Origin of the sequence: Aquimarina sp. ERC-38 (assembly GCF_026222555.1) — a bacterium.
Classification (GTDB): Bacteria; Bacteroidota; Bacteroidia; order Flavobacteriales; family Flavobacteriaceae; genus Aquimarina.
Map to the genome: position 1 here is coordinate 3,512,444 of NZ_CP098511.1, position 57,671 is coordinate 3,570,114.

45 protein-coding genes and 1 other RNA gene (1 of these 46 cut by a window edge) are annotated in these 57,671 nt (G+C 34.1%); 23 read left to right on the forward strand and 23 right to left on the reverse strand.

The window, feature by feature from the left end:
• Nucleotides 1-172 precede the first annotated feature (172 nt).
• Nucleotides 173-1,153 (forward strand): IS30 family transposase, encoded by a 981-nt coding sequence (locus NBT05_RS14705; RefSeq protein WP_265770627.1) that lies wholly within the window; start codon nucleotides 173-175, stop codon nucleotides 1,151-1,153.
• Nucleotides 1,154-1,202: 49 nt separating this feature from the next.
• Here NBT05_RS14705 and aroC read toward each other — a convergent pair whose 3' ends face one another.
• From aroC to NBT05_RS14720, 3 genes are all read right to left on the reverse strand, one after another.
• On the reverse strand, nucleotides 1,203-2,273 hold the full coding sequence (gene aroC, locus NBT05_RS14710; protein WP_265770629.1) for a chorismate synthase: 1,071 nt from the start codon (nucleotides 2,271-2,273) through the stop codon (nucleotides 1,203-1,205).
• A 568-nt stretch (nucleotides 2,274-2,841) separates the two neighbouring features.
• Nucleotides 2,842-4,746, reverse strand: coding sequence for a decarboxylating NADP(+)-dependent phosphogluconate dehydrogenase (gnd, locus tag NBT05_RS14715; protein ID WP_265770630.1), 1,905 nt, complete (start codon nucleotides 4,744-4,746; stop codon nucleotides 2,842-2,844).
• Nucleotides 4,747-5,041: 295 nt separating this feature from the next.
• Nucleotides 5,042-7,969: an FAD-binding and (Fe-S)-binding domain-containing protein gene (locus tag NBT05_RS14720; RefSeq protein WP_265770631.1), complete on the reverse strand. Its 2,928-nt coding sequence runs from the start codon at nucleotides 7,967-7,969 to the stop codon at nucleotides 5,042-5,044.
• Nucleotides 7,970-8,069: 100 nt separating this feature from the next.
• On the opposite strand from NBT05_RS14720, the gene NBT05_RS14725 reads away from it, so the two are divergent.
• From NBT05_RS14725 to NBT05_RS14735, 3 genes are all read left to right on the forward strand, one after another.
• Nucleotides 8,070-8,552: a hypothetical protein gene (locus NBT05_RS14725; RefSeq protein ID WP_265770632.1), complete on the forward strand. Its 483-nt coding sequence runs from the start codon at nucleotides 8,070-8,072 to the stop codon at nucleotides 8,550-8,552.
• A gap of 310 nt (nucleotides 8,553-8,862) precedes the next feature.
• On the forward strand, nucleotides 8,863-9,927 hold the full coding sequence (locus NBT05_RS14730) for an AAA family ATPase (protein WP_265770633.1): 1,065 nt from the start codon (nucleotides 8,863-8,865) through the stop codon (nucleotides 9,925-9,927).
• 7 nt (nucleotides 9,928-9,934) lie between these two features.
• Nucleotides 9,935-10,621, forward strand: a complete 687-nt coding sequence (locus NBT05_RS14735) for a DUF4276 family protein (protein WP_265770634.1) — start codon at nucleotides 9,935-9,937, stop codon at nucleotides 10,619-10,621.
• 39 nt (nucleotides 10,622-10,660) lie between these two features.
• On the opposite strand, the gene NBT05_RS14740 is transcribed toward NBT05_RS14735, so the two are convergent.
• The 3 genes from NBT05_RS14740 to rnpB form a co-directional block, all read right to left on the reverse strand.
• Nucleotides 10,661-11,074, reverse strand: a complete 414-nt coding sequence (locus NBT05_RS14740; protein ID WP_265770635.1) for a hypothetical protein — start codon at nucleotides 11,072-11,074, stop codon at nucleotides 10,661-10,663.
• A gap of 71 nt (nucleotides 11,075-11,145) precedes the next feature.
• Nucleotides 11,146-12,273 (reverse strand): N-acetyl-alpha-D-glucosaminyl L-malate synthase BshA, encoded by a 1,128-nt coding sequence (bshA, locus tag NBT05_RS14745; RefSeq protein ID WP_265770636.1) that lies wholly within the window; start codon nucleotides 12,271-12,273, stop codon nucleotides 11,146-11,148.
• A 62-nt stretch (nucleotides 12,274-12,335) separates the two neighbouring features.
• Nucleotides 12,336-12,657, reverse strand: an RNA gene (gene rnpB / locus NBT05_RS14750) — RNase P RNA component class A.
• A 126-nt stretch (nucleotides 12,658-12,783) separates the two neighbouring features.
• On the opposite strand from rnpB, the gene NBT05_RS14755 reads away from it, so the two are divergent.
• From NBT05_RS14755 to NBT05_RS14770, 4 genes are all read left to right on the forward strand, one after another.
• Complete coding sequence (locus NBT05_RS14755; protein ID WP_265770637.1) at nucleotides 12,784-14,604, forward strand: DNA polymerase III subunit gamma/tau; 1,821 nt, start codon at nucleotides 12,784-12,786, stop codon at nucleotides 14,602-14,604.
• Between the two features lie 282 nt (nucleotides 14,605-14,886).
• Nucleotides 14,887-15,468, forward strand: coding sequence for a tRNA-(ms[2]io[6]A)-hydroxylase (locus tag NBT05_RS14760; protein ID WP_265770638.1), 582 nt, complete (start codon nucleotides 14,887-14,889; stop codon nucleotides 15,466-15,468).
• A gap of 212 nt (nucleotides 15,469-15,680) precedes the next feature.
• Nucleotides 15,681-16,388, forward strand: coding sequence for a hypothetical protein (locus NBT05_RS14765; protein WP_265770639.1), 708 nt, complete (start codon nucleotides 15,681-15,683; stop codon nucleotides 16,386-16,388).
• Nucleotides 16,389-16,492: 104 nt separating this feature from the next.
• Complete coding sequence (locus NBT05_RS14770; protein WP_265770640.1) at nucleotides 16,493-16,993, forward strand: pyridoxamine 5'-phosphate oxidase family protein; 501 nt, start codon at nucleotides 16,493-16,495, stop codon at nucleotides 16,991-16,993.
• A gap of 338 nt (nucleotides 16,994-17,331) precedes the next feature.
• On the opposite strand, the gene NBT05_RS14775 is transcribed toward NBT05_RS14770, so the two are convergent.
• The 5 genes from NBT05_RS14775 to ltrA all read right to left on the reverse strand — a co-directional run bounded on the left by NBT05_RS14775 (nucleotide 17,332) and on the right by ltrA (nucleotide 23,575).
• On the reverse strand, nucleotides 17,332-18,435 hold the full coding sequence (locus NBT05_RS14775) for an AMP-binding protein (protein WP_265770641.1): 1,104 nt from the start codon (nucleotides 18,433-18,435) through the stop codon (nucleotides 17,332-17,334).
• Between the two features lie 61 nt (nucleotides 18,436-18,496).
• Nucleotides 18,497-19,459 (reverse strand): CPBP family intramembrane glutamic endopeptidase, encoded by a 963-nt coding sequence (locus tag NBT05_RS14780; RefSeq protein WP_265770642.1) that lies wholly within the window; start codon nucleotides 19,457-19,459, stop codon nucleotides 18,497-18,499.
• Nucleotides 19,460-19,462: 3 nt separating this feature from the next.
• Nucleotides 19,463-20,506, reverse strand: a complete 1,044-nt coding sequence (gene menC, locus NBT05_RS14785) for an o-succinylbenzoate synthase (protein ID WP_265770643.1) — start codon at nucleotides 20,504-20,506, stop codon at nucleotides 19,463-19,465.
• Between the two features lie 126 nt (nucleotides 20,507-20,632).
• A complete protein-coding gene (gene menA / locus NBT05_RS14790; protein WP_265770644.1) occupies nucleotides 20,633-21,586 on the reverse strand; it encodes a 1,4-dihydroxy-2-naphthoate octaprenyltransferase in 954 nt (317 codons plus the stop codon).
• A gap of 633 nt (nucleotides 21,587-22,219) precedes the next feature.
• Entirely contained in the window at nucleotides 22,220-23,575 is a 1,356-nt protein-coding gene (gene ltrA, locus NBT05_RS14795; protein WP_265770645.1) for a group II intron reverse transcriptase/maturase, read from the reverse strand.
• A 1,002-nt stretch (nucleotides 23,576-24,577) separates the two neighbouring features.
• Here ltrA and NBT05_RS14800 point away from each other — a divergent pair.
• The 3 genes from NBT05_RS14800 to NBT05_RS14810 all read left to right on the forward strand — a co-directional run bounded on the left by NBT05_RS14800 (nucleotide 24,578) and on the right by NBT05_RS14810 (nucleotide 25,948).
• Nucleotides 24,578-24,946: a hypothetical protein gene (locus tag NBT05_RS14800; protein WP_265770646.1), complete on the forward strand. Its 369-nt coding sequence runs from the start codon at nucleotides 24,578-24,580 to the stop codon at nucleotides 24,944-24,946.
• A gap of 95 nt (nucleotides 24,947-25,041) precedes the next feature.
• Nucleotides 25,042-25,659 carry a YqaA family protein gene (locus NBT05_RS14805; RefSeq protein WP_265770647.1) on the forward strand — a complete coding sequence of 206 codons (618 nt, stop codon included), beginning with the start codon at nucleotides 25,042-25,044 and terminating at the stop codon, nucleotides 25,657-25,659.
• A gap of 13 nt (nucleotides 25,660-25,672) precedes the next feature.
• Nucleotides 25,673-25,948, forward strand: coding sequence for a DUF3817 domain-containing protein (locus NBT05_RS14810; protein WP_265770648.1), 276 nt, complete (start codon nucleotides 25,673-25,675; stop codon nucleotides 25,946-25,948).
• 56 nt (nucleotides 25,949-26,004) lie between these two features.
• On the opposite strand, the gene NBT05_RS14815 is transcribed toward NBT05_RS14810, so the two are convergent.
• Nucleotides 26,005-28,050 carry an HD family phosphohydrolase gene (locus NBT05_RS14815; RefSeq protein ID WP_265770649.1) on the reverse strand — a complete coding sequence of 682 codons (2,046 nt, stop codon included), beginning with the start codon at nucleotides 28,048-28,050 and terminating at the stop codon, nucleotides 26,005-26,007.
• A gap of 177 nt (nucleotides 28,051-28,227) precedes the next feature.
• On the opposite strand from NBT05_RS14815, the gene NBT05_RS14820 reads away from it, so the two are divergent.
• The 5 genes from NBT05_RS14820 to NBT05_RS14840 all read left to right on the forward strand — a co-directional run bounded on the left by NBT05_RS14820 (nucleotide 28,228) and on the right by NBT05_RS14840 (nucleotide 34,783).
• A complete protein-coding gene (locus NBT05_RS14820; RefSeq protein ID WP_265770650.1) occupies nucleotides 28,228-29,409 on the forward strand; it encodes an acetyl-CoA C-acyltransferase in 1,182 nt (393 codons plus the stop codon).
• A 416-nt stretch (nucleotides 29,410-29,825) separates the two neighbouring features.
• A complete protein-coding gene (locus NBT05_RS14825) occupies nucleotides 29,826-30,575 on the forward strand; it encodes a C40 family peptidase (protein ID WP_265770651.1) in 750 nt (249 codons plus the stop codon).
• Between the two features lie 62 nt (nucleotides 30,576-30,637).
• The gene (locus NBT05_RS14830; RefSeq protein ID WP_265770652.1) at nucleotides 30,638-31,222 is read left to right on the forward strand and encodes a TetR/AcrR family transcriptional regulator; all 585 of its coding nucleotides are present in this window, start codon (nucleotides 30,638-30,640) and stop codon (nucleotides 31,220-31,222) included.
• 50 nt (nucleotides 31,223-31,272) lie between these two features.
• Entirely contained in the window at nucleotides 31,273-32,022 is a 750-nt protein-coding gene (locus tag NBT05_RS14835; protein WP_265770653.1) for an SDR family oxidoreductase, read from the forward strand.
• Between the two features lie 673 nt (nucleotides 32,023-32,695).
• Nucleotides 32,696-34,783: a DUF5723 family protein gene (locus NBT05_RS14840; RefSeq protein WP_265770654.1), complete on the forward strand. Its 2,088-nt coding sequence runs from the start codon at nucleotides 32,696-32,698 to the stop codon at nucleotides 34,781-34,783.
• A 115-nt stretch (nucleotides 34,784-34,898) separates the two neighbouring features.
• Here NBT05_RS14840 and NBT05_RS14845 read toward each other — a convergent pair whose 3' ends face one another.
• Nucleotides 34,899-35,573 (reverse strand): DUF2461 domain-containing protein, encoded by a 675-nt coding sequence (locus NBT05_RS14845; protein ID WP_265770655.1) that lies wholly within the window; start codon nucleotides 35,571-35,573, stop codon nucleotides 34,899-34,901.
• Between the two features lie 231 nt (nucleotides 35,574-35,804).
• On the opposite strand from NBT05_RS14845, the gene epsC reads away from it, so the two are divergent.
• From epsC to recQ, 3 genes are read left to right on the forward strand one after another with little or no spacing between them, the layout of a single operon-like run.
• Complete coding sequence (epsC, locus tag NBT05_RS14850; RefSeq protein WP_265770656.1) at nucleotides 35,805-36,596, forward strand: serine O-acetyltransferase EpsC; 792 nt, start codon at nucleotides 35,805-35,807, stop codon at nucleotides 36,594-36,596.
• Nucleotides 36,596-37,480 (forward strand): cysteine synthase CysM, encoded by an 885-nt coding sequence (gene cysM / locus NBT05_RS14855; protein ID WP_265770657.1) that lies wholly within the window; start codon nucleotides 36,596-36,598, stop codon nucleotides 37,478-37,480. Before epsC ends, cysM begins: the two co-directional genes overlap by 1 nt.
• Nucleotides 37,481-37,500: 20 nt before the next feature.
• Entirely contained in the window at nucleotides 37,501-39,621 is a 2,121-nt protein-coding gene (gene recQ, locus NBT05_RS14860; RefSeq protein WP_265770659.1) for a DNA helicase RecQ, read from the forward strand.
• Here the strand turns inward: recQ and NBT05_RS14865 are convergent.
• Both NBT05_RS14865 and truA read right to left on the reverse strand, forming a co-directional pair.
• Nucleotides 39,618-40,262: an MOSC domain-containing protein gene (locus tag NBT05_RS14865; protein ID WP_265770660.1), complete on the reverse strand. Its 645-nt coding sequence runs from the start codon at nucleotides 40,260-40,262 to the stop codon at nucleotides 39,618-39,620. The genes recQ and NBT05_RS14865 overlap by 4 nt on opposite strands.
• Nucleotides 40,252-41,055 (reverse strand): tRNA pseudouridine(38-40) synthase TruA, encoded by an 804-nt coding sequence (gene truA, locus NBT05_RS14870; RefSeq protein WP_265770661.1) that lies wholly within the window; start codon nucleotides 41,053-41,055, stop codon nucleotides 40,252-40,254. Before truA ends, NBT05_RS14865 begins: the two co-directional genes overlap by 11 nt.
• Before the next feature lie 261 nt (nucleotides 41,056-41,316).
• Here truA and NBT05_RS14875 point away from each other — a divergent pair, with 261 nt between their 5' ends.
• The gene (locus NBT05_RS14875; protein ID WP_265770662.1) at nucleotides 41,317-41,694 is read left to right on the forward strand and encodes a LysM peptidoglycan-binding domain-containing protein; all 378 of its coding nucleotides are present in this window, start codon (nucleotides 41,317-41,319) and stop codon (nucleotides 41,692-41,694) included.
• 552 nt (nucleotides 41,695-42,246) lie between these two features.
• Here NBT05_RS14875 and cmk read toward each other — a convergent pair.
• From cmk to lon, 3 genes are all read right to left on the reverse strand, one after another.
• Nucleotides 42,247-42,951, reverse strand: a complete 705-nt coding sequence (gene cmk / locus NBT05_RS14880) for a (d)CMP kinase (RefSeq protein WP_265770663.1) — start codon at nucleotides 42,949-42,951, stop codon at nucleotides 42,247-42,249.
• Complete coding sequence (porQ, locus tag NBT05_RS14885; protein WP_265770664.1) at nucleotides 42,952-43,971, reverse strand: type IX secretion system protein PorQ; 1,020 nt, start codon at nucleotides 43,969-43,971, stop codon at nucleotides 42,952-42,954.
• A gap of 159 nt (nucleotides 43,972-44,130) precedes the next feature.
• The gene (lon, locus tag NBT05_RS14890; RefSeq protein ID WP_265770665.1) at nucleotides 44,131-46,584 is read right to left on the reverse strand and encodes an endopeptidase La; all 2,454 of its coding nucleotides are present in this window, start codon (nucleotides 46,582-46,584) and stop codon (nucleotides 44,131-44,133) included.
• A gap of 239 nt (nucleotides 46,585-46,823) precedes the next feature.
• On the opposite strand from lon, the gene NBT05_RS14895 reads away from it, so the two are divergent.
• Nucleotides 46,824-47,558, forward strand: coding sequence for a head GIN domain-containing protein (locus NBT05_RS14895; protein ID WP_265770666.1), 735 nt, complete (start codon nucleotides 46,824-46,826; stop codon nucleotides 47,556-47,558).
• 220 nt (nucleotides 47,559-47,778) lie between these two features.
• Nucleotides 47,779-48,513: a tyrosine-protein phosphatase gene (locus NBT05_RS14900; protein WP_265770667.1), complete on the forward strand. Its 735-nt coding sequence runs from the start codon at nucleotides 47,779-47,781 to the stop codon at nucleotides 48,511-48,513.
• A 328-nt stretch (nucleotides 48,514-48,841) separates the two neighbouring features.
• On the opposite strand, the gene NBT05_RS14905 is transcribed toward NBT05_RS14900, so the two are convergent.
• The 5 genes from NBT05_RS14905 to NBT05_RS14925 form a co-directional block, all read right to left on the reverse strand.
• A complete protein-coding gene (locus tag NBT05_RS14905) occupies nucleotides 48,842-51,163 on the reverse strand; it encodes a GumC family protein (protein WP_265770668.1) in 2,322 nt (773 codons plus the stop codon).
• Between the two features lie 35 nt (nucleotides 51,164-51,198).
• On the reverse strand, nucleotides 51,199-52,008 hold the full coding sequence (locus tag NBT05_RS14910) for a polysaccharide biosynthesis/export family protein (RefSeq protein WP_265770670.1): 810 nt from the start codon (nucleotides 52,006-52,008) through the stop codon (nucleotides 51,199-51,201).
• A 67-nt stretch (nucleotides 52,009-52,075) separates the two neighbouring features.
• Nucleotides 52,076-54,019, reverse strand: a complete 1,944-nt coding sequence (locus NBT05_RS14915; protein ID WP_265770671.1) for a polysaccharide biosynthesis protein — start codon at nucleotides 54,017-54,019, stop codon at nucleotides 52,076-52,078.
• A complete protein-coding gene (locus NBT05_RS14920) occupies nucleotides 54,016-55,149 on the reverse strand; it encodes a DegT/DnrJ/EryC1/StrS family aminotransferase (protein ID WP_265770672.1) in 1,134 nt (377 codons plus the stop codon). Before NBT05_RS14920 ends, NBT05_RS14915 begins: the two co-directional genes overlap by 4 nt.
• 475 nt (nucleotides 55,150-55,624) lie before the next feature.
• Nucleotides 55,625-56,254, reverse strand: coding sequence for a sugar transferase (locus tag NBT05_RS14925; RefSeq protein ID WP_265770673.1), 630 nt, complete (start codon nucleotides 56,252-56,254; stop codon nucleotides 55,625-55,627).
• A 528-nt stretch (nucleotides 56,255-56,782) separates the two neighbouring features.
• Here NBT05_RS14925 and NBT05_RS14930 point away from each other — a divergent pair.
• On the forward strand, nucleotides 56,783-57,671 hold the start of the coding sequence (locus NBT05_RS14930; protein ID WP_265770674.1) for a T9SS type A sorting domain-containing protein. Its footprint extends 2,393 nt past the window's final position; only the first 889 of its 3,282 coding nucleotides appear in the window; the start codon lies at nucleotides 56,783-56,785; its stop codon lies off the right edge, out of view.

The window sequence follows — 57,671 nt, forward strand, 5'->3', positions numbered from 1 at the left end:
ATAACAGGTAAACTTTTTATGATTATCAAATTATGGTTGCTTAGATTCAACACATAAATGCAACAGTTTATCTGTTGATAAAAAGCCCCCACCATAGTTTTAGCCCTAGGGCTAAAACTATGGTGGGGGCGGCGAAAAATCTCATACCTTTGGGTTGGAAAACTTAAAGAATATGGAACATTTAACGCTGGAGGAAAGGTACAAAATATCAGCGCTTTTAGAACTTAAAACCCCTAAAAAGGAAATAGCAGAACAGTTGGGTCGGGATCGCTCTACTATATATAGGGAAGTAGGACGCAATGCTGATCACCGAAGTGGGAAGTACAATGCTGAGCTAGCCCAAAGAAAAGCCCAAAAACGCCATAAGGATAAAACAAAGCATAAGGTTTTTACCCCTTCCATGGAGAAGCTTGTTTGTGATGGGCTTCAAGACCACCTTAGCCCGGAACAGATCAAAGGAAGGGCTATGCTAGAGGGGACCCCTTGTGTATCGCATGAACGTATTTACCAGTTTATATGGCAGGATAAGAAAGCAGGCGGGAGAACATACCTTTGTTTGCGTAATAAGGGAAGGAAGTACCAGAAAAGAGGCGGTAAGCAAGCAGGTAGGGGGTGCATCCCTAATAGAAGGGACATAACAGAACGCCCCCGGGTAGTAGACAAAAAAGAAAGGATAGGTGACCTTGAGATTGACCTGGTGATAGGTAAAGACCATAGAGGTGCCCTTGTCACTATAAACGATAGGGCTACAGGGATGCTAAGGATGGGACATATAGAAAACAAATCAGCCCGGGAAGTCCAGGTGAAAACGGAAGAACTACTGGAAGATTGGAAGCCCTTTATTAAAACTATTACCAGTGACAACGGGAAGGAGTTTGCAAACCATCAGGAAATAGCAGAGGAGCTTGACATTGATTTCTACTTTGCAAAACCCTACCATAGCTGGCAAAGGGGTGCCAATGAAAACCTCAACGGGCTGATAAGGCAGTATTTCCCAAAAGGTAGTAGCTTTGCAGAGATAACTAAGGAAGCGGTAGAGAAAGTAGAAAACATTTTAAACAATAGGCCTAGGAAAAGGTTCGGGTATAAAACACCCAATGAGGTATACGCAACTTTTATCAACAAAACGCAAACTGTTGCATTTATAACTTGAATGTAGGTTGTGATATTAAAGAGTTGTAAACAATTCAAATAAACGTAGATTAAATTTCGCTTTTTATCGTTCGGTTCAACAACCAATAATCTAAGATAACCATTGCTGCCATGGCTTCTACAATGGGTACGGCTCTGGGTACCACACAGGGATCATGTCGCCCTTTTCCTTGCATAATGACCGTTTTACCATCTTTATTAATAGTTTCCTGATCTTGCATAATCGTAGCTACCGGCTTAAAAGCTACTTTAAAATAAATATCCATCCCGTTAGAGATCCCTCCCTGAATTCCGCCGGAAAGGTTGGTTTGAGTAGTACCATCATTGTTAAACAAATCATTATGCTGACTTCCTTTTAACTTTGCGCCTTCAAAACCGCTACCGTATTCAAAGCCTTTTACCGCGTTGATGGAGAGCATTGCTTTTCCTAATTCTGCATGTAATTTATCAAAAACAGGTTCGCCCAGACCAATGGGCACTCCGCTAATCACACAACTTACGGTACCACCCACCGTATCGCCTTCTTTTCGAATTTGCTTAATGTAATCTTCCATGGTTTTTGCCATTTGAGGATCAGGACAGCGTACCGGATTTTTTTCTGCTTCAGCAAAATCTAAATTCTGGTAGTTATTATTTAGTTCAATGTCTCCTACGCTACTTACATAAGCATTAAAGGATATAGAATTCAATACTTGTTTGGCGATAGCTCCGGCCACTACCCTACTTGCAGTTTCTCTTGCAGAAGAACGACCTCCTCCCCGATAATCACGAACTCCGTATTTCTGATCATAGGTGTAATCGGCATGTGAAGGCCGGTACGAATTTTTGATATGCGAATAATCCTTTGATTTTTGGTTGGCGTTTTTAATTACAAACCCAATAGGAGTTCCGGTAGTTACGTTTTCAAAAATACCTGAATAAAATTCAACGGTATCCGGTTCTTTACGTTGGGTTACAATGGCAGACTGACCTGGTTTTCTTCGATCTAATTCAGCTTGAATGACATTCATATCCAGGGTAACACCCGATGGACATCCGTCAATAACGCCACCAATAGCGGGACCATGAGATTCTCCGAATGTTGTTACTTTAAATAAGGTACCAAAGGTATTTCCTGCCATGTCAAAATTTTCGACAAATGTACTTGTTAATCTTTAAATAAAAAATTAGTAAAGGTGGTATGGGTTTAATTTTACGATAATGTGAGGAAGCAGGAAGCAAGATACGGAAGGCATGACCCTAATAGTGTAAAATTAATTATCGCGAAATAAAAGAAATCAGGAGCCAGGATACAGGAAACAAGATTTTCAATATTATAATAATTAGTCTTGATTCTTGATTCTAGAAGTGATAGCGACCTGCCCGTCCGCAGGCGGGTCTTGATTCTTTACCGGACACTATTAGTTTTAAATTAAGTTTTTAAGTCTAGCAACATCTAACTTCTGTTTTATTTAGGGAAAAAAGCGTCAATTCGAGTATTTTTTCGTAATAAAATGAAGAAAAAATGTATCGAGAATAGCTTTTTTGACTAAAATCCTTATTCTCCATAGTTCTGCTGAACTGGTTGAAGTAAACTTCTTCCTTTCGTCGAAGCACTCGAACCAACGAATTTACAACTATTATTATTCAAATGCACCGCAGATTAACATTTGGTTTATCTAAACTAGCGATAAATAGAAGTACATAGCTTTATTCTTCCCAATCCGTATGAAAAAACTTTTCTAAAGGTTGATCATTACGTTGATAGGTATGCGCGCCAAAAAAGTCCCGTTGTGCCTGTATCATATTTGCCGAAGCCAAGGCTGAAGTATAAGTCAATAGGTAATTTAAACCTGCTGATAATACTGGAACCGGACATCCTAAACTTAAGGCTTCTGAAACGGTTTTTTGTAAGGAACCCTTAGTTGAAATTACTCGGGTTACTATGTCTGGAAAGCGAAGAATAGTTTTTTGTTCTTCTCTCTTAAATAACTCGCTAATTTCCTGCATTAATTCACTTTTAATAATACAACCATTGGTCCATATTCGAGCGATTTCGGACAAATTTAACTGCCACTGATATTCTTCGGAAGCTTTGCAAATCAGATCAAAACCAATGGAATGATTGATAATGCTTCCTAAATGATACGCTTCTTCCAGGTCTTGTATAAAAGCATCACGATCCCCTTGAAAAGTGCTATTCTTTAATTGATATGCAGCAGCGGCTTCTACCCGTTCGCCTTTCATTCCGGAAAGATTTCGAGCCATGACTGACTCTGAAATGGTAGATACCGGCATTCCTAAATCTAAGGCCGCTACGGTAGACCAACCCCCGGTACCTTTCTGTCCGGCCTTATCCAATATTTTATCTATCAAATAACCTTCCCCTTCTTTTTTCTGTAAAATTTTAGCTGAAATGTCTAGTAAAAAACTACTTTTTCCGTTGCTTGCCCATTTGCTAAAAACCTCACTAATTTCCGGAGGGGTAAGCGTTATATAAAATCGAAGCAGGTAATAGATTTCAGCTATAAGTTGCATCTCTCCATATTCAATACCGTTATGCACCATTTTAATAAAATGCCCGGAACCTTCAGGTCCTACAAAGGTACAGCAAGGTTTTTCGTTTCTATCTTTTGCTGAAATGGCTTCCAAGAATTTTCCACTAACGTTATAAGCTTTTTCAGAACCTCCCGGCATGATAGAAGGACCTTTTAACGCACCTTCCTGTCCTCCCGAAATTCCTGCTCCTATAAATTCAATCTGATGTTCTTTCAAAAATTGACTACGGGCAATACTTTTCTGATAATGTGAATTCCCCCCGTCAATAATACAATCTCCCAGATCCAGATGAGGAAGCAAAGCTTTAATTACTAAATCCACCGGTTTTCCCGCATTTACCATAAGCATAATGCTTCTTGGTTTTTGCAAAGATTGTATAAAAGGTACTAGTTGATCAAATCCCTTAACTTTGGTTTGGTCTGCTAAACTTTCAACAAACAATTTTGCCACATCTACTTCTACCTCAGCAACCTGGCGGTTATAAACGGATACTGAAAAACCTTTGGATAACATATTTTGGGCAAGGCTTGATCCCATAACGCCTAATCCTATTAAACCTAATTGTGATTGTGTTGTTTGTATTTTCATTAAAACCTTATTTACTACTTCCTCTACGGATGAATTAATATGAACTCTTAAAATATCTTTAGATAGCTCTAAAGTATCAAACTGTGATTGTAAAAGAGCAGGATCAAAAAAATGTCCTGTTCTTTGAGAAATTCGTTCTTTTATAGCAACGTAAGTACCGTCTAATAATATAAAAATAGGAAGTACTACGCTTTTTGAAGCTAATAATTCACGATATGATATCTTTAAAGCAGAACAAGCTAAAACCGCCCCGTTTGCTTGTGACCATTTTTTAATTTCTAAAGCTAATTTTTCTAACCAGGGCCAACGGTCTTCATCTGTAAGCGAAATTCCATTTTTTAATTTATATATATTTTCTTTAGAATGAAAATCATCAGCATCATAAAAAGGTAAGGCTAGTCTTTCGGCTACTTTTTTACCAATAGAAGTTTTTCCGCTACCTGATACTCCAAAAATTATATAGACCATTACCTGAAAGAAACTAGAATTTAAAAATACTTATGTCTCACAAACCTACAAATACTAACGCTAATAGGAAATTTGTAGTTTATTTTTATCACAAGACCCAGAATGAACTGAAGCATAGCTAAATTTCATAGTATAACATCTCGATAAACGCTCGTTCCTCGCGAACTTAATGTGACGATTTAATTTTTATAAAGTTTTTTAAATAGCATTGGTAAGTCAAGTGGTTTTTATATTTAAGAATGGAAAACAAATTGTATGGAGACTTTTATGAATAACAGTTTTTAGTGATCTATTACTATAATAATGCTTCTTTAAAAATACTAATAGGATGCAAGGCCTTTCTACCCGTTCCATCATAGATTTGATGTCGGCAACTGGTACCTGGGGCTGCAATATTGATTTCTTCGGAAGCTTTTCTTATGGTTGGAAATAAGGTTTGCTCCCCTATTTCCATACTAATGTCATAGTGTTCTTTTTCGTACCCAAAGGAACCTGCCATCCCACAACACCCTGAGGGAATTATAGTTACTTCATAGTTAGTGGGTAAGTTGAGATAAGAAAAAGTGGCATGTACGGTAGATAAAGCTTTCTGATGGCAATGTCCGTGTATTTCTATGCGTTTTATGGCGGTGGTACATTGCGAAGCAGTAATATTTCCTTTTTCAATTTCAGTTTTTAAGAATTCATCGAGTAAAAATACCTTTTTAGCTAAAGATGTTGCTTTTTTAACATCCGGATATAAGCGTAAATATTCATCCCTAAAGGTTAAAATAGCCGAAGGTTCTATTCCCAATAAAGGTATTTCTTCAGAAAGTAATTCGGAAAAGATATCTACATTTTTAATGGCTAGCTTTTTTGCTTGTTCCAAAAGTCCTTTTGAAATAAATGCCCTTCCGCTTTCAGCATGGTTGGTAATTTTAACTTTGTAACCCAGTTTAGTTAAAACTATAATGGTATCTATCCCAATCTCGCTATCCAGTTGATCGGTAAATTCATCTATAAATAAATATACGGTTTGTAACGGATTTATGGGTCGTAATTTTTCCAGGTTTTTAGCACACCAGCTTCTAAGAGAGACAGAGCTTAACTCTGGTAATGATCGTTTTTCTGCGATACCTAAGCTTTTTTTTAACAGATTGGAAGTAAATGAGTTTTTAAAAACAAAATTGGTAATCCCTTTTACTTTTCTTCCGGTAGTATTCAGGTTATGGTTGTAAGCAAAAAGTTTGGTTCGTAAAGAAACTCCATTTTCTTTTTGGTATTGATATTCAAATTCCGCTTTCATAGCAGCTATATCTACATTTGAAGGACATTCACTGGAACAACCTTTACAACTGATACAAAGGTCAAAAGCTTCCTTTAATTCGGTATGGTTAAATTTGTTCTGCTGCTCTGAATTGGTTAAGAATTCCCTTAATACATTAGCCCGTCCCCGGGTAGTATCTTTTTCGTTTTTAGTGGCACGGTAACTGGGACACATAGTTCCGCCTGCCTCGATGGACTTCCGGCAATCTCCGCTCCCATTACATTTTTCAATTGCCCTTAATAAACCCAAAGAATCCGAAAAATTTAATAGCGTATGTACTTCAGGTTCTATACGATCCGGTTGGTACCGCAAGTTTTGATCCATAGGCAAGGGATCGATGATTTTACCGGGGTTAAAAATATTTTGCGGATCAAAAGCAGTTTTGATTGCACGCATGACTTCATAATTTTTTTCACCTAACATCAACGGAATAAAACCGGAGCGTACGATACCATCTCCATGTTCGCCACTCATCGCCCCTTGATATTTTTTAACCAGGTGTGCTACATCCGTAGTGATTTTTTTAAAGAGTACAACTTCTTCTTCTTTTTTTAAATTAAGAATGGGTCGTAAATGGATTTCGCCTGCTCCGGCATGGGCATAATACACCGCTTCCTGATCATATTTTATCATTAGGGTACTAAATTCTTCAATATACTCGGCAAGATCTGAAAGTGCCACGGCGGTGTCTTCAATACAAGCGACTGCTTTTTTATCACCGATCATATTACCTAGCAAACCTAAACCTGCTTTACGTAATTCAAAAGCACTACGGATCTGATCGCCTTTTAAAACCGGTTGGGCATATGAATTTGTATTTTCTTCTAAAGTTTTGATCAATTGCACAAGTTGAGTTTCCAAATCTGCAATGGAATCAGATCGAATTTCTAAGAGTAAAATTGCCTTTGGGTCTCCCGCTACAAAAAATCGGTTTTGTAGGTGTTCGCTATTATTTTTAGTACAATCCAGGATCACCTTATCCATCATTTCGCAAGTGAATAAAGTATGTTGCATTATTGGGACAACTGCTTGCATACATTCCTGAATTGTATGGAAGTGTGCCGCAACCATATAAGCTTCCTTAGGTGGAAGATTATCCAGTTGTAAGGTGATTTCAGTAGTAAAGGCTAAAGTACCTTCACTTCCGGACAGTAGGTTACAGAGGTTCAATGATGTTTGGTTATCCGTAAAAACTTCTGTATTTACTAAACTATCTAAGGCATATCCGGTATTTCTACGGTGAATTTCTGGTTTTGGAAAATTCTTATCAATTTCTTCCCGAATTTTAGGCGAAGAAAGCTTAGTAAAAAGGGTTTTGTAAATATTTCCTTCTAAAGAGACATCTTTTGCTTTCTGAAGTAAGTCCTCTTTAGTAATATCTTTAAAAGTTACCGTCGATCCATCTGAAAGCATGGCTTCCATAGCCTTTACTTTATCCCTGGTAACCCCATATTGAATAGAAGTTGTTCCGCTACTATTATTACCTACCATGCCGCCAATCATACAACGGTTAGACGTAGAGGTATTAGGTCCGAAAAAAAGACCGTAAGGTTCTAAATACCGGTTCAAGTCATCCCGAATTACTCCCGGCTGAACGCGAACTGTTTTGTTTTTGACGTTAAGACCGATAATTTGAGTCCAATATTTTGAAACATCCACTACCATCCCTTCTCCTACACATTGACCTGCCAGCGAAGTTCCTGCAGTTCTGGGAATCAGCCCGATATTTTGTTTGACGGCAAAGCGAATTAGTTTCTGTAAATCCTTTTTATTTTTAGGAAAGGCTACTGCTATTGGAATCTTCCGGTATACCGAAGCATCCGTAGCATATATCTTGAGGTGTAAGTCATCCCAATACAGTTCTCCTTCTATAACTTTCTCTAATTCTTCCAGATAGGTATGTATCACTATAGACATCTCTCAAAGGTACTTACTTTCTTAACAAAATTTTACCTGACTTGTATATACTTTTTTAAGTTTTTGTATGTTTACGCTCCTAAATAAATGTAGTAATTCTATGAAATCCTTATTTTTTATCGGTTGTTTACTAAGTGTTGGTTTTCTGTCTTTACAAGCACAGGATATTTCTAAAAATGCGATCGGATTGCGTTTAGGTGACGATGATGGTTTTGGTGCGGAAGTCTCTTATCAAAGAGGATTAGGTAACGCACAACGTCTGGAATTTGATTTGGGTTGGAGGGCAAATAACAACTTTGATGCCGTTAAACTTGCCGGAATATACCAATGGGTGTGGAATATTGATAAAGGGTTCAATTGGTATGCTGGTCCTGGAGCTGGTTTTGTATTTATAGATTTTGAAGATCCTTCCGGACGGGATGATAGCGAAACTTTTATATTTATCGCCGGTGATATCGGAGTGGAATACAACTTTGAATTTCCATTACTTATTTCCCTAGACTTTCGACCTGAAATCGGTTTTGGTAATAATGATGATGACCTAAGTTTTGATATTGGTTTAGGGGTTCGGTATCAGTTTTAGGTAGTGAGCTGATCACATCAATTTAGAAATTTGAATTGAGATAATAAATAATGGTTTTCTGGTTATTAGAAAATCGTTAAACCTTATTTAATGAAGTTATATTAAAAGATACCAAGAAACTACTTGCTTTTAAAAATAGTATTGCATTCCCTAATATTTAAACCCTACACTTATATATCATAATAAAGGGAACTACACAAGTGGTATTGAAAAGACATAGTTGTTTATGACTATGTAAAGTTATTAACTACAATTTGAAAGTTCAAATCCAATTTTATATCATTAAATTTGAAAAAAGAATCAATATAAAATGGACTATATAGAGATATTAGGATACAAGTCTATTAAATTTGAAAAAATTGAATTAAATCCAATTAATATATTAATTGGCGCAAATGGTAGTGGAAAGAGTAATTTTATCTCGTTTTTTGACTTTCTTAATAAGTTATATGATAGAAAATTGAATGACTATATTGCGTTATCCGGTGGTAATGACAAGATTCTTCACAAAGGTCAAAAAAATACTGATAGCATTTCTTTTAAAATCGAATTTGATGATGGTAACAATGGTTATGCATCTACTTTGGTTTCTGGTGTTAATCAATTTATATTTACTTCAGAAAGATTAATTTTTAAAGGAGATCCAGGAAGAGACATAAGTCGTTCAGATAGTGAAGCTCGTTTAAAAATTACGGATAATTATCGAGCTCCATATATACAAAATTACTTAAAAGGATTAAGGAAATATCATTTTCATGATACAAGTAAAAAATCGGCTTTTACTAAGTTAAGTCATTTGGAAAATGATATTTATTTTTTATATAACGATGGTGCAAATCTTTCTGCTTTCCTGTATGAAATAAGAAATACAAATAAAATTATATATAATCGAATTGTAAAAATTATTCAATCAATAGCTCCTTATTTTTCAGACTTTTTCTTTGAACCTAATAGTGAGAATTATGTTCGACTTCAGTGGATGGACAGATACAGTGATGTATTATTCGGAGCAACTGACTTGTCGGATGGAACAATAAGGTTTATTGCACTGACAGTACTCTTTATGCAACCAGATTTGCCAGATACAATAATCATCGACGAACCTGAATTAGGGTTACATCCTTCCGCAATAGCAAAACTTGCAGGAATGATTAAATCTGTTTCGATAAAAGGATGTCAAGTAATTATTGCAACTCAATCCACAGATTTAATAAGTCATTTTCTTCCTGAGGATATTATTACAGTCGACCAAATCAATGGTGAATCTGTATTTAAAAGGTTAAATAATAATGAACTTAATCAATGGTTAGAAGACTATACCATTGATGATTTATGGAAACGTAATATTATAACATCAGGTCAACCAAACTTTTAGGTTATTAATGAGTACGATTATAATTATTTGTGAAGGTGAGACAGAAAAAGAGTTTTGTGAAAAAACATTAAGTCCGTATTTCGCAGCCCAGAATATTTATGTTTATCCTCCCTTAATTAAAAAAACTATGGGAGGAATTGTAAAATGGAAGGAGTTAAAAAAACAAGTTTTATCACATCTCATGAATGATACGTCTGCTTTTGTTACCACTTTTATTGATTATTACGGTATCCATAGTAAATATGAGTTTCCTAAATGGGATAAGGCCGAAGCAGAAAATGATAAAAATAAAAGAATGGAAATTCTCGAAGAAGGAATGTTAATGGATATTGATAAAACCTATCGCTTTCGATATATTCCTTATTTGCAACTTCACGAATTTGAAGGCTTACTTTTTAACGAAATTAATGTGTTTCATGAACAAATATTACCAAATGAACTTGTCGGTCTTAAAGAATTAGAAGATATCTTCATAAAATATGACAATCCTGAGATGATTAACAATAAAAGAGAAACTTCACCATCTCACAGACTTCAGAGAATTATTAATGGTTATAATAAAGTTGTATATGGTAATATTTTAGCGGAATCAATCGGATTGGAAAAGATAAGAAATAAAAGTCCTAGATTTAACGAATGGTTGAATAAAATAGAACAGATTAAAAACAAGCCTAATGACAACACTATATCATGAAATAAATTATTAAATAGTTCAATTTTCTATTAATAAACATCACATAGAATAGAACACCAAAACCAATGTCACCGCACCAATACAAGTAGTAAAATAACCGAGCTTTTTGGATTTGGTCCATCCTGCTAAAGATATTACGGTCAATAAAGCAATAATACCAATTAAAAAAGAAGTACTACCAACGATTCTAACGGAAATCAAATCGTCTTTTATTAATTTCCGGGGATAACCTTTTGTGGTCATCAACAATAATTTAGTCATTGAGAAAACTGCGGTCAAGAAAAAACCAGCGGCGAGAACAGACATAGCCAATATACTATTGTAAAGTTTTGAATTTTTTAGCGATACTAATAAGTTTGCAACTATAGTAATTGAAAAACCTCCTAGTAGGGAACAAATTAGTAAGATTTGTTCTGCAAGATGATTAGCGTATCCTAAATCTAATTCAGACATACAATTTTACGGTATTTAGATTTTAGAACAAATTTGAGTTATCTAATTTATCAATATTTAGTATGTCAAACTCAAATCACCGCCAATGCACTTTCATACAGTTCTAAATACCTGGGTACAATCTGGTCAATATCAAATTTTTCCGCTTCCTTTCTAGCGTTCTGTTTAAATTGCTCTAAAGTTCGATCATCTCTAAGAATTTGTAGACTATTGGCAGCCATATCGTTTACCGCTCCAACACTACTTAAATATCCGGAAACTCCATGGATATTTACTTCGGGAATTCCACCAGCATTGGTAGATACTACGGGTACTCCGTGGGACATGGCTTCCAGTGCAGCCAGACCAAAACTTTCACGTTGTGAGGGTAATAAAAACAGGTCAGAAAAGCATAAGATTTTCTCAATTTCGTTACTATTTCCTAAAAAGATCACTTTGTCTTTGACACCTAATACTTTACATTGTTGTACCGCAGCATCCATTTCAGGGCCGTCCCCTACCATTACTAGTTTTGCTGGCAGTTGTTTTTGGATTCGGTAAAAAACTTCGATAACATCCCCGATTCTCTTTACTACCCTAAAATTACTTATATGGGTTACAATTCGTTCTTCAGGTAATGCCATCAGGTCTCTTTGACATTCTGTAAATTCGGTTTTCTTTTTTTGTGTATCAATAAAGTTAGGGACTACCTCAATGGGTATTTCAATATCAAATAAACGTAAGGTATCTTCTTTTAAACTTTGGGAAACCGAGGTCACTATATCACTTTTATTAATACTAAAAGTAACCGCAGGTTTGTAAAAAGGATGATTCCCAACTAAGGTAATATCCGTACCGTGCAAGGTAGTAACCATTGGAATGTCCAGGCCTTCTTCGGCCAACATTTTTTTTGCCATATAACCCGCATAGGCATGCGGAATTGCATAGTGTACGTGTAAAATATCTATATTATATTTTTTAATACTATCGACCAATTTACTGGACAAGGCCAATTCATAAGGCTGATAGTGAAATAACGGATATTCCGGTACGGTAACTTCGTGGAAATGTATATTCGGATTTAATAAATCCAGACGTACGGGTTGTTTATAGGTAATAAAATGAACCTGATGCTTCATTTTAGCAAGCGCAATTCCTAATTCAGTGGCAACTACCCCACTTCCTCCGAAAGTCGGATAGCAGACTATGGCAATATTCATAGAAAAACAATTTCTTTGTGTGCAAGTTACAAGAAAATTTGCGGGGGAATGTTTAAAGTTTATTAAAAAGCAGGCCATAAGCCGGATTCTGTAATTCTACCAAAGCGGAATTCCTTATCATTTATCTAGCCGTAACATTGCTGATACGATCTAACCGCCTACCCTCCGACATCGGGCGCGCAACCTTCAAACGTCGGTTTACATGGCGTTGCACCGTATAGAGTTTACCTGATTTCACTACAGCCTTACCTGTACATCCTTTCTGTTGCACTGGTCCTATCACACTAATAGCGTGATGACGGGTGTTACCCGCTATACCTGCGCTATGGTGTCCGGACTTTCCTCTCCCCGCTGATAGCGGACAGCGATAAGGTGGCCTGCTTGCGACAAAGGTATCCTTATAATTCAGAATTCAGAATTCAGAATTCAGAATTTTTAAAATGTTAATAACTTACCAGAAAAACCAATAGGTATATTTAAAAATCAAACTTCAATTTTTAACTTTGTTTTATGGAGCATTTTATCGTTTCTGCAAGAAAATACAGGCCTCAAACTTTTGAAGATGTTGTTGGACAGCAAGCAATTACCAATACTTTATTAAATGCTATAAAAAACGATCACCTCGCGCAGGCATTGTTGTTTACGGGTCCACGTGGTGTTGGTAAAACCTCCTGTGCCCGTATTCTAGCAAAAACTATTAACCAAGACGGTACTACCCAAGAAGATGAAGATTTTGCCTTTAATATTTTTGAGTTGGATGCGGCTTCTAACAACTCGGTGGATGATATCCGTAGTTTGATCGAGCAGGTTCGTATTCCGCCGCAGGTGGGAACCTATAAAGTATATATTATAGATGAGGTACATATGCTTTCGCAAGCAGCTTTCAATGCCTTTTTAAAAACTTTAGAAGAACCTCCAAAACATGCTATTTTTATTTTAGCTACTACAGAGAAACATAAAATTATTCCGACCATTCTCTCCCGTTGTCAGATTTTTGACTTTAAAAGGATTACGGTTACTGAAGCTAAAAACCACTTATTGAAGGTGGCTGAAAGCGAAGGTATTGAAGCTGATGAAGAAGCTCTTCATATAATTGCACAGAAAGCGGATGGTGCTATGCGGGACGCACTTTCTATATTTGACCGGGTGGTTAGTTATAGCGGGAAAAAATTAACGCGACAAGCAGTTACGGAGAACCTTAATGTTCTGGATTACGAAACTTATTTTGTTACCACGGATTTATTGCTTTCTAATAACATTCCGCAGTTACTACTTTCTTTTAACGAAGTACTTAGCAAAGGTTTTGACGGACATCATTTTATTGCCGGATTAGCGTCCCACTTTCGTGATTTATTAGTTTGTAAGAACCCAGAAACTATTAAACTTCTGGAAGTTGGAGATCAGACTAAAAAGAAGTATTACGAACAATCCAAAGAAGCAGACACTTCTTTCTTACTTAAAGGAATTAATTTAGCCAATGATTGCGATCTAAAGTATAAATCCAGTCGAAACCAAAGACTCTTAGTCGAATTATGCCTGATGCAATTAGCCTCTATTACCCAACCTGGTTATGGAGAAAAAAAAAAGGATGATGCCTACATAATTCCAGCAAGTTACTTTCGAAACAATAAAGTTAAAGGAATTGAGAAAACGAAGGAAGTTTTATCAGAAGAAAGACTTGATAAAAAAGAGTCGATTATCTCTGAACAGCAAGAAGCAGTTGTACTAAGTGAACCCAAAGTATCCTACAGTGAGAACGTAGAAAAACCAAAACCTATGGAAAATCAAGTAGTATCGGTACCAACGCAAGAAGTGGCTCCTTCAATCGTACCGCAAAAAGTTATTAATCCAGCAAATCTTTCTGTAAATAAAAAGAAAACTTCCGGTTTGTCTTTGAGTAGCATTCGGAAAAAAAAAGAGCACCAAAACAGTAAAGTACAAGAAATTGTTGACCCAAGAAATCTTCCTGAAAAGGAATTTACTGAAACAGACCTTAAAAATGCATGGCTTACTTATGGTAAGATGCAGGAACGAAAGGGTGAAATGATCGTAGGTTCTATGTTTGCTATGAATATCCCGGAAAAAAATGGCAATCAAATTATTTTAGAACTTCCTAATCATTCCATGAAAGCGGATTTGGAACAAATTCAAAACTCCTTTTTACAATACATTTACAAGGAGTTAAATAATTATAAGGTTGAACTTGTTATTAATGTAAATGAAGAAGTTTCTAAAAAATACGCTTTTACCCCGCAGGATAAATATGAAAAACTAAAAGAAAAAAATCCTTTGATCGATAAACTTAGATCTGAATTCGATTTGGATATTTAACAGTAGTTACCGGACTATTATAATATTAAAATCAAAACTGTAAAATTAGTTACATTTAAAAATACAAATTACTCTTAACAAAGTAAAAAGCAACCTCTTTATACTTTAAAATTCAGAATCACCTTATTTTACTATACTTTATGAACGCCTACTTGTTTTAGCCGGATACTGATAATTAAATGCTAGAAATCTTTAAATTTTAACTTCTAATTTTGAAGAGATAATAAAAAGAATAACTTCATTAACTTTGTATGGTATCATGACCATTTAGACAGAAAAAAAATGCTAGGATTACAACTACCTACGGATCCACGCTGGGTAAATATTGTAGAAAAAAATATTGATGAGATCTTGACAGATCATGCCTATTGTGAGCAAAAAGCAACTTCTACCGCAATATCTTTAATCGTAAGTTTTCCTGAATATACCGAATTGGTACAGGAAATGGTAAAACTGGTTAAGGAAGAAATTAGCCATTTTAAAATGGTACATGACAAAATTCTACAACGCGGACAAGTTTTAGGCCGTGATCGTAAAGACGACTATGTACTACGCTTATTAAAATTTTTTCCGAAAGGAGGTAGTCGGACAACTCAGCTAGTGCACCGTTTATTATATGCTGCGCTAATTGAAGCGCGAAGCTGTGAACGTTTTAAATTACTATCAGAAGAATTAAATGATAAAGAATTAGCCGAATTTTATAGAAATCTGATGGTGAGTGAAGCTAACCATTATACCATGTTTTTAAATTTTGCCAGGCAATACGGGGATCGAAAAGAAGTCGATCAAAAGTGGAAAGAGCTTTTAAAATTTGAGGCTGAAATTATGGAAAGCCTTAGTACTTCAGAAAGCATACACGGGTAGTTACTTTAGAATACTACCGTTCATAAATCCCATTATTTTATTAGACGTTACACTTATGGAACAAGAAATGAAAAATATATATTAGGCATTTTTCAGAGAGTGTAAACTGTACTCTTCTCAGGTAAACTATTCTATTATTTACTTTTTAAACGTAAATAATTTATTGTTTATTATTTTTTTATATCTTTATCGTCCCCAAAACTGAGAGTACCATGATGAAGAATTTGACTATTACTAAAGCTATTCTTTATACTTCTTTTATTATAACTTTTGTCATATCAGGCTTTTTTGACAAAACCTTACTTCAACTGGTAATGCCAATGGTTTTGATAGCGATCATTATCGACTACCTCTATAAAAATTCTAATATTAACCTTTATGCTGTTTTAGGTTTGATCTCACTTATTTTTACTGATTATTTTCTATATGTCGATATCGTATCACATTTTTCTAAAATTTGTATTTTCATTACAATCTATATGGTTTTAGCTGTTTATTCTTTACGGAAATATTTTAACCAGATTCAGATACAGTTCTTTAAAATGATCTCCTGGTCGCTGATCATTAGTCTTTTACTTATTATATATCTAATCTTTTCCGTTTCAGAACTTGTTATTCATATGCTTCCCGGATCATTGCCATATATTTTGATTTCAGTTGTTGCTTTACTAACGTATATTGCTATTTCATACTGCATTTATATTTCTGATTATTACAAGGGGGGCTTTCAATTAATTGTATCCGCTTCTCTATTATTATTATCTGTAACCTTATCTCCAATTAATGAATTGTATTATCCAAGTGATTTATTTCTAGTACTGGTAACTTCTTCTCATATAGCGAGTTTAATTATTTATATGAATTTTATTAAAGAAACCGACCCGTTTGTCCCTTCTTCTTTGATTACTAAATTTATTTAAATTCTTTTTGTATTACCTTACGTATTGCAGTAGTAAATTTGCGGATAGTATACATGCTATACGTGGATAACTCCTAATTTTATAATACATTAAAATATAAAGTTATGAGCGTACAAAATTTAAAGGATGAAGAAGCCTGGAAAAAACTAGAAGAGTTAGCTAAAGATATTGACTTTGCTATGATGGAAACTAATCTGGGAGGACGTCCTTCTCATATTATTCCGATGAGTACTAAGGAAGTTGACCAAGAAGGTAGCATTTGGTTTTTAAGTAATAGAAATAGCGAACACAACGCACATATACATTCTGATAATGATATACAATTGATTTATTCTAAACCTGGAGCAATGGAATATATGGTAGTCTATGGTAAAGCATTTATCTATACGGATCAGGAAACCATTGCCCGTTTTTATGAACAAAGTGATGAAGCCTGGTTTGATGGGGTAAATGATCCAAATGCCAGTGCTATCAAGGTAGTACCGGAAAAGGCAAATTACTGGGATACCGAAGGCGGTAAATTGGCTTCATTGGTAAAAAAAGGTATCGGAGCCATTACTGGAAATAAGCAAGATGTAGGTGTGGAAGGCGAACTTCAAATCTAAAAAATAACCAGTAGAATAATTTTACAAATTTTAAATATATTTGATAAACCGAATAGCTACCAGGTTTTAAACCAATCTGTTAATCCTATAGTAGGTTTTAATATTGTTTTATATACCAGAAAAGCTTTCTAAAATAGTGCTTTGCACTTAAATTTTAGAAAGCTTTTTTGTTTTACTTCTGGTAATGCCAATTATAAAATATCTATCCCTGCTTGCGCAACATTGTGGTCATCCTCCACTGTACTGCCGCTCACCCCGATGACTCTTAAATTTCTCCTTTTTTATTTTTGATGGGAATCTCTTTTGAACCACTGTCTACCACGCAAGCTTTAGTTTACTCATTTAATTAATTCCAACGTTTGTTTACGCTGAACTTTACCAGTTTCGGTTTGTACAAATTGAGGAATACAATAAATTTCTTTAGGAATCTGATATTTAGTAAGGGTACTTACATTGTCAATAGCTTCTTTTAACCTTTCTATATTTTTGGGTCGATCAAAATCTTCCACTACTATAATTAGTCGGTCCCCTAACTTAGGATCAGGTAAAGAACTGATAAAAAATCGATGCGAAATGATTTTTTGTAATTTTACTTCGATTTCTTCTGGATATAATTTGATACCTCCACTATTAATTACGTTATCAAATCTTCCTTTAAGCAGGAACTTCTTATAGGATTTAAGTTCAACCACATCATTCGTGATAATGGTATCATAACTTAATTGCGGTGCTTTAATAATCAGGCATTTTCGATTGTCTACGGAAAGAGTAATATCCGGAAGCGCTTTAAAATAAGAAATTTCCTTTTTTTCTTTCTTCTTCGGGTTTAATCTTCTTGCTGCAATATGAGAAACCGTTTCCGTCATTCCATAAGTCTCAAAAACCTTGGTTTTAATACCCTGAACCAGATCAATCAAAGGAACTGATACTCTCCCCCCTCCTACAATCAATTTTTTTATCAGATGTAACCGATTTAAAGAGTTATCCAATTGCAAGGGTACCATGGCACAAAAATCATAATGTTTATAAAGAGTATCCATCGGATTTACCTTGGGGGTTACAATATCCAGGTTCCAGCCTAGAACGATAGCTCTTACCAGCATCATTTTACCAGCAATATAATTGGCTGATAAGCAAAGTAAAGCCGTTGTTTGCTCCTGCACTTTAAAAAACCTACCGGTAGCCTTAGCACTATTGATCATGTGGCGTTTGTAGACTTCTATCTCCTTCGGAGTACCTGTAGAACCCGAAGTTTTCACATTAATATAAGGATTGGGATGAATCCATTCTAATAGAAATCTACCTACTTCCTGCTCATGTATTTCTCCCTCATTAATCAATTGTTCGGCTATTTTTTTTGCATTAGTACCGGTAAAGGATTTTCCCTGAACGATACAATCCGGGTGAATTGTAGGAACGAAAAAATTTTCTTTTGCCGCCATATTCAAAAATCAAAGATTACCCAGAAAATAAAGTTAAGCCTGCGTAAAATTTTTGTTAAATCTAATCTTCGGTTATTATGTTTTTAGGTGGAATAATTCCTTTGTAATTCATTGTGGATGTAAAATGCGGAGGCTTTATTACTTTTCCAGTTAGTTTTTCTTTCCAATGATTCCATTTGTATTTTTTTGCCATGATAAATAAGAAAATTGGATATACTACAAAAACCGGAAGAATTAATTCAGATAAGGTTGCAGGTTCTCCTACGCTTTTAAAAATAGCATCTGTTTGCAAAGCTGAATATTCTGCGGTAACTAGAGTTGCTGCTAAGAAATTATTTCCTAAATGAAAACCTAATGCCAGTTCCATACCTTCATCCATTAAGGTCATAATTCCTAAAAGTAAACCGGTACCGATATAAAATATCATGACAATAGGCCCTAGTTCTGCTACTTCAGGGTTAGCTGAATGAAAAACCCCAAATAATACGGAGGTAATGATTAAAGGCATCCACCTGTTCTTTAAAGCAATACCAATTTGTTGCATTAAAAACCCTCTAAAAAGATATTCTTCCAGACCTATTTGAAAAGGAAACAAAACCAAACTAATGACTACTAATATAATAAAGTTAAGGGGTTTAAATTGCAATTCATACGCTTCAGGTTCTATAAAATAGCCTATGATAAAAGAAACTACCGTAAAAATAAAAACCATTGCAAATCCAAAAAAGATTCGGGAAAAATCTACTTTACTTCGAGAGGTAGTTAAGGATAAGATACTTCGCTCATGTAAATACTTCACTAATAAAAAAAGCAAAATTAGTAGTAAGGCAAAAGGAGCTAAATTTAAAATTAGCGATAAGTTTTTAGGTATTTTTTTTAATAGAGCATAGGCTTGTTCCATATCGCCCGGGTCAGAAATAAGAAAAGCTACCAGGTTTAAAATAAAAATTCCGCTAGTAATCAGAATCGTTACGATAACTTTCCAGGGAGTATTATCCCCTTTATACGCTTGTGCTATAAACATAAACTACAATTTTAAGATGTTAGTTGACCACTTTTTATTAGGATCGTATCCCAACGTGCCATTTTTTATATAAAGCGGACTATCAATATTATTAGTATATAAGCCTCCGGTACCTAAACCCTGCGGCATGTTATTTTGTAAGGTATAAGTATATCGCGCTATGGCATTCAACCCCACGTTACTTTCTAACGCACTGGTTACCCACCATCCTATCTTTAATCGGGTGGTATTTTCAATCCATTGATTTGTACCTTTTATCCCTCCGATAAGGCTCGGTTTCAAAATAATATACTGGGGTTGTATAGTTTCCAGTAGTGTTTGCTGAGATTTCTTATCTAATACTCCGATCAACTCTTCGTCTAGAGCGATAGGCAAAGGCGTTTCTGCACAAAGTCTTTGCATCTCTTTAATTTGCCTGGGTTTAATAGGTTGTTCTATACTATGCAGTTGATATTGACTCAATTGTTTTAGTTTCTCTATGGCTTCGGATGGATTAAAGGCTCCGTTTGCATCTACCCGCAATTCAATTTGATTTGCACTAAAGTTAAAACGAATACTCTCTAATAAAGCTAATTCTTTTTTAAAATCAATAGCACCAATTTTCATTTTAATACAAGAAAATCCTTCTTCTAGTTTTTGGCTAATTTGTTCTTTCATAAACGCTTTATCTCCCATCCAGATTAACCCGTTAATAGGAATGTTTTCTTTTCCTTCTGAAAAAGAAGAAGGAAACAAGTCATAAGAATGTTTGCTTTGTAAAGAAGAAAAAGCCATCTCGACTCCAAATTGGATACTGGGATAATCAAGTAGCTGCTCCCATAATTGATCTTTACCCAAATCAATATTTTTACAAACCCATTGTAACTTTTCTTCGTAGCCAGGTACATCATCCATACTTAAGCCTCTTAAGATACCACATTCCCCTATACCCTCCTTATCACCATCTTTAAGCAATAAAAACCAAGTCTCCTTTGTTTTCAATACTCCCCGGGATGTACCGCTAGGCCTTTTAAATTTTAAAACATATTTTTGATAAGCTGCGGTCATTATTTTATGAACTACGATTATTTTATTTTTAAATTAACTTAAATATGTGATGTATTTACAGCATTTCCTGTTTTTCTATATAAGCGATATAACACATATATTTACTATAAGTATTGGTATTTACCATTAAAGTGTTACTGTTAATATTTGACTCAAACTAAATAAAATAGCTAATAAAAAGGTACTCAATGCCACTTTTTTAAGTTCGGGATCAAATTGTATTGGTTCTTCTATTTTATAAACCGTCCATAGATGTTTCAGTAGAGGGATAAAAGCTAGAAATGTAATTAATTCTATCAATTTTGATCCGGTAACTATATAAAAAATAAGAAAGGATACCATTGCGATAATTAATAACGAATAATGGTATAATTTAGCTTTATGTCTGCCCAACTGTACTACTAGAGTATTTTTACCCGCTTTAGCATCATTATGTAAATCTCTCATATTGTTCAAATTAAGAACAGCTGTACTTAAACAACCTATGGTTATAGCCGGAGCAGTGATAATTATAGGAACCTCTTTTTGAAAAAGAAAATAACATCCCAGAACACTAACCAAACCAAAAAATATAAATACGAATACATCTCCTAACCCCTTATAGCCATAGGCAGAAGTACCGACAGTGTATTTAATAGCAGCTATAATTGCAATAACCCCAAGTACAAAGAAAAAAAGGGAATAACCAATATTTGTATTTTTAAAAGACAAATAAATCAGATATATGGCACTAAGCATGGTTAAAATAGAAGTAATAATTATAGCGATCTTCATTTGACTATCTGTAATTATTCCACTTTGTAAAGCGCGCATGGGTCCGATTCTATCCTCATTATCCGTACCCTTAACACCATCCCCGTAATCATTGGCAAAGTTGGATAAAACTTGTAAGCCTAGAGTAGTTATGATTGCCATCCAAAATATAGGAGAACTATAAAAAGGAGTTTCTAACTTTTGGTTGAGATAATCCAACTGAAATTTGGAGTATGAACCTAAAACCGAACCTATCAATATACCGGCTATGGATAAAGGTAAAGTGCGTAACCTGGCAGCAGTAATCCAGGCTTTCAATTTTTGCATAGTTTATAATTAAAAGGATAAAGGAACAGCAATTTTATACAAAAAGGAAAAATTAAATGTAAAAATTATATTTTAGTGTACAATCACTTCCTCTTTCTACGTGAATTCTTACATTTTCATTATTGATGGATAACTCATTCATTTTTTATATCCTCCTATATATTTATATACTTCAGGAGCACAAATGAACATATGACGTCTAAGTTTTAAATTTAAGGTTTTATAAGGCTACATTATACGTAGTGTAGTATTGCTTTATATATCCCCTGCTTAAAAATTGATTTTGATACTTTTAAATCTTATTTAAAAAAGCACAAATTACTAAATTTTTGTATTTATTTTTGAAAACAACTTACCTCCTGTATTCAAGGAGGTAAGTATGGGGAAAACAAAAAAGTAAGGGAAAAATTGTAATTGGAATACTTTTCAAAGATACAGGGTATTCTTACAAAATAGGTTACGGGTAACCCTCAAACTTTAGCTGGAAAATTTCACCTATTTATTAGGTAACCATAATTTTCTTTATTCTGCTTTTCTAATTAAAGTAATTCTTACTTTTTCTAATCCAGTAGGAAGCAAAGGTAGGTAATTACTCCTAGCTTTGCTGTCCTCTCACACCACCCAGCATACGTTTTACGTACTGGGCGGTTTCATTAATTTTGAACAGTAATAAGTGTACAGATCGAATAGACCAATGGAAGTGAACCAATCGTAGTTCATTGCTTCATGTGCTTGTGGTGTGCAGGATTTATGGAACCACCCTTTTGAGGATAATGCCAATAACCAGCTTCGCCACTCTGGTACTTTAAGCTTCTTTAGAAATCTCACTATACCGATTGCACGTTTGCATTGCTTTAATCGAAAGCAACGGATTCGCCTTCTTAGCCAACTCATAATCGCTTTAAGCTTGCTTTTCATTTTGGCTCCCTTAAAGTAGTTGAGCCAGCCACGCATTAACAGATTCAATTCTTTAACCATTTGATCAAGACTGATTCCACGATTGCGTTTGGTCTTCTCCTTTAACTTACTTTTTAAACGATACAAACTCGGTTTACTCAATCCCAGTTCCCCTTTACCAACTATGCTGTGACCTAGAAAATTTAATTCATAAGGAACCCGTATGCCACTCTTATCTTTATTGACTTTGAGTTTCATGCGTTCTTCTATGAATCTGGTCACTGACCCCATCACTCGCTTAGATGCCTTACGGCTTCTTGTAAAGATGATAAGATCGTCTGCATAGCGTACGAATCGTAGCCCCCGACGTTCTAGTTCTTTGTCCAGTTCGTCTAAAACTATGTTGGATAGTAATGGAGAGAGTGGACTACCCTGTGGAGTGCCTTTCCTTCGTTGACTATTTAGTCCTCCTTCCAGTATACCGCTCTTTAAAAATTTACAAATTAGTTGTAGTAGCAATCTGTCTCCTATTCTTTGTTCAAGTGTCCATAGTAATCGGTCATGGTTGACTTCATCAAAGAATGATGCCAAGTCAATATCAACTATATACCGATAACCTTCTTTTACATATGAACATGCTTGTTGTAAACAGGACTCAGTGCCTTTTCCTTTTCGGAATCCATAACTGAATTTCGAAAAGGTGGGGTCGTATACCTTTTCCAAAATTTGGTGTACCCCCTGTTGTACCAAACGGTCTTTGACCGTTGGTATCCCCAATTGACGATAACCTCCTTTTGGCTTGGGTATCTTTACCCCCCTGATCTGATTGGTACGATAGCTACCAACCTTTAGCTGCCTTGTGAGTTCCTTATGATGACTGCTAAACCAGTCCCGTAGTTCTTCCACAGACATGCCATCAACCCCGGCACTACCTTTGTTACTTATTACCCGCTTTAACGATGCGGACAGATTACCTAAGCTGGTTACCTCACTTAGTAAATCTGAGGTTAAGGCTCGCTCTTCTCTACATCTTGAAAGCCACTCTTCCCGTACCCGTCTGCTTCCGGCACAATATACGTCCGTGCCTTTCACTTTCTGGCTATCGTACCCCCATTCTTCTGCTCCTGGCAGATACATCTGTGGATATTCCCGATATTTTCCTGAGTTCTTTATGACTTTTACAATTTATAGAGCTGCTGCTCCTTAGTTAATGATTCGGTCCTTCGCCTTTTTTTTTCTTTTCAGAAAAAAAAAACTACTATGACCTCTGCTGACTTCTTACCCCCCTCTCGGTGACAAGAGCTCCCATGGTAAACTATTTCCTCTCCCTGTTAATATGCATGATTTACTACCCGCTGTTACGCTTGACTTTTGGACTTCTTGATCTAATACTTAATCATCCTAACGGTAAGCCTTACATCATGTTTCTGTCCGTCATATCAACAGTTTGCCTTACGCTTCCTTCAGATTCCACTTCACAATGGACACCCTTGCGATCAGCTAACGATTCCTGTCAAGTAGGCTCGCTCGGGACTTCAACCCTATCAGTAAATAGTATGCATGGCACACATATAAATAGAATTGATAGATTCAATCCTATACCGAAAGTTAGCTTATACCTTCCTTATTAATATTAATATAATTGCTCTTTATATACCTATATCATAATTACCAATTTATTACAATAAAACTTATCGCCATCAATTGTAAAACAAGCTAAACATTCCGTTTTTTTCTTTAAAACATTATTAATCTCCGGTTAAAATGAATGATAGTTTATAAAGCATAATAAAATATGGAAATTTTAAACTTTAAAGTAATGAAAGGTTGCTTTTTTACTTTTTAAATGTAATTTGTTTTTTTACATGGATAATTTTATAGTATTGATTTTCAGAATTTTAATAATTAGTCTTGATTTTTGAAGCGATAGTAATCCTGAATCCTTACCGGACACTAATGTTAAAGTATATAGGAAGTGTACCTATACTTATTAGTGGTATTTTTAAAAATTAGTAGCGTGAAAGATTTTAAAGAATAGTATAAAGAGTTAAATTTGTACCTCAAAGTATAACTAAACTGATAATAGAAAGATCATTGGAAAATAAAAAAGCTCAAAAATTAATTGAAAAAATTTTAGCCGACCTTGAACGTTCAGGAATTATTACAAATACACTTATTGAAGATTTAAAGGAACTTCGTACATACGCTTTAGAAGCGCAAATTCCCTTGGCAGTTAAAGTTTTACGCTTAACTTATGAACATATTGAGGAGAATGATACATTTTTAATTCCAATTCCGGATGATGAGCCAGTTGAAGAAGGTCAGGAATTAATAACTACTGAAGAAACTGCCGTTAGTCCGGTAGAAAGTCTTTCTTATATGATTTCTTTATTTAAAGATTTAAAAAACAAGATGAATGTTTCGGACTTAGCCGACTATCGTACCGCATTGAATGAATTTTAATTTTTTAGATACATGAAAACCAAATTTAAAGCTGGTTTAGTTATTGCTTAAGGATTTATGTAGGTAGTATTATTACAAAATGTGAAGGAGTTTATATGAAAGTATCGACAAAGTCTGAAAAAAAAACAAGATTACAATTATTACATCAATATTATTCTTATACAGGATTTTATAAATTTCTGGGAACAAGTTTAAAAAAAGCACTTCCTCCTATTGTATTGTTTATAATAGTCCTGCTTTGTATTAACTATTTTGTCATTAATATTAATGACTTATTGATTTATGTTACAGAAAATTACGCTGATAGTGTGGTTTTCGGAACTTTTTTTGCTTCAGAGTCTTTATTAGGTTTAATTCCTCCTGAAATTTTTATTGCCTGGTGTGATAAAGCCAATTCTCCCATCCTATATTTATCTGTTTTGGCTTTGCTTTCTTACCTGGGCGGAATCGTTTCTTATTTTATAGGTAAATCCATTACTAAAATTCCTTCCGTACACGAATATTTGGAAGTAAAAATGGCAAAACATATAAAGAATACCCGAAAGTGGGGAGGATTTTTAATTGTAGTTGGGGCATTATTACCCATTCCTTTTTCTATTACCAGTATTGCTGCCGGAATGATAAAATTCAATTTTATTAGCTATTTATTATTTGGATTACTACGATTTCTAAGATTTTATCTATACGCTCTAGCCATTTTTAATTTAGTGTAAGATACTTCAACCTATGATTACAAGTTTTAGAATTATTAGTTTTTTAGAAGGTTTATCCTACCTTGTGATCTTATTTGTAACCATGCCTTTAAAATATTTATTCGCTTCTCCTGAACCTAACAAAGTTATTGGGATGATTCATGGTTTTTTATTTTTAGCCTATATCGTATTTGCTTTTTTAGTCAAAGCAGAAAAAAAGTGGAACCTAAAAACCTTTCTGATTGTTCTATTGTGTTCTATTATTCCTTTTGGTACTTTCTGGATGGACGCAAAATATTTAAAGAAGTAGTTGTATTCGTCTTATTTACAAACAAGCTATCCTCCATCCACCTAATTATTAAATATTTACTCAGGGTATTCAATTCGTAAATGATAAATGTTAGTCAATTTTCTTTTAAAGACTTTCTTAATTTGCTGAATCTCCTTAAACGTAATATTTGCATTTAAAAATTGACCATCTGCCATTTGTTTATTTATAATCTTTTCTACAAAGTCATTAATCAGGCTACTTGTCGGGTTTTTCAAGCTTTTAGAGGCAGCTTCGACGCTATCACTCATCATTAAAATAGCCGTTTCTTTAGAAAATGGTATAGGTCCGGGATATTGAAAGTTGGCAATATCCACTTCCGGATTTTCCTTTTTTGCTTTTTGATAAAAATAATAGACAATACTTGTACCATGATGGGTACGTATAAAATCAATAATCCGATCCGGTAATTTATGTTTTTTAGCAAGTTCAATACCTTTAATCACATGTTCAACAATAATTTTAGCACTTTCTTGTGGGGATAGCATATCGTGAACGTTACCGGACGCTACCTGATTTTCGGTAAAATATATGGGGTTTGTCATTTTTCCAATATCATGATATAAAGCTCCTACCCTGACTAACATTGCATTTGCTCCAATATCATTTGCAGCAGCCTCCGCAATATTAGCTACATTGAGCGAATGGTGAAAGGTACCTGGTGCTGTATTGGACATATCTTTAAGTAAAAAAGAATTGGTATCACTAAGTTCTAATAAAGAGACATCTGATACCAACCCAAAGGTCTTTTCGTAAGCGTAGATTAACGGATGTACAATTAAAGTAGCAAAACCACCAATGATAAATAAAAGAATTGTTTGCCAACTAATATTATTGATAGTTCCCTCATGAATAATATGAAAAGCAACATAAGCAATAATATAAACCGTAGTAATCTGACCTACCGATAAAAAGAGATTTGCACGTTTATAAGATTCTGAAATGGTGAGAATAGTTACAATACCGGCTATAATTTGTAAAAAGGTATATTCGTAACTATTCGGAACGATAAAACCGAGAATCATTACGGTCACTACATGCGTAAAAAGGCCTAGCCTAGAATCAAAAAATGCTTTTAAAACCAAGGGTAAAATACAAAGCGGAATGACGTAAATATAAGCCGCAGCATAGGTTACTACCAGCGTGGTGATAAAAACAAAAACAATTACATTAAAAAGAATAAAGGTAACCTGAGTATTATTAATATAAATATCCGGACGGTATTTATAGATAAATAAAAATAACATTAATAGCGCAAAAGCTACCAGAATCGCATATCCGGATACAATCCAATACGTATTATTTGCACTCCATACCTGGGATTCATATTCGGATTTAAGGGATTTGAGAATCCGTAGTGTCTCCCCTTCCACTACTTCTCCTTTGGCTATAATCCTACTACCTTTGGTTATTCCTCCCCGGGTAAGAGATATTTTCTCCAGCTCTCCCTGCAAAGCACTCTCCGTAAGTTGGCGATGTAAACTTACATTAGGCTTGATAATATCATAGAATAAAGCGAGATATGCACTTTTAAATTTTACATATTCGCTTTTATTTAGTTTAGAAGTAATAGTCTGGGTGACCTTGTTCTCTGGTAATAGTTTTTTAAAGGTAATCGCAATAGCATTGTTACCCTTATTAAGAAATACCTGTTTATCCTTGTCATAATCGTAGGATTCTTTTAAAATTCCGTACCGATATATTTCTTTAAGAATTATTAACCCGAATACCCTTGCCCTTTCAGAAGTATTATGCTCATTCAGCATTTTAAGATGTGTTCTAAAAGCTTTAGGATATGCTGCTAATACATTTTTATAAACAAGGGTGTCGTAAGTGAAATAAGGAATTACCTGTTCTTCGACTTTTAAACGTTCGTTTATTAGTTCATCCTCGTTCTTAACAATCGCAAAATCAAAAGGAGCGTATAAATTGTCATATTGCCAGGGTTTTCCTTTAGTAAATTCGTATTTAAAAACCCCTCCTTTCGGAAAGAGATACACAATTAATGTCACTGTACTTATAAAAAGAACTCCTTTATAGATTAAGGACTGATTTTTATATAAAGCATTTAAAAAATCTTTCAAAGGCATTTTATCTTTAGCGACTATAAAAATAGTAAATACCTTTTACAACAAAGGTTAAGTACATAAAGTATCTATTTCTATAGACATTGGCATTTTTTCCTGGAACGTTAAGGAAATGCTAGTAAACAAACTTTTTTTAATTAAATCCTTACATTGCATAAATAAAAATTATAAATAATGAAATCCAAAGAAGTTGTTATTGTAGCGGCTGCCAGGACACCAATTGGTAGTTTTTTAGGAAGCCTTTCCAGTGTATCTGCCGTAGATTTGGGAGCAGTTGCTATTAAAGGTGCTATTGACCAAATACAGTTGGATGTTACTGAAATAGATGAAGTGTTTATGGGTAATGTGGTTCAGGCTGGTAATGGTCAAGCCCCCGCACGTCAAGCAGCAATAAAAGCGGGAATTGGAAAAGAAGTACCCTGTACTACTGTTAATAAGGTATGTGCCAGTGGTATGAAAGCAGTTACCCTTGCAGCACAATCCATAGCAAACGGCGATACGGAAGTAGTGATTGCTGGCGGAATGGAAAATATGAGTCAAATCCCTCACTATATTCACCTAAGAAACGGACATAAATTCGGACCTGCAACAATGATCGATGGTATGCAGAAAGATGGCCTGGTTGATGCCTATGATCATAATGTGATGGGTACCTGCGCGGATCTATGTGCTACCGAACACAATTTTAGCCGTGAAGATCAGGATGCTTTTGCCATACAATCTTATAAAAGATCAGCGGAAGCCTGGAAAGCCGGAAAATTTGATAAAGAAGTCGTTCCGGTGTCAGTACCACAAAGAAAAGGAGATCCCATTGAAGTAAAAGAAGATGAAGAATTTAAAAATGTTAAATTAGAAAAAATTCCACATCTACGTCCTGCTTTTACTAAAGATGGGACGGTTACCGCTGCTAATGCGTCTACTATAAATGACGGAGCGGGTGCAGTTGTTGTTATGAGTGCTGATAAAGCTAAAGAACTAGGTCTTACTCCGTTAGTTAAGATTAAAAGTTATGCAGATGCGGCACAAGAACCAAAGTGGTTTACGACAGCTCCTGCTAAAGCTTTACCTAAAGCCCTTGATAAAGCCGGGATTAGTTTAAAAGAAGTAGATTACTTTGAATTTAACGAAGCATTCGCTGTAGTGGGATTGGCTAACATGAAACTATTAGACTTAGATGATAGCAATACGAACGTAAATGGCGGAGCAGTTTCATTAGGACATCCACTTGGATGTTCGGGTGTTCGAATTTTAATTACGCTAATTAACGTATTAGAACAAAATAATGCGAAAATTGGAGCAGCAGCTATTTGTAATGGAGGTGGTGGCGCATCTGCTATGGTGATTGAGAGGGGTTAGTGTTTTTTATAATTTAGAGAAGATAGTTTTATGAATTGAGAGGAAAGAAGATAAATAAGAGAGTTTTATGAATAGAGAAAAGAGAAGAGATTTGTGATCTTTATTTTTAGTTGAAGGTTTAAAGTATGAAGAATTAAGTATGAAGTATGAAGTTGAAGGGTTTTATGGGAGTTTAGAAATAACATAATAACCAAATAACTTTAAAACAAAAAAACTTTTCCCTAGTGCCTTTTGCCTAGTCAACTAATAAAAATAACCTAGTAACTAAATAACTGAGTAACTTATGAAAAAAAACTTTTGCCTACTTGCCTTCTGCCTAATCAACTAATAAAAAATAACTTAGTAACCCAATAACTCAATAACACAAACCAGTGCCTTTTGCCTAATCAACTAACAAAATAACCTAATAACAAACAATGAAATACGGCATTTGTCCGCTTACTGTAGTTCCACTTCGGGGAGAACCCCGGGATGCTAGTGAAATGGTCTCGCAAGTCCTTTACGGAGAATGTTTTGAAGTTCTACAGAAAGAAGAAAAATGGAGTCTGATTCGGCTAACTCATGATTTGTACGAAGGATGGATAGATAATAAACAATATAATTTCATAAATAACGATCAATTTGATGCAATAAAAAACCAGCCGGATCAACGATGTATCGATTTTATAGCTTTTGCTACCGATCCGCAAGAACAATTAATACCACTTACCTTTGGAGCCAAATTAAATGCGTTAAGTTACTTGCAACATCAATTTGATGGAGAATTAGCGAGCGGAATTCAGTCAAAAAATAGACTTACAGAGATCGCGTTGATATTTTTAAATGCTCCTTACCTATGGGGTGGCAGAACTCCCTTTGGTATTGATTGTAGCGGATTTACCCAAATAGTATATCTATTGTGCGGGCATTCATTGCTAAGGGATGCATCCCAGCAAGCAACGCAAGGCAAAGTATTGAGTTTTATTGAGGAAAGCGAACCCGGAGATTTGGCTTTTTTTGATAATGAAGAAGGCCGAATTATCCATGTAGGTATTATTTTAAAAAACAACCATATTATTCATGCACATGGTAAAGTACGTATTGACCAATTAGATCATACCGGAATCTTTAATTCAGATACTTCTACCTATTCACATCAACTTAGACTTATAAAAAAGATATTTTAAGATAGTACTAACACTTAACCATCTATTTCTTTTTATATTTGAAACGATCATTTCAAATAAGAATGCCAAAAGTCGAAACCTTTAATAGAGAAGAGATTGTTGTAAAAGCCATGCAGGTTTTTCATGATAAAGGTTATAATGGTACTTCCATGCAGGATTTAGTAGATAGTACCGGATTAAATCGTTCCAGTATCTATAATTCCTTTGGTAATAAATTAGAGATGTTTGTGGAAGTTTTAAAATATTATGAAAATCTTCATGCTACCAGAACACAAAAGGAATTAACAAGCGTATCAAATCCGAAAGAGATGCTTCGACTCTTGTTTAAATTACTTTTACAGGATGTTTTAAAAAATCCGGACAAAAAAGGTTGTATGATTGTAAACTGTAAATCAGAAATGGCAAATTGCAATTCAACTGTAAAGCGTTTTTTAACCAATAATCAGAATAATATGTTGAAAATGTTGCAAGATATTTTGGAAAAAGGGGTTCAACAAAAAGTTTTTAATAATAAAAAAACAACTACCCAATACGCATTATATCTACTTTCTGCTATTCAGGGATTTCGAATGACTTCTATTTTAAATAAAAATGAAAACGAACTACGGGCTATTATAGATACTATTCTAGTTCCAATTAATAACTAAAATTTTTTATAACTATTTGGAACAATCGTTCCATAACAATTAAATTATATATGTCAACATTTAATAACAAAACAATTTTAATTACAGGAGGTACCAGTGGTATTGGTAAAGCAGTCGCTAAAGAATTTTTAGCAGAAGGCGCAAAAGTTTTGATTACCAGCCGAAAAAAAGGAAATCTGGATCAAACCATTAACGAATTAGGCGGTTCCATTCATGGAATTCAGAGTGATGCCAGTTCTATGGATGATCTAAAAGAGCTATCGAAGCATATTAAAGAATATTCGGATACTATTGATGTACTTTTTGTTAATGCAGGATTTGGAAAATTTTCTCCGATAGAAGAAGCTTCCGAAGATTTTTTTGATTCTCAAATGAACGTATTGGTCAAAGGTGGGTTTTTCACTGTAAAAGAAGTACTTCCCTTGATCAAAGAAGGAGGTACTATTGTTTTTAATACGAGCGTAGTTACTGATGTGGCGATGCCGGGCGCTAGTGTTTATGGTGCTGCTAAAAGTGCTGTACAATATTTAGTTAAAAGTTTTGCTAACGAATTTAAAGACCGAAAGATTCGGGTGAACGCAGTTAGCCCTGGTCCTATTGAAACTAATTTCTTTAACGAAGCAGGTGTCCCGGATGAACATCAACAACAAATGGCGGAGCAAATCTTATCTCAGGTGCCTATGAACCGTTTTGGAAAGCCGGAAGAAATTGCTAAAACCGTGAAATTTCTTGCCTCAGAAGAAGCCAGTTATATTACCGGTCATGAAATTCAGGTAGACGGCGGAATGGTTCAAGTATAATAATTATAAGCTTTTTTAACTTACTATAATAGGTTAGATAAAATAGCAATTGCTATTTCATCTAACCTATTTTTTATAATTACATCTCCTATCTACTACTTCTCGGTAAAAATAGATGGTAATGTTGCATTTCTCGTTCCTATGAAATAGTGTTTATCGTTTTAAATACATTATGTCCTATAAAAATTCAACACCCGCCTGTAGACGGGTAGGTCGCTATCGCTTCTAGAAACAAGAATCAAGACTAATCATTGTAGTATTGAAAATTCATATGGTAATAAATATTTACATTAAAGAACCAATTACTTTTAAAAAAGTGACAAAGCAGTCTCTAAACAGTTCAACGTTTGGCATTACTTTATTTTACTCTACTCGGTAAACTTTTATTTATTTTAACCGGACACTAATGTTTAAATACATACTCTAATAAGCATAAATAAGACGTGAAACTGTAAAATAAATTATTCGTGTAGTGTAACTTTACAAACTCTAACGGAAAGTTCAGATATTTCCTATAAAAATATAAATATAAGCTATAAACCAAATTATAACCGAAAATAATGACAGTTTATCGTACTTTTTCTACATCTTTTTCTCTTAAAAATTACATTTCCCCTTTTTTAATTCATTTTTAACAATATATTTGCACAAGTTTTAACCTAATCAAGCAATTATGAAAAAAACAAGTTTATTAAACATTTTCCTGTTGTTTACTATCGCAGCTTCTTCACAATCCTATATTGGTCTATTGACGGATAACTATAGTGGAGTTCATGGAGTGATTAGTAATCCGGCAAATGTGGTCGATTCCCGTTTTCGTACAGATATAAATCTGGTAGGGATCAGTTCCCTTTTTGGCAATGATTTTTATTCGGTAGGTTTAAGTGACCTGGATACAGATACGGATTTTGCTGATGATTCTTTTTTAGATCCAAGCGATAGCAACAACCTTTTTGGTAATGCAGATATATTAGGACCTTCTTTTATGTTTAATATTAATGCCAAGAATAGTATTGCATTAACCACTCGCGGAAGAGTCCTTTACAATGTTAATGATATTAGCGGACAAACCTATGAAAGTCTGATTGAAGATTTTGACGATCAAGATGATTTTATGGTTAACGAAGGTGACTTTTTTGTTACCGGAACTGCCTGGGCCGAGATAGGCTTAACCTACGGAAGGGTTTTAATGGACAAACAAACGCACTTTTTAAAAGGTGGACTTACTTTAAAATATATCCAAGGTATTGCAAACTTTTATACCTTAGGTGAAAATGTGACATTGGATTATGATGCAGATGGTACCGCCCTACCTGGAGGACAAACATCCGGTACTATTGAAACTACCGGAACAGTAACTTACGGATCTAATAGTGATGATGAATTCGATGATTTTGAAGTTGCTGAAAGTGCAACTGGGTTTGGTGCTGATTTGGGACTGGTTTATGAATGGCGACCTGATTATAAAGAGTATCAAATAAAAAATAAAGAAGGAGAAACAGTGTGGGACCGTAATGTTAATAAATACAAACTAAAATTTGGGATGTCCCTTACCGATCTGGGGAGTATCAACTTTGACGGAGGTACCCAAACTACCTATAATATCAACGGTTCAATTACCGAGGAAGAATATGATAACGCTGAAAACATTGAGGAAGCTTTAAACGACTTCTATACCGTTATTGATGATGGTGCATCTGAAAATTCAGTTCTGCCAACAGCATTACATGTCAATGGAGATTGGAATATTAACCATAAGTTTTATGTAAACTTAAACGCTGATTTATCCTTAACTTCCAAATCTAAGCTTAATGCCAATAGGATTACTAATATTGTAACTCTTACACCTCGTTTTGAGAGAAAGTGGTTTACTTTTCAGGTGCCTTTAAGCGTACTTCAATATTCTGGTTTTCAAGCAGGAACAGGCTTTAGAGCTGGTCCTTTATACTTAGGTTCAGGATCTATTATCTCTTCGTTAATATCTGATAATGTAAATGCAATAGATTTTTATTTTGGCTTAAAAGTACCTATTTACCATAGAAAGGTAAAAGATCAGGATGGGGATGGTATTAAAGATAAAGTAGATGAATGTCCGCTACAACCTGGACCTGCTGCAAACTTTGGGTGTCCATGGCCTGATAATGATAATGACGGTTTATTGGATAAAGATGATACGTGTCCGGAAGTACCTGGACCAGAAGAAAATAAAGGTTGCCCTTGGCCAGATACTGATGAAGACGGATTACTAGATAAAGACGATGCTTGTCCGGAAGTAGCAGGACCTCAAGAAAATAACGGTTGCCCGTGGTCAGATACTGATAATGACGGAGTTGCTGATAAAGATGATCAATGTCCTGATGTAGTAGGAACTGTAGTAAATAATGGATGTCCTGAAGTAACTGAAGAAATTCAGAATACTTTGAACGAGTATGCTAAAACGATACTTTTTAACTTAGGAAAATCATCCATTAAAGAAGAATCCGACGCTGTTTTACAGGATATTGTGGCTATTTTAAATGAGTATCCTACGGCAAAATTTAGTATTGAAGGTCATACGGATAGTTCTGGTAGTAATATTACAAACCAAAAATTATCGGATGCTCGCGCAAATGCCGTAAAAACCTATTTAATTGACAAAGGAATTGATCAATTTAGGCTTTCAGCAATTGGATTTGGTGAAGACCGCCCGATTGCTTCTAACAAAACAAAGGTAGGAAGAGCTCAAAACCGAAGAGTTGAAATTAACCTGGTAAAAGAATAACAACTACTAAATTAAGCTAACTAAATTTGGTTAGTAAAGAAACTCCAAAGGATTATTCTAATTAGAATTCTCTTTTGGAGTTTTCTGTTTTTAGTATAGAAGAATCAGTTTTAAATTAAAGCAGAGATTCTCCGTTAAGGTCTGTGGTTAGCACATCACTCATGTAGTCAAAAAACGGTCGTAATAGTTGGTAGTCCGAAATTAACTGATCTAAAAAATCTGCATTTGTAACTTCCTCATCCGTATAGGATTTAGTTACAAAAAATGCTTTTTTTCTGATTAAGTCAATTGCGGGATGTTCTTTAGAAAAACCTTTGGGTGCCGTTTTTACTTCATGTTCTGTATTAAATCCACCAAAAGCCTTTTTAAATTTTTTATCATTCAAAATTGCTCGAATTTCCTGATCGTCCATTTCAAATTCTTTTCTGATTCGTAGTAAGTCTGCTGGTTCCGGATTAAAAAAACCACCACCCATTAAAGAATTTCCAGGTTCGATACGCAAATAATAACCTCCGCGTAGTTGTGCTCCTGCCCTACTAAAACTGGCACTACGATGCACATTATAAGGTGTTTTATTTTTACTAAAACGTACATCACGGTTGATTCTAAAAATTTTTAGTTTTTCAATCGTATCACTTTTATTTAAAGCTTCTTCAACTTGCTGACAAAGGGTTTTAAATATTTTTTCATTTTCCTGATACCGTGGTTTATAAAGTTGCATCCACTCCCGGGTATTGTTTTCTTTTAAATCTTTTAGGAATTCCAGGTTGGATAGCGCTACAGATGTCATACGTTATTTTATCCGAAGGTACTTAAATTTCTAAAAAATGAAAAGAATTGCCTGTAACCTTCAATACCTTTAAAATTGTAAAATACTTATATGATGTAAGCTTTAGAAAACACATATAACCAATTTATTGTTTAGATATAGGCAATTTAGCTGAAGCTCAACCTATATTATCTATAATTTATCTATTTTTACCAGTAGTTTGACCAATAAAGCTCCTACTCTATAGAAATCATGGCAAAAAAAATACAGGAAATTATCAGGGAAATAGAACTTCAAAAGAAAAACCCAAACCTAAAACTAGTTCTAAAAGAAAAGACAGAAGTTTTTACCAGTCTTCTTTTCTATACGCTATTTGATTCTGAAACCGAAGTTGAAAAGAATATTGCCCTTTTAGAAGAAATTTTTGAAGAACTGGTAGACCTGGCCTGTTGGGAAAGTGATAAACCTTGTGCAAAAGTATGGGAGTCCTATCTTATTCAACTACCTACAATTTTAAAAAAATTGACAAAAGATGCCAATGCTTTTATAAACAGTGATCCTTCAGCAAATTCTATTGAAGAAATTTACCTGGCATATCCCGGATTTTATGCTATTGCCATCTACCGGCTCGCTCATGAACTATTAAAGTTCGGGTTACCCTTAGTTCCCCGGCTTATGACAGAATATGCACATCGCTTAAGTGGTGCTGATATTAATCCCGGGGCGGAGATCGGAGAATCCTTTTTTATAGATCACGCTACAGGTATTGTTATTGGAGAGACTGCAATTATAAAAGATAATGTAAAAATATACCAGGGAGTTACCCTTGGCGGACTTTACGTAGATCGAAAATTACGTAGTGTAAAGAGACATCCCACCGTAGAAAGTAATGTTACTATTTATGCAAATGCCACCATCTTAGGAGGTTCCACGGTTATCGGTGAAAATTGTACGGTGGGCGGAAATGCCTGGATTACCAGTTCGGTACCTGCAAATTCTATTATTTCTTATACTACTGAAGTTAAAATCAAAAAGGTAATTTAATGCCATACGAACTAGTCGAACTCATAGGCAATACCCCTTTAGTCGAGGCAAAAACGCTACTATCCAATCCTAATATTAAGCTGTATTTAAAACTGGAAGGACATAATCCGGGAGGAAGTGTTAAGGACCGGGCAGCTTATAATATGATCAAGTCTGGTCTGGAACGAGGGGATATTAATCAGGATTCTAAATTAATTGAAGCCACTAGTGGAAATACGGGTATTGCTCTAGCTATGATTGCCGGGGTATTTAAAATAAACATAGAATTGGTCATGCCTGAAAATGCCACTATCGAAAGGGTAAAAACCATGCGGGCTTACGGAGCTAAAGTTACTTTGACTTCTAAAAATAAAGGTATTGAAGGGGCAAGAGATTATGCACAGGATAAAGTAGATCAAGAAGGATATATCATGCTAAATCAGTTCGCCAATGACGATAACTGGAGAGCACATTATAAAACCACAGGGCCGGAAATCTGGAGAGATACCGATCATAAAATCACTCATTTTGTATCTTCAATGGGAACCACAGGTACCATCATGGGTACTTCTACTTATTTAAAAGAACAATCTGAAGCCATTCAAATTGTAGGCGTTCAACCTACAGATGAAGCCAGTATCCCGGGGATTCGAAAATGGCCGGAAGCTTATTTGCCAAAAATTTTTAACCCTAAAAAAGTAGATCAGGTAATTGAAGTAAACGAAGAAGAAGCCATCGCTATGGCAAAAAGACTGGCTCGAGATGAAGGTATATTTTCAGGTATGAGCAGTGGCGGTGCCGTTACAGCAGCTTTAAAACTAGCAGAAAAATTGGATTCCGGTGTACTAGTTGCCATTGTTTGTGACCGGGGAGACCGCTATCTAAGTTCGGATATTTTTAATTAACTAGAGATTTAGTTAGAGCAATGATTACAGAAAAGGAAAAGCTCTCCACCTTAAAAGAATATTTTGGTTACGACCAGTTCAGGCCATTACAAAGTGAAATCATCCAGGGTATATTTGATAAAAAAGATCAGATGGTAGTCATGCCTACCGGAGGAGGTAAATCTTTATGTTATCAACTACCTGCACTACTTTTACCTGGAACTACCCTTGTGATCTCGCCACTCATTGCCTTGATGAAAGACCAGGTAGACGGTTTAAAAGCTAACGGCGTAGAAGCAGCTTATTTAAATAGTAGTCAATCCCAAACAGAACATCAATCAATTTTTAACGAGTTACTTGCCAAGAACACAAAGTTATTATATATAGCTCCCGAAAGTTTATCGGTAATTGATACCGTTATATCACAATTAGAAATTTCAATGATTGCTATTGATGAGGCGCATTGTATTTCGGCCTGGGGACATGATTTCAGACCAGCATATACACAACTAGGTTACTTAAAGAATAAATTTCCGGAAGTACCAATCGTAGCGTTAACCGCAACTGCAGATAAAGCTACCCGTACGGATATTTGCCAGCAACTGAACATTCCGCATGCAGAACTTTTCCTTGCTTCTTTTAACCGAAAAAACCTTTTTTTGGAAGTTCGCCCCGGTATCAAGCGGGTTGAACAAATTTTAAATTTTATCAATTCAAAACCTGAGGAAAGTGGGATCATCTATTGCTTAAGTCGGAAGAATACGGAGATGCTACGGGATAAGTTAAAGGCAAAAGGATTTTTAGCTGAAGCCTATCACGCCGGGTTACCACATGACAGACGGGAAAAAGTACAGGAAGATTTTATTAACGACCGGATCGCTATTGTTTGTGCTACCATTGCCTTTGGGATGGGGATTGATAAATCTAATGTCCGCTGGGTGATTCATTATAACTTACCTAAAAACATGGAAGGCTATTACCAGGAAATCGGTCGGGCTGGTAGGGATGGGCTTCCTTCTGCTACCTTACTCTTTCATAGTTATGCAGATGTTGTACAGTTACAGAGGTTTGCAGACATGTCCGGAAACCAGGAGGTGCAATTAGCCAAACTAGAACGGATGAAGCAGTATGCAGAATCTTTAAGTTGCCGCAGGAAAATTTTACTTAGCTATTTTGGGGAACATATCGAGAAAGATTGTGGACATTGCGATGTTTGTAAAAATCCACCTGAATTTATTGACGGAACTATAGTAGCACAAAAAGCATTATCCTGTATTATACGCTTAGGAGAAGAAGAACCCATCGGGACGCTTATTGATGTATTACGAGGGGCACAGAATGCTACGGTACTGGATAATAACTACCAGCAGTTAAAAACCTACGGAATTGGCAGGGATCTTTCCTGGCAGGATTGGCAACAATACATCATTCAGTTAATTAATCAGGGATTTGTTGAAATTGCTTTTCATCTCAATAATAAACTTAAGATTACACCTAGAGCCAAAAAAGTATTATTTGAAGGAGAAAAAGTACGTCTTGCTAATTTAAAAGCTATTGAAAAGCAAAAAGAAACGCTAAAGAAAGCAGCAAAAACAATTCAAGAAGATACCTTATTCCAAAGACTACGAAAACTACGATTATCTATTGCACAAAAAAACGACATTCCTGCCTATCAGATCTTTAGTGATGCTACTTTAAAAGATATAGAGAAATCCAGGCCGTTAACAGACGATGAATTTTTACAGGTAAATGGTGTTGGTCGAGCTAAAATGCAAAAATACGGGCATCAATTTATCAAAGAGATTTTAGCCTTTTCTTCAGAAAAAAGAACTAAAACTAAAAAGAGGCTTGCTAGTGGTGATTCTTATAAACTAACCCTCGACCTTTTAAATCAAGGAAAAACTCCAGAAGAAATCAGTACAGAACGAGGATTAGCGTTGAGTACTATTTACGGACATCTCTTTAAATTATCAGAAGCTGGTCACAAACTTGACTTAACTGCTTTTATTGATGCTTCTTCCTTAAAAGCTATTGAAAAAGCCAGGGAAGAACTAAAAAATCCGGATAAACTTAAAGTATATTTTGATTATTTTGAAGAAACAATGGATTATAATACTATACGTATGGCTCTGATTGTTTTAGATCAAAAAGAAACTAATTAAGTTAAAATCTTCAGTCGGTTTTGTAAGTTTTCTCTATTATGACCGGTTAATAAAGTTTCGCCTAGCGCATTCTCCAGATCTTCTTTTAGAACCTCAGGAAAAAAGAATAATTTATACAACTCTGCAATACTTAGAGGGCTGTTCCCACCTTCTAGTAGCTGCATGGTATCCCCTTTTATAACTGCTCCCGGTTCTATAACTTTCAGGTAACTTCCGCAGAAAGTTTTATTTAGAAACTGCTTTAAAACTTTTTGTGTACCAAAACGGATTCCTAGTTTGAAGCAAGGCTCACGAGGTTGGGTGATTTGAACTTTAGCCTGTCCCAGTTGATAAATATCACCAAGAAATAGGTTTTCTTCTTTTAACCCTTCTAAGGTAATATTCTCTCCAAACATACCGTAGTTCCACTCCAGATACGGATAAAGACCTTGCCAATATGCGTAGTGATCTGCGCTATAAAGATAACAAGCTTTATCTACTCCCCCATGATACCTACGATCAATTACCGAATCACCAGCTACATCTTCTTTATCCAGATATATCTCTTTATCAACCGGATATTTATAAATACCGGTTGTAACTTCTTTAGCTTTCCAGGAAACTGTGGTAGGACTACCAATATTTACGGATTTAACTTTCATCTTCTGAACTAATTAGTGTAATTCGATTTAAAATAAGACCCGAACCGGGTACAATATGTTCTAAGATAATTTCTTCTTCGGATGTATCCAAAGTTTTACGGATAAAAGTTTCATCCCTTTTACCTTTTCCTACATCAATTAAAGCTCCCATCATTAACCGAATCTGATTACGTTTAAAACCGGTTCCTACGATCTTCAGCAAATAACTTTTCTCCGGAAAAAAATTGGCAATATATTCGGTATTTTCCATTATTCTACAATAATCAATGGTTCCGGTAAGTACGGTTTTAGGATTCGGACGATGACAATAAGATCTGAAATTATGAGTGCCTTCAAAGAGCCGGGCACATTTTTTCATCGCTTCAATATTCAATTCCTCCGGTATATTGTACATAAAAGGTGCTGCAAACGGGTGCATTTTAGTTCCAAACGTAAACAGATAGATATATTCCTTTTGTTTGGGATGCTGAATTATATTGAAGTTTTTATCCACTTCTTCTATTGATAAAGCTTTAATATCCTGCGGTAAATTCTGATTAAATTCTGATAAAAAAGAAGCAGTCTCAATAGGCTGATGATCCAAAAATAGTTCGATAAATGCTTCATTTGCAGAAACCTTTGCATCGGTTCTTCCGGCAGCCAATACTTTAAAATTTTTATGCTGTAATACATAAGCAAGTGTACGTTCTACCATACGCTGTACTGTATTTACTTCGGGTTGTTTCTGCCATCCATGAAACCGAAAACCCAGATATTGTACTTTGATTAAATAGTAATAACGTTGTCTAAACACCTACATAAGTTTAACCCGAAGATATAAATCCTACTCGCAAAATTCATAATTTTATTTTGTTATTCTTATAATATAAAAGGTAGTTGTATGAAGAGGTTGTAGTAACCTTTTCTATGTTTTTTAGCTAAAATTTCAGAGTTTTATCAATCGTTAAAGATCAATTTTAACATATTGGCATTAAATTAACGCTTGCAATTTTAGTTTTATAGTTCATACTTTTATATTTGAGAATATCGAATACTAACTAAAATTAATTAAATCATGGTAAAAGACAAGTACCAACCCGTTTTGGAGTTGGGTGAGAAATTAAATATTAAAGACGGAGATGTAAAGGTGGAAGGGGATAAATTAGAAGTACGTGGTACAGCTAAAACCCAATATGATAAAGATTTGCTTTGGGATAAGATTAAACAGATCGGGGGCGAAAATCCTGATGATATTATGGCAGATATTAAAGTGGAAGATACTTCTGTCTACACACATCATACGGTTGAAAAAGGAGAGTCTTTAAGTAAAATTGCTAAGCATTACTATAAAGATCCAATGAAATACAACAAAATTTTTGAAGCTAATAAAGATAAACTGGACAATCCTGATGTAATCCATCCGGGACAGGAATTAGTAATTCCAAATTTATAATCCGAAGAAAGAAGTTCAATTCTGACTGGTGTTTAAATTTACACCTGTGAATTGATGAGAGTATCGTAAAAGATACTTTATTTTTAGATGGAAATTAAACCCCAAAGGTTTTAGAAACCTTTGGGGTTTTGTTCGTTTTAAATAGCAACCTACTATCTTTCCCTATAGTGAACTTATCAAAAAATAACATACTTCAACCGAAAGTTTATAGTATTTAGGTGGATGTATAAAAAATGCTTCTAAGTGGTAAGAGTATTATAAAAAATGCTTTAGCTTTTAATTGAAATCAGACCCCAAAGGTTTTGGGAACCTTTGAGGTCTTGTCGTATTCTATAGCAATCTACTATTGTTTTCGGTAGTAAATTTATCTGAAAAATCAACTCGACTTAATCGGAGGTTTACGGCATGCTAGTTAGATGCGCTAAATAAACTTCTAGATAGCAAGGGTATGGTAGAAACACCTTTAATCTTGGTTAGATCAGGTGTACCAAAGGTTTTAGAAACCTTTGGGGTCTCGTTTGTTCTGTATGAAGATTTGCTTTTAGTTTAAAATCATCCTGAAATTTCAGTAATTTTTTCTTTTGCTAGTTGTAGGATACATTGAAATTGCTCTTCAAGGGACATAGATGAATTATCAATTTCTATAGCATCTTTAGCTTTTTGTAAGGGAGAGTCTTTACGGGTACTATCAATATGATCTCTTTGTTTTACATTTTCCAGCACATCTTTATATTCAACTACATCTCCTCGTTCTTTCATTTCTTTAAATCGACGTTGGGCACGATCTTCAGGGGTTGCAGTCATAAAAATTTTAAGTTCGGCGTCCGGAAAAACTACCGTACCAATATCCCTACCGTCCATAACTACCCCTCGTTCTTTGCCCATTTCCTTTTGTAAAGCCACTAATTTTTTTCGGACGGCACTTATAGCAGCGACCTGGCTGACATGTTGTGATACTTCCAGTTTTCTTATATATTTTTCTACATTCTCATCATTTAAAAGAATATCAGCTAAGCCAATAGAAGGATTTATTTCAAAACGAATACGAATTGAGACCAAGGCTTGTTCAAGAGCTTCCTGATCAAAACTATTTTGCGAAATCCAATTTTGACGCATCGTATAAAGGGTTACCGCTCGATACATGGCACCAGTATCGACATAAATATACTCGAGTTTTTTGGCTAATTGTTTTGCTACCGTACTTTTACCTGTAGAAGAATATCCGTCAATGGCAACAACAATTTTTTTTTCTTTCAACTATAATAAATTTACATTAATACCAAAGGTACTGGAAGCAGCAGCGTTATTATAACGTGCATAAGAATAAGCAAATTTAAATTTACCTAATTTAAGAGAAAGTCCTGCGCTCAAACCGGCAAAAGATCGTTGATCTATAATCTTTAGTTCTTCAGATCTTCTGAAGTTATACCCTGCCCTAATGGTAAAATTATTCTCAGGAAAAAATTCTAAGCCTAAAACTACATGGCGTAAAGCATTATTTATAAAACCGGGATCGTCTCTGTCAATATTTCCTTCCAGATCAGTAATATCTCTGTTTGGGTTATTAAAAGCGATATCCCAGGTCTGTAAATTTTCTAAAGTAAAATTCCATCGAATCGGAACATTTTCTAAAGTTTTTGCAAAACCTAAATCCACCGCTAATGGTAAATCTTCGCGTACGGAATCATATGTGGTAAATTGTGTACCAGCATTACGTATGGCAAGTCCTACATCAAATTTTGAGGTTTCATTATGATACATAAATCCGACGTCCAAAGCACCTCCAATAGAAGTGTATTGCTCTAATTTTGAAGATATAAACTTCAAATTAGCTCCCGTATAAAAATCTGAATTAGGAATACGATATGCATATCCAAAAGAGATAGCTGCTTCATTTGCACCAAAATCGCTGGTAGGGTTTCCAACTTCATCAAAACCACTGAACGTACCATAATTGATATAAGTAACCCCAGCATGTAACATTAGATTTTTAGCTCCAAAACTTTTAGCATACGCAACTGATCCGTAATTGACATCTGCAATATAATTGACGTAATTTACTGCCAACTGATTATCCATTAATTCATTGATCGTTGCGGGATTTTGTAAAGCAGAACTAGGGTCTGCGTTAAATCCTGTTACATATTTACCTCCTAGGGCGGATTGATGCGGTGATGAAACAAGGTTTAAAAATTGATAGGTATACCTGCCTCCTATTTGTGAAGTTGCTTTAAAAACAAATAATAAAAATAGAATAAGTAAACACCTACGCATCATAGAGAACAAAAATAACAGAAACTCTATGTTAAACGTTATTTCTTCTTAAAAATTTTAAGAAGAAATAACGTTAACTCTTTAAAATAGAAACGGAACTATCCTTTTATCTGTATTACGTAGAAGTATTCAAATCGTAAATCTAAATATGATAACAATAAGCTACGATAATTTTTTAGCATTTTTCACTTTAGTTTTTGTAAGTGCAATAGACAAAACATCACTCATTTCTTTTACATAATGAAAGGTTAAACCTTTTAAATAATCCTGATTGATCTCTTCGATATCTCTTTTATTATCTTCACACAATAAAATTTCATTAATATGTGCGCGTTTTGCAGCTAATATTTTTTCTTTAATACCTCCTACCGGAAGCACTTTTCCACGCAACGTAATTTCTCCGGTCATTGCCAAACTCTTTTTTACTTTTCGTTGCGTAAATAGGGAAACTAAAGAAGTTAACATAGTAATACCTGCGCTAGGTCCGTCTTTAGGTGTAGCTCCCTCCGGAACGTGAATATGAACATTATACTTTTCAAAAATCTCAGGTTTAATTCCCAGTTCTTCTGAATTTGCCTTAATGTATTCCATAGCAATGGTTGCAGATTCTTTCATTACCTTTCCCAGATTTCCGGTTATGCTTAAATTACCTTTTCCCTTCGATAAAATAGATTCGATATAGAGAATATCACCACCTACACTAGTCCAGGCTAGTCCTGTCACTACGCCAGCGACTTCATTATTTTCGTATTTGTCCCGTTCTAACCGGGGAATGCCTAATATTTCCACTACATCTTTATCTGATATTTTAATGTTGTAGTCTTCTTCCATAGCAATATTCTTCGCGGCATAACGAACCATTTTAGCAATTTGTTTCTCTAGGCCTCTTACCCCAGATTCTCTTGTATAGCCTTCAACAATTTTCTCTAATTGTTTTTTACCTACTTTTAGGTGAACTGATTCTAATCCGTGTTCTTTTAATTGCTTGGGTAGTAAATGTTGTTTAGCTATCTCTACTTTCTCTTCTATCGTATATCCGGTGACTGGTATAATTTCCATACGATCCCGTAAAGCAGGTTGGATAGTATTCATACTATTAGAAGTGGCGATAAACATGACCTTAGATAAATCAAACCCCATTTCCAGAAAATTATCATGGAACTCAGAATTTTGTTCAGGATCCAGAACTTCCAATAACGCCGAAGAAGGATCCCCTTGTGATCCGGTTGCTAATTTATCAATTTCATCCAGAACAAAAACAGGGTTGCTGGTTCCGGCTTTTTTAAGACTCTGAATAATACGACCTGGCATGGCGCCAATATAGGTTTTACGATGTCCTCTTATTTCAGCTTCATCCCGAAGTCCGCCTAAAGAAATTCTAACATATTCTCTACCCAAAGCTTCTGCAACGGATTTTCCAAGAGAGGTTTTCCCTACTCCTGGAGGTCCAAATAGACAAAGTATCGGAGACTTCATATCGTTGCGAAGTTTTAATACTGCCAAATATTCAATAATCCGTTTTTTAACCTCATCCAGACCATAATGACCACGGTCCAATATTTTTTTTGCCCGTTTTAAATCAAATTTATCTTTACTAAACTTGTTCCAGGGCAAGTCCAGGAAAAGATCCAGGTAATTTCGTTGTATAGAATATTCAGCAACCTGTGGGTTCATTCTTCTAAGCTTGGACAACTCTTTATCAAAATGTTTCTTTACGGATTCATCCCATTTTTTTTCTTTTCCGCGTTGTACCATTTCTTCAATCTCATCTTCATGTGAAACCCCGCCCAGTTCTTCCTGAATGGTTTTCATTTGTTGATGCAAAAAATACTCGCGTTGCTGCTGACTCATGTCATTTTGCACTTTACTTTGAATGTCATTGCGAAGTTCTAGCTTCTGAAATTCAACATTCATAAACTTTAAAGCTTCTAATGCGCGTTCTTTTAACTTATTAATTTCTAAAATCTTCTGTTTTTCAGTGACCGAAAGATTTAAGTTAGAAGAGACAAAATTGATTAGAAACGAACTGCTTTCTATGTTCTTTATCGCAAACGAAGCTTCTGAAGGAATGTTAGGACTTTCCTTAATTATTTGTAAAGCAAGGTCTTTTATAGACTCAATAATCGTTAAAAATTCCTTATTATTTTTAGCCGGACGTTTTTCAGGAACTTCAGTGATCCTAGCCTTAAAATATGGTTTTTCTTCTATAAATTCTTCAATACGAAATCTTTTCTTTCCTTGTAAAATAACCGTAGTATTACCATCGGGCATTTTTAAGACTCTTAAAATTTTAGCTACTACTCCAGTTTTATTAATATCGTCAGCAGTAGGGTCTTCAATATCTTCTGCTTTTTGCGAAACTACCCCAACTACTTTTTCGTTTTGATTTGCATCGTTTAATAATTGTATTGAGGTATCTCTTCCTGCAGTAATAGGAATAACAACACCAGGAAATAATACAGTGTTTTTCAGAGGTAAAATGGATATGATTTCAGGTAAATCTTCCCTTGCAATTTCTTCTTCATCTTCTGAAGTCATTAAAGGTATTAGTTCTGCATCCTGATCAATCCCTTCTAATGACAGACTGTCAATAGTATGTATTTTGGTTTTTTTCATATATATGGTTAGCTAGCCATATTGTCATTTAGACTTATAAGTTTTAAACTTTTAACTTATTAGTAATCAACAATTGGCCAATATCAATTATTTTTATCAAGTAACTAGATTACTTCCTTTTTATATTTCAATTGTTATGCCATGTTCTAAAGTATTTTATAAATGTATGTAACAAAAATATCAAATGTTCGTCATCTTAGTACATCTTAATAATTTACTAATCAATTAAAACAAACAACATGAAAAAACAAATTTTTCTTACTTTATTAGTCAGTATTTTTACTTTAGGTGCCCAGGCACAATGGAGGGGAAGTAAAAATAAAATTAAAGGTAATAACAACAAAGTAACTATAGACAGAAAAACTTCAGATTACGATAAAATACATTTAAAAGGGAGTTGGGATGTTAAACTAATAAAAGGTACTGAGGGAAACCTGACTATTACCGGAGAAAGTAATTTATTAGAGTATATTGTAACGGAAGTAGAAGGTGACAAATTAATCATTCACAGTAAAAACGGATATTCATTAAGCACCTCATTTGGTGAAACTATTGTAGTTAGTGTTCCGTTTTCTGACCTAGATGGTATATATCTATCTGGTTCTGGTGATATTGAGGGAGAAGACACAGTTATAGCGGATGATTTGGATATTGTAGTTTCAGGCTCAGGAGATATTGCTATTAACTTACAAGCAACTAATTTGAAAAGTAAAGTTACGGGAAGCGGTGACGTTCTTTTAAAAGGAGAAGCTACTGCTTTTGAGTGTAGTGTTACGGGATCGGGTGATATATCTGCCTATGGGGTAACTGCCAAAAATGTAGAAGCCTCTGTTACTGGTTCTGGTGACATTGCTGTAACTGCAACCGAATCTATAAAAGGAAGAGTAACCGGATCCGGTGATATCGACTTTAAAGGAAACCCAATTACTAAAGACACAAAAGTATTAGGTTCTGGCGATATTACTGCTAATTAATAGTAGTATATACGTACGTTGCAATACACCTAATTAAACATCCTGCTTGGGTATACCGGGCAGGATGCCTTTTTAGGATCCATCTTGGTTGTTATAGATTTACCGAAAATTAGGATTTATAGCACCTTTAAGGTATGACGAACATATTTTCATGTATTAAAGTAAATTGTAAATGAGTTATTTCTTACTTTAGTCACACTTAATTCTAATATTAACGCAATTGTTCTTTTCAAAAAATAAAAACATTCCTTTTAAAGAAATTTTACCTGGTGATTATTTAGATTTCCATTCTCATTTACTACCTGGTATTGATGATGGTGCTAAGTCTTTAGACGCTTCGCTTTTATTAATAAAAGAAATGGAAAGAATAGGAGTTAAAAAAATTATTACTACTCCTCATGTAATGAAGGATATGTATCCAAATACTACCACTTTAATTAAAGAAAAGCAAAAAGAAGTTGAACATGCTATTAAAGAAGCAGGTATTATTATGAGTTTTCACGCTGCCGCAGAATACATGCTTGATGAATTGTTTCATACTCGTTTAGTTGATAAAGATGTACTGTTGATTACAGGTGACTATTTATTGGTGGAAATGTCAACTTTTAATCCTCCTATCAACTTAAAGGAACAACTTTTTGATATTAAAGTCTCTGAATATACACCTATTTTAGCACATCCGGAGCGATACAGTTTTTATTTTGATGACTATTCGAAATATGCTGATTTAAAAGATTCCGGATTTTTCTTTCAACTAAACCTATTATCGGTTAAAGGATTTTACGGTGAAGGGGTTCAAAAAACAGCAATGAAATTATTGGAAGATGACATGTATGATTTTGCTGGGTCTGATATTCATAACCTACATCATTTAGAAGTATTGGAAAGAGGTTTTGTAAAGCCTGTTGCTAAAAAGGTGCAGCCTTTAGTATATAATAATAGCTTACTTTATTAATCATTAGTGTCCGGTAAAGTTTTTCAAGACCTGCCTGCGAACGGGCAGATTCCTATCGCTTCTAGAAATAAGAATCAAGACTAATTATTATAATTCTGAAAATCACTATTATAAAATTATCTATGTCGAAAAAACAAATTACTTTTAAAAAGCAAAAAAGCAACTTCTAAATACTTTAAAGTTTGGAATTGCCACATTTTACTACGCTTTATAATTTATTATATTTTTTAACCAGACGTTAATAATTATAAATATTAGATATATAGTGCTATAATTAATTATAATATTAATACTGATAAACTTATCCCTAAATAATTTTAGTTAAAGCCTAGGATTTTGAACCATATCCGTATCCATACCCATATCCCGCTCGGCTTCGAGCACCGTTTAATAGTATGGCCATATTTTCCAATCTATTGCTAGTATATAGATCATAAGGAGTGTTTAATGCATTTTTTTCTGTGAAATTTTCTCTTACTAAATATATAGTTAAATTTGCAGATTCTGCAATTAACAAAGTATCGGTGACCAAACTAACTGGAGCAGTATCAACAATAATATAATCAAAATTATCTTTTAGATAATTCATCATTTCCTGAACTCTTATATTCATTAATAACTCAGATGGATTTGGAGGAATCACACCAGGTGGTAATAAAGTAAGAGGGCTATCGTTTGACTTCTCTTTATACAATACATTTTCCGGTTTTAAATTATGATCAGTAATAAAATTTGAAAATCCAGTTGTATTCATTTTTTGAGGTAGGTCAAAAAATTTATGCATTTTCGGGTCTCTAAAATCTGTTCCAACTAAAACAACTTTTTTTTCAGACAGTGAAAGTACTTTTGATAGATTTGATGAAATTAGCGTTTTACCTTCACCACTGATCGTAGAGGTAACAAAAACTACTTTGCCTTTACCTTTAGTGTCTGTTGAAGCTAATAGAAATTCAAGATTCGTACGAAGGATTCTGAATGCTTCAGCAATACCAGAGCGATCCATACGCGATATTAATAGGTTTTTTGCCTTCTTTTCTTTTGGAATAGATCCTATGAAGGGAATTTCATTTAAATGCTTCATATCATCCTTAGATTCAACTTTTACATTTAATAACCCAGCTAAATAAATAAAGGAAGTTGGAATTATTAATCCAAAAAGAAACGCTGCGATATATATGATTTTCTTTTTAGGAGAAACTGGTAACATAGCGCTAGTTATTATAGCGTCATCAATAATCATCGAATTTGCCTCGGTAACCTTGCTTGTAATTTCTGCTTCTTCCCTTTTTTGTAATAAATACAGATATAGTTGTTCTTTAATCGTAATTTTACGTTGAATATCTATAAGGTCTTTCTGTTGTTTAGGCGCTCTGTAGATTTTACTGGTAAAATACTTATTTTGTTCCTTTAAATTATTATAGGTTAAAGTAATGGAACGTTTAAAGTTATCAAGGTTACTTGCAAGTACTTGTTTTAGTGCTACAATTTGTTGATCCAGATTTACGACAATCGGATTTTGAATACTTGAACTGCGTAGTAATGAATTACGTCTTGTAATTAAACTATTATACCTATTAACAATTTCTAATATACCAGAGTCGCTAAAACCCAAATTAGAAGGAATCATGTTAAAAGAATCTTTCTGATTAGAAATATAATTTCTCATTTCTTCTATCAGGTTCAACTGTGTACCTACCCTATTTAATTCTTCCTGATTACGGGAATCACTATCTGCAATACGTTGCGTTTCTGCTGCTATATCTGTTGTTAATAAATTTTTAGATTTATAACCTGCAGATTGTTCATCCACTTCTTCTAAATCACCAGAGATAATAGAAAGTCTATTATCAATAAAATCAGAGGTTTTTTGAGAGACATTTCTTTTTCTTTCCAGATTGTCTTGGATATATTGATTTAATAACGAATTAATAATATGTTGAGCTCTTAACTTAACCTTATCTTTAAAAGAAATTTGTAAAGTAGTTGATGTTTCACCTACTGGTGACACCTTTAAACGAGAGCTATATTTCATCGCAAGATTTATAGGAGGTATAACTTTAGCATTAATAATGGTACCTACCCTTCCTGACAAATCAGTGTTAGGAGTAATGATTACTTTACCAGCTTTAGTAGTTAAAACTTTACCGAAAGTATTAGATGACAATTCATTTCCTTCTTTGTCTAAAACCGTATATGATTCAGCAGATTCTATTCGAATAGGAATAGAGACTGTATTCTTATTAATAATAGAATCTGCTGAAACTAAATTCAATTTAATAATAGATTCAGGATAATCTTCTACTTCTATAACCCGTCCTTTTTTAAAATACTGTACATTTAAATTTAAATCTTTTACTACTTTGTGCATTAAAGTACGTGAGGTTAAAATAGCCATTTCATTTTCTAGCGTACTCTTGGATTTACCAAAAGAAATGAAATCCTGAAAAGAGGAAAGATCCGGGCCAGAACCAGTTTTCTCCTCATCTGTTATTAATAATGTAGCACTAATTTGATACTCCGGTGCAGTATAACGAATATAAAAATAGGCAGCCGTAATAGTTAATAAAATACATATTAGATACCAATACCATTTTTTTAAATAAATTTCTAATGTCTTTTTTAAGGTAGAGTTATCATTTAAACCTTGCATACTTGTTTTAGTAACCATAGTTATAATTAAACTTGTTAATTATTTCGAAGTATTAAATTAATACCTGATAAAATTACAGCAGTTAAGCTAATTATTATGCTTGCCGTTCTACCATTGTTGTTAGAACGACGAATTTCTGACTTATTAGGTTTTACATATACCACATCATTTTGTGAAAGGTAGTAAACTTCGCTATTAAAAACTGAACTTGAAGTCATATCTAAAACATATGATTTTTTAACGTTATCAACTTCTCTTATAACTAAAACGTCTTTTCGTCTTCCCTTAATAGTCATATCCCCAGCCAGACCTAAAGCCTCAACCACGGTAATACGATCATTTTTAATAGTATAAGTTCCAGGTTTTCGAACTTCTCCAAGTACAGTTACTTTAAAGTTCTCAGTTTGTATATTAATAATCGGATCTTTAACGTATACCAATAGTTTCTCCTGTAGTTTGGCCTTAGCTTCTATCTTATCCAGTCCTGCTAGTTTAATAGTTCCTAGTACTGGAAACTCGATATTTCCCTCAGAATCAATCAAATAAGTTGGAATATTATTTTGAGTTGGTGTATAGCCAGATACAGCTACGTTCCCCTGTAAATCAGAAGTAGTAGCATTTGACATGCCTTGTAAAGGATTAAAGGGTGCTACCGCTGCCATGTCTAATGCAGTAACTGAAATACTAACTAGATCACCTACCTGAAAAACAGGTACATATATTTTTTTTGATAAATTTGAATTTGAAGAATTTAAATCTTGAAAGTAAATAATTTCTTTTGAGTTGTTACATGAAATAAAAGCACTTATACTGATTACAGTTAAGAGTAACTTAGTTAGATTCATTTAGTGTATAGTTATGATAATCGTTATTAACTTATTAGCGGGTAAATGTACTATATATAATTATTATTTAAACTTTTTCCCTTTTAATTTTACCCAAGTTTTTATTTTTTGACTTCTCTTCATTTTTTTGATCTATGCTCTCAAAAGTGGAATTTTTAGAGATATATTCAGGAACGATTTCCTTTAATTTAGATACAATTAAGTTGTCCTGATTTAAAAGATTCATTATGCATAAGTCATCAATTCTATCTTGAACCTTTTTACAATCTAATTCTTCCAGTTGACTGATCATTATTTTTTTGTGATAGGTAGGTAGCGTATTTTCAGTATCTGCTAGTAACTCTTCATATAATTTTTCGCCAGGCCGCAATCCTGTAATTTCAATATCGATATCATTAGGATAGTGTAACCCACTTAATCTAATCATTCGTTTAGCTAAATCGAAAATTTTAACGGATTCACCCATATCAAATATAAATACTTCCCCCCCATTACCCATAGTTCCTGCCTCAATGACAAGTTGGGAGGCTTCCGGAATGGTCATAAAATACCTGGTAATGTCCTTATGAGTTAAGGTAAGAGGTCCTCCCTTTTCTATTTGCTTTTTAAACAATGGAATTACCGAACCGTTAGAGCCTAAAACATTTCCAAAGCGAGTTGTAATGAACTTGGTATCGCTTTTATTATGTTGACATTTTATGTACATCTCTGCAACCCTTTTGGTTGCCCCCATTACATTGGTGGGATTTACTGCTTTATCTGTAGAGACAAAAACAAATTTGTCTACTTTAAACTGCATGGACAAATCCGCTAATTTACGAGTACCTAATACGTTAATTTTAATAGCTTCACATGGATTGTTCTCCATAAGTGGAACATGCTTGTATGCTGCTGCGTGAAACACCATATTGGGTCGATACTTTTCAAATATGGTCTCTATTCGTTGATGATCACGAATATCTGCGACAATGGGTATAAAGTTAGAAACCCCTTTGCTTAATAATTCCTGTTGTAAATCATACAATGGAGATTCTGCCTGATCAACCAGAACTAACTGTTTATATTCAAAGTAAGAAGCTTGTCTTACAATTTCACTTCCTATAGAGCCGGCCGCTCCGGTAATTAAAATAATTTTGTTACTTAATTCGTTTTTAATATTTTGATTTTCAATTGCTATGGGTGCCCTTTCTAAGAGATCTTCAATCTGGATAGGTTTTATTTGAGAAACATTTAAGGTTCCATCAATCCATTCATGAACTGCGGGTATAATTTTTACTTTTACATTTAACTTTAGTAATTTATCGGATATAGCTGATAACCTTTCCTTACTAATATAAGGTATGGAAACTATAATTTCATCTATATTGTACTTAGCTATGAGTGTGGGTGTTATCCAATCCGGGTTCATCACTATAATTCCATTGATGGTTTTCCCTATCTTTTGGGGATTGTCATCAATAAAACCAACAACGCTTACAGATCTTTTAGAATCATTGGTAATAGCCGCTAAAGTTATAAGTCCGGAATCGCCGGCTCCGTAGATCAATACTTTTGAAGTATTACCAAGATGGGACTTTACATAGTAATAACAATATTTAAATATAAGCCTGCTGGTAGTTAGAGATATAATATTAAGCAAGTAATGAATACAAATAATAGATATTGGTATATTTAAAAGTTCTGGTATGAAATTAAGCCGACTAGCAACCATGATAGCTCCACTTAAGGCTATAATCATTGTAACTGCTAGAAATAAATTATAGGCATCCCGCATGCCCGTATGCCGAACTACACCTTTATAAGAACCAATAGCTAAAAAACTAAGAATAGAAAGAAATGCTACCATAGGTAGCTGCACTACTAAAGAACTAATATCAAAGTTGAGAGTAATACCGAACCTGATAACGTAAGCTAGAAAAAAATTAATAATTGTAATAATAACATCAATCGTAAGTACCAGCCATTTTGAGGCATGCTTATGTGAGTTATTAATCATAAAATTTTTAATCATAGTAGTACTTTTTTAATAATGTTTACTACTCGATTAAGATCATCTTCCTCTAAGTTTGAACCACTAGGTAAACACAGACCCCTTTTAAAAATTTGCTCTGAAACTCCATTCGTAAAGGATTTACAACCCGAAAAAACCGGTTGTAAGTGCATAGGTTTCCATAAAGGACGCGATTCAATATTTTCTTCAGCTAAAGCATTTCGTATTTCTTCTCTCATTTCAAAGGATGCCGTAAGAATACAGGACAACCAACGATTGGAATAAAAACCTTCAGGTTCATCTAAGAATTCAATATTTTCAATTTGGCGAAGATGTTTTCTATAATAGTCATAATTAGCTCGGCGATAGGAAACATGTTTTTCCAATACTTTCATCTGTCCTCTACCAATACCTGCGGTTATATTACTCATTCTGTAATTATAACCTATTTCAGAATGTTGATAGTGAGGTGCATCATCTCTTGCCTGAGTAGCAAGAAAAACTGCCTTTTCTTTCACACTAGCATTTTTAGCTACTAAGGCCCCACCTCCGGATGTTGTAATAATTTTATTACCATTAAAGGAAAGAATAGCAATATCGCCAAATGTTCCACATGCTTTATCAAAGTAAGAACTACCCAATGATTCCGCACTATCTTCAACTATTGGTATATTATAGGTGGTAGCTATTTTATGAATTTTATCAACTTGATAAGGCATACCATATAAATGAACGGCAACAATGGCTACAGGCTTTTTTCCATCTGCCATACAGGATTTAATAGCTATCTCTAGCTGATCAGGACACATGTTCCATGTCTTCATTTCGCTATCAACAAATATTGGATGTGCCCCTAGATACTTAATAGGATTTGCAGAAGCTGCAAAAGTCATACTTTGACATAGAACAAAATCACCCGAAGAAACACCTACTAGTTTTAATGCTAAATGTAGTGCTGCCGTACCGCTACTTAAGGCTGCAACATAAACCTCGTCTTTTAAGTAAGAGGCTATATCTTCTTCAAAACCATTGACATTAGGACCAAGAGGTGCAATCCAATTTGTATCAAAAGCTTCTTTTATATAATCCAATTCAGTTCCACCCATGTGAGGTGAGGAAAGCCAAATTTTTTTGGATTTAACTATACTCATAAAATTCCTTTTTGTGATTTACATTACTTGCCCTTATCTTATATCAAATTAATGAATATAATTAATGTGAATGACAATCCAAAAAAAGAAGAAAGGGGGCAGAACTTCCATTTTTATGTTTACTTATACCAATTCCAAAGTAAAAATATAGTTCTAAATTAACATGAGTGATATAAAAATCATTTTTTAGATGTTGTGCATCGAAAACCCGTTTAAATACATGTATAGCAACATTAATGTCCGGTAAAAATTAAGATGGCTATTACTTCTAGAATAAAGAACCAAGACTAATTATTACAATTATGAAACTCAATATTGTTAAATTATTAACGTTAAGAAATAAATCGCTTTTAAATAAGCAAAGAAACAACTTGCAAATACTTTAAAGTTTGGGATCACCTTACTTACTATGCTTTATAAGTTTTCATTTACTTCAACCTGACACTAACAAAATAAAAATATTAATTCAAATCTATTAGTTGTGCCTTTGTTCTTTTAAGGATCTTTCCTCGTCTAAAGGAAGCATAATAGTTTGTGCATCTACAGCAATATCTTCGGATTTAATTACTTTTCTAATAGTTCTAATAAAAATTGATATGTCCAATAAAAAATTTAAATTTTGCACGTAGTAGATATCTTTCTCTAAACGCTTATCCCAACCTAACAAATTACGCCCGGATACTTGTGCTAGGCCCGTAATTCCTGGTCTTACAGAATGACGTAATTTTTCTTGTTCAGTGTAAAAAGGTAAATATCTCGTTAACAGAGGTCTGGGTCCAATAAAACTCATGTCCCCCTTTAACACATTAATAAGTTGGGGTAATTCATCAATAGAGGTTTTCCGTATTACCTTACCAACGCCTGTGAGCCGTTCCCCATCAGATAGTAAATTACCTTGACTATCTGTTTTATCGTTCATTGTTTTAAATTTTAATATTTTGAAAATTTTTTCATTTTTACCAGGACGACTTTGGGTAAAAAATGGTTTTTGATCGTTAAGAAAAAAAAGAGAAATTGTCACTATTATAAATAGCGGAATAAATAGAATAAATAAAAAAAGAGCTGCCATAAAATCAAACAACCTTTTAAAAAATAATAAATACATATAAAAATAAAAATTTAAAACGTTTTGAAAGAAACTTCTAATTACTACGACCTAATAGTAAGACTAAATTAACATATAGGATGTAGGAATGAATATTATTAAGATGATTGATAATATTGTTAAATTTCTTAATTATTGTGCAAAAGTAAATATATATTACATTTGAAAAGCTATAAATCTTGATGATATAAGTAAAATATTAATGAATAGATTTAATTTTGTTTATCTTATTTAATCAAAAAATTAAACGTTTTACTAAATAATTTAATTATAAATAGTATTTTGCATTTATCAAAAATAACTCACTTTATCAACTTACTTTAATTTTATCAAATATGAATTTTTTAAAGATTAACACAATATTCCTACAACATCAACGTTATATCGATGAAACACGTTATTTATCAGTTTAAGTGTTTATAAATATCAAAAATGTTTATTCTTTTTTTTACTTTTCTAAACATTTTTATAATAACATTAAAATTGGAACGTTTTCAACAAACCAACAACAATTAAAATATAACAAGTATGTTCCCCAAACATTTTAAGAAAGCTTTATTATCTACTTTGGTAATAATAGCAATGTCATTGTATATGACAGAAGCAAATGCTCAGAAAATATATGCTTCTTCATTCGGTTTCAATAAGTCTGATGCTACAGAGGCGTTTAGAGCTGCTATGTATGCGAAAGCAGATACTGTGGTTATAGACAGGCAAGCCGGACCCTGGTACATCAAACCTACTCGTTTATTTGATGTCAGTGACAAAGTTATTATTTTTGAAAAAGGAGTCATTATACAAAGTAAGAAAGGTGAATATTCTTCAAGAAACGCAAAATTAATTGATCTATTAAGGCCTAAAAATTTAGAGATTCTGGGATATGGTGCAGAATTACGGATGAATAGAAGTGAGCTTCCAAAATCCCCATCAAGTAGTCAAGGTAGACATGCTTTGACAATTGGTGTAGGTGATAACATTAAAGTAAAGGGATTATCTATTAAAGATGCAATGGGTGATGGGATATACATAGGTGGTTCAGGTAAAAATGATAGTAAAAGCTATTCAAAAAATATTTTATTAGAAGATATATTTGTTGAAAATAGCTATCGTCAAGCTATTACTTTAATTTCTGTCGAAAATTTCACTGCTAAATTTTGTAGATTTATCAAAAGTAATGGTGCTTTACCAGAAGCGGGTTTAGATATAGAACCTAATTATAACTTTGAAAGAATCGTTAACGTAAATTTTGAAGATTGTCGATTTATGGATAACAATCATTCCGGTATTAAAATTGCCGTTGTTAATCTTGATGGTAGTTCTGAACCTATAAGTGTTAATTTTAAAGATTGTTATTTGTATAATAATCATTCGCCGAGTAATAAGTATGCAGCTACAGAAATACATTTAGGTACAAGTA

Excerpts from the sequence above, each read along its gene's own strand:
- NBT05_RS14845 (WP_265770655.1), bottom strand. The coding sequence starts at position 35,573 with ATGACATCTGTAGCGCTATCCAACCTGGAATTCCTAAAAGATTTAAAA.
- NBT05_RS14740 (WP_265770635.1), bottom strand. The coding sequence starts at position 11,074 with ATGTCTGAATTAGATTTAGGATACGCTAATCATCTTGCAGAACAAATC.
- porQ (WP_265770664.1), bottom strand. The coding sequence starts at position 43,971 with ATGATGCGTAGGTGTTTACTTATTCTATTTTTATTATTTGTTTTTAAA.
- NBT05_RS14760 (WP_265770638.1), top strand. The coding sequence starts at position 14,887 with ATGCTAGGATTACAACTACCTACGGATCCACGCTGGGTAAATATTGTA.
- NBT05_RS14905 (WP_265770668.1), bottom strand. The coding sequence starts at position 51,163 with ATGCAAGGTTTAAATGATAACTCTACCTTAAAAAAGACATTAGAAATT.
- NBT05_RS14730 (WP_265770633.1), top strand. The coding sequence starts at position 8,863 with ATGGACTATATAGAGATATTAGGATACAAGTCTATTAAATTTGAAAAA.
- recQ (WP_265770659.1), top strand. The coding sequence starts at position 37,501 with ATGATTACAGAAAAGGAAAAGCTCTCCACCTTAAAAGAATATTTTGGT.
- NBT05_RS14705 (WP_265770627.1), top strand. The coding sequence starts at position 173 with ATGGAACATTTAACGCTGGAGGAAAGGTACAAAATATCAGCGCTTTTA.
- menA (WP_265770644.1), bottom strand. The coding sequence starts at position 21,586 with ATGCAAAAATTGAAAGCCTGGATTACTGCTGCCAGGTTACGCACTTTA.
- NBT05_RS14805 (WP_265770647.1), top strand. The coding sequence starts at position 25,042 with ATGAAAGTATCGACAAAGTCTGAAAAAAAAACAAGATTACAATTATTA.
- NBT05_RS14825 (WP_265770651.1), top strand. The coding sequence starts at position 29,826 with ATGAAATACGGCATTTGTCCGCTTACTGTAGTTCCACTTCGGGGAGAA.
- NBT05_RS14925 (WP_265770673.1), bottom strand. The coding sequence starts at position 56,254 with ATGTATTTATTATTTTTTAAAAGGTTGTTTGATTTTATGGCAGCTCTT.
- NBT05_RS14775 (WP_265770641.1), bottom strand. The coding sequence starts at position 18,435 with ATGGCGGCAAAAGAAAATTTTTTCGTTCCTACAATTCACCCGGATTGT.
- NBT05_RS14835 (WP_265770653.1), top strand. The coding sequence starts at position 31,273 with ATGTCAACATTTAATAACAAAACAATTTTAATTACAGGAGGTACCAGT.
- bshA (WP_265770636.1), bottom strand. The coding sequence starts at position 12,273 with ATGAATATTGCCATAGTCTGCTATCCGACTTTCGGAGGAAGTGGGGTA.
- lon (WP_265770665.1), bottom strand. The coding sequence starts at position 46,584 with ATGAAAAAAACCAAAATACATACTATTGACAGTCTGTCATTAGAAGGG.
- NBT05_RS14725 (WP_265770632.1), top strand. The coding sequence starts at position 8,070 with ATGAAATCCTTATTTTTTATCGGTTGTTTACTAAGTGTTGGTTTTCTG.
- NBT05_RS14780 (WP_265770642.1), bottom strand. The coding sequence starts at position 19,459 with ATGTTTATAGCACAAGCGTATAAAGGGGATAATACTCCCTGGAAAGTT.
- gnd (WP_265770630.1), bottom strand. The coding sequence starts at position 4,746 with ATGGTCTATATAATTTTTGGAGTATCAGGTAGCGGAAAAACTTCTATT.
- NBT05_RS14820 (WP_265770650.1), top strand. The coding sequence starts at position 28,228 with ATGAAATCCAAAGAAGTTGTTATTGTAGCGGCTGCCAGGACACCAATT.
- NBT05_RS14735 (WP_265770634.1), top strand. The coding sequence starts at position 9,935 with ATGAGTACGATTATAATTATTTGTGAAGGTGAGACAGAAAAAGAGTTT.
- NBT05_RS14895 (WP_265770666.1), top strand. The coding sequence starts at position 46,824 with ATGAAAAAACAAATTTTTCTTACTTTATTAGTCAGTATTTTTACTTTA.
- NBT05_RS14755 (WP_265770637.1), top strand. The coding sequence starts at position 12,784 with ATGGAGCATTTTATCGTTTCTGCAAGAAAATACAGGCCTCAAACTTTT.
- aroC (WP_265770629.1), bottom strand. The coding sequence starts at position 2,273 with ATGGCAGGAAATACCTTTGGTACCTTATTTAAAGTAACAACATTCGGA.
- NBT05_RS14875 (WP_265770662.1), top strand. The coding sequence starts at position 41,317 with ATGGTAAAAGACAAGTACCAACCCGTTTTGGAGTTGGGTGAGAAATTA.
- NBT05_RS14830 (WP_265770652.1), top strand. The coding sequence starts at position 30,638 with ATGCCAAAAGTCGAAACCTTTAATAGAGAAGAGATTGTTGTAAAAGCC.
- cysM (WP_265770657.1), top strand. The coding sequence starts at position 36,596 with ATGCCATACGAACTAGTCGAACTCATAGGCAATACCCCTTTAGTCGAG.
- epsC (WP_265770656.1), top strand. The coding sequence starts at position 35,805 with ATGGCAAAAAAAATACAGGAAATTATCAGGGAAATAGAACTTCAAAAG.
- NBT05_RS14915 (WP_265770671.1), bottom strand. The coding sequence starts at position 54,019 with ATGATTAAAAATTTTATGATTAATAACTCACATAAGCATGCCTCAAAA.
- NBT05_RS14765 (WP_265770639.1), top strand. The coding sequence starts at position 15,681 with ATGATGAAGAATTTGACTATTACTAAAGCTATTCTTTATACTTCTTTT.
- NBT05_RS14720 (WP_265770631.1), bottom strand. The coding sequence starts at position 7,969 with ATGTCTATAGTGATACATACCTATCTGGAAGAATTAGAGAAAGTTATA.
- NBT05_RS14920 (WP_265770672.1), bottom strand. The coding sequence starts at position 55,149 with ATGAGTATAGTTAAATCCAAAAAAATTTGGCTTTCCTCACCTCACATG.
- NBT05_RS14810 (WP_265770648.1), top strand. The coding sequence starts at position 25,673 with ATGATTACAAGTTTTAGAATTATTAGTTTTTTAGAAGGTTTATCCTAC.
- NBT05_RS14840 (WP_265770654.1), top strand. The coding sequence starts at position 32,696 with ATGAAAAAAACAAGTTTATTAAACATTTTCCTGTTGTTTACTATCGCA.
- NBT05_RS14865 (WP_265770660.1), bottom strand. The coding sequence starts at position 40,262 with ATGAAAGTTAAATCCGTAAATATTGGTAGTCCTACCACAGTTTCCTGG.
- NBT05_RS14770 (WP_265770640.1), top strand. The coding sequence starts at position 16,493 with ATGAGCGTACAAAATTTAAAGGATGAAGAAGCCTGGAAAAAACTAGAA.
- NBT05_RS14910 (WP_265770670.1), bottom strand. The coding sequence starts at position 52,008 with ATGAATCTAACTAAGTTACTCTTAACTGTAATCAGTATAAGTGCTTTT.
- menC (WP_265770643.1), bottom strand. The coding sequence starts at position 20,506 with ATGACCGCAGCTTATCAAAAATATGTTTTAAAATTTAAAAGGCCTAGC.